This is a genomic window from Reyranella sp. GW821-FHT14A01 (assembly GCF_058803965.1).
Genome location: NZ_JBXAPM010000011.1, coordinates 160,393 through 201,182, shown reverse-complemented (window position 1 = coordinate 201,182; position 40,790 = coordinate 160,393). Strand labels below are relative to the sequence as shown.

The following is a 40,790-nucleotide window of genomic DNA, read 5'->3' as shown; positions in this document are numbered from 1 at the left end:
CCACTCCAGTGGCGCATCAGCTCATGAGCGCCACTGGAGTGGCGCGCTCCAATGAGGCAATTCGGCCCCCGGATGACAAAAGGCGCGGATTCGGCAATACCCGGCCCATGAATCCCTATCGTCATTTCATCGGCGAGATCGTCGCCGCGCTCCAGTCCATGCAGGGCGCGGGCGAACTGCCCGAAAAGCTCGATTTTTCCGCCATCACGGCCGAGCCGCCGCGCGATCCGGCGCATGGCGACATCGCGACCAACGCCGCCATGGTCCTGTCCAAGGCGGCGGGCAAGAAGCCGCGCGACATCGCCGAGCCGCTGCTCGCCCGCCTCAAGGCCAATCCCGACGTGGTCGACGGTGCGGTGGCGGGGCCGGGCTTCCTCAACCTCAAGATCGCCGACGGATTCTGGCGCGCGCGCCTCGCGGACTGCCTGAAGGCCGGCATCGCCTATGGCGATTCGACGATGGGCAAGGGCGCCAAGGTCAACGTCGAATACGTCTCGGCCAACCCGACCGGCCCGCTGCACGTGGCCCACGCGCGCGGCGCCATCGTGGGCGACGCGCTGTCCAACCTGCTGCACAAGGCGGGCTACGACGTCACCAAGGAATATTACATCAACGACGCCGGCGCCCAGGTCGACAAGCTCGGCCAGTCGACCTACCTGCGCTACCGCGAGGCGCTCGGAGAGACGGTCGAGTCGATCCCCGAGGGCCTCTATCCGGGCGAGTATCTCAAGGATGTTGGTGCCGCGATCGCCAAGCGCGACGGGGCCCGCTGGGTCGGCAAGCCGGAGTCCGACTGGCTGCCCGAGATGCGCGCGTTCGCCATTGCCACCTTGATGGCTGAGATCAAGACCGACCTTGAGACGCTCGGCGTCCATATCGACGTCTTCTCGTCGGAGCGCGCCCTGGTCGAGAGCGGCGCCGTCGATCGCGCCTTCCAGGAGCTGACGCGGCAGGACCTGATCTACCAGGGCCGGCTCGAGCCGCCGAAGGGGCAGCTTCCCGACGACTGGGAAGACCGCGAGCAGACGCTGTTCCGGGCGACGAAGTTCGGCGACGAGGTCGACCGGCCGCTCAAGAAATCGGACGGAAGCTGGACCTATTTCGCCAACGACATCGCCTATCACCACGACAAGTACCGGCGCGGCTTCGCCGACATGATCGACGTGTGGGGCGCCGACCATGGCGGCTACGTCAAGCGCATGAAGGCGGCGGTCAGCGCCATCACCGAGAAGCAGGGCGAGCTCGACGTGAAGCTCTGCCAGCTGGTGCGCGTCATGCGCAACGGCGAGCTGGTGCGCATGTCCAAACGCGCCGGCACCTTCGTGACCTTGCGCGACCTGCTGGACGAGGTCGGGCCCGACGTCGTGCGCTTCACTATGCTGACGCGCAAGAACGACGCGCCGTTCGACTTCGACCTTGTGAAGGCCACCGAACAGTCACGCGACAACCCGGTCTGGTATGTCCAGTATTGCCATGCGCGGACGCGCTCCGTGATGCGCCAGGCGACGGCCGCAGGCATCGCGATCGAGGGTCTCGCCAGTGCGCCGCTCGACCGGTTGTCGGATGCCGGCGAACTCGCGCTGATCCGCATGATCGCCCAGTGGCCGCGTCAGGTCGAAGCGGCGGCGGTGGCCCACGAGCCCCATCGCATCGCTTTCTATCTCTATGACCTGGCAGCCGCCTTCCACTCCCACTGGAACCGGGGACGGGAAGAGCCGGGCCTGCGTTTCGTGATCGAAGGCGACTCCGATCTCACGCGCGCGCGACTGGCATTGGTACAGGGAATCGGATTTGTGATAGGATCAGGTTTAAAGGTCTTCGGCGTAACACCCGTCGAGGAAATGAGATAAAAAATGCATGTTCGCCGGTCCCCCTCCGGCGACGGACCAACGATCTACCGGCCCAACGAGTCGGTAGCTGTGCGGCTCGATCCTCCGCCTCGGCCCGTCGCGCATGAACCCGATTCAATTCCCCCGCCGCCGCGGGACTCGCTGCTCATGCGGGTCAACAGACGCCGCGGCCAGATCCTCACGGTGATGGTCTCGGTCGCCGCCATCGCGAGCTTCGGTTCGGTCGTCTGGTGGGCGCACAACCAGGACGTCAAGGCGGGCGGCAGGGGACTGGAGCCGCTGGTCGTGCAGGCGCCGACCACGCCGGCCCGCATCAAGCCCGAGAATGCCGGCGGCCTCGTTCCGCCGAACCAGGACAAGGAAGTCTTCAACCGCATCGCGCCTGGCGCCGTGCCCACCCAGCCCGAGAAGCTGCTGCCGGTCGCCGTGACGCCGAAGCTGCCGGCCAACGGCCTGCCGCTGCCGGCCGCGCCGCCGAGGGAGGCCGAAGTGGCCAAGACACCGACGCCGCTGCAACCGGCTTCGACCACCGCGGCGCCCGCCGTGAACGAACCCAAGGTGCCGGCCAACCCGCCCAACATGCAGCCGGCGACCACGCCGACCACGACCGAGAGCGGCCCCAGCATCGCCAGCCTGATCGAGAACATGTCCGGCCCGACCGGCGGCTGGCGCATCCAGGTCGCCTCGGTGAAGAACGAGGACGTCGCCAAGTCGACCTGGGCGCGCCTGCAGAGCGCGCACGGTGACTTGTCCAGCCTGCGCATGCAGGCGGTCCGCGTCGATCTCGGCGACCGTGGCGTCTGGTACCGCGTGCAGGCCGGCCCGCTCGACGAGAAGCAGGCCCATTCGGTCTGCGCCTCGCTGAAGGCCCGCAAGGCCGACTGCGTCGCGGTTCCGCCCGCGCGCTAGGGAGCACTCGCCGATGAGCCGGCCGCGCGCGGTCATCCTGGGCTGCGCCGGGACCGAGCTTTCGTCCGAGGAACGCTCGTTCTTTCGCGACACCGATCCGCTGGGCTTCATCCTGTTCGCCCGCAACGTCAGCACGGTCGAGGGCACGCGCCGGCTGGTCGACGATCTCCGCTCCTGCGTGGCGCGCGCCGATGCGCCGGTGCTGATCGACCAGGAAGGCGGCCGGGTGGCGCGCCTGCGTCCGCCCCACTGGCGCAAGGCGCCGCCGGCTCGCCTGCTGGGCGAGCTCTATGCCCGCGATCCCGAGGCCGGGCTGGAGGCGACCAAGCTCAATTCGCGCCTGCTGGCGGCGGACGTGGCCTCGACCGGCTGCGACGTCGATTGCCTGCCGGTACTCGATATCGCCTTCCCCGAGACCCATGCCGTGATCGGCGACCGTGCCTATGCCGACCGGCCGGAGCCCGTCGCAGCGCTGGGCCGGGCGGCGGCCGAGGGGCTGCTGGCCGAGGGCGTGATGCCGGTGATCAAGCACATCCCCGGACATGGCCGCGCCACGGTCGACAGTCACGAGGCGCTACCTAGGGTCACGGCCTCACGCGCCGAGCTGGAGCGCACCGACTTCGTGCCCTTCAAGCTGCTCTCGGACCTGCCCTGGGCGATGACCGGCCATCTCCTGTTCGAGGCGATCGACGCGAAGGATTGCATCACGGTTTCGGCAGGCGCCATGCAGGACGTGATCCGCTCCCATATCGGCTTCGACGGGCTCCTGCTGTCGGACGACCTGTCTATGCAGGCACTGGGCGGGTCTCTGGGCGACCGGGCGGCGCGGGCGCTGGCCGCCGGCTGCGATATCGCCCTCCATTGCAATGGAAAGATGCCCGAAATGGTCGAGATCGCGGGCCGCACCGGTCCGATGACCGAGGCCGCCAACCGTCGTTTCCAGGCGGGCCGCAGTTTCCTCGCCCGCCATCGCGATCCCGCCGGCCCCCGGGGCCTCGCCGAAGCCGCACGACGGGTGGCCGAACTCCTGCCGGAATGGGGATAAGGCGGGGTCAAATCATGTGGCGGTACGCGCTCCCGCTGACTAAACCGGGACTGCAATGAACGAACCCGCCAGCCCGCCCCCTGAGGACGCGGCCCCTCCCGCTGACAGTGCCGCTCCGGCCGATAGCTTTGCCGTCGGCGGGCCGGACGTCATTGCGCCGGGCGAAGGCGAGCTGATCGTCAATCTCGAGGGCTTCGAAGGCCCGCTCGACCTGCTGCTGAACCTGGCGCGCGACCAGAAGGTCGACCTGCGCAAGATCTCGATGGTGGCGTTGGTCGACCAATATCTCGCGCACATCCACCAGGCGCGCCGCATGCGGCTGGAGCTGGCGGCCGACTATCTCGTGATGGCGGCCTGGCTCGCCTACCTGAAGTCGCGCCTGTTGCTGCCGGAACCGCCGGCCGGCGAGGAGCCGTCGGGTCAGGAGATGGCCGATGCCCTGCAATGGCAGCTGCGCCGCCTCGAGGCGATGCAGGAGGCCGGCACGCGCCTGATGGCGCGGCCGCAGCTTGGCCGGGACATCTTCTCGCGCGGCCTGCCCGAGGGCATCGTCGTCGTGCGTCGCGCCGTGTGGGACGTGAAGCTCTACGACCTGCTCAGCGCCTACGGCTCGCAGGTCCGGCCGAAGGACGCCGACACCTACCAGATCAAGCCGATGGAGTTCTTCTCGGTCGAGGAGGCGGCGGAGCGGCTGGGCCGCATGTTGGGCATCGCCATCGACTGGCAGTCGCTCGAGGCCTTCCTGCCGGCCGGCCTCACCGATCCTGCGCGTCGCCGCTCGGCGATCGCCGCGACCTTCGTCGCCGGCCTGCAGCTGGCCAAGGACGGCCAGATCGAGCTGCGCCAGAGCGAGCGCTTCGGCCCCATCCATTTGCGTAAACGTACCGACCAGCAGTGACGGTCCCCGCCATGTCAGACATCGAAAACGCCAACCCCGTCGTCGAAGATCCCGACGCGCTCGCGCTCGTCCACGACCAGGCCGCCGCCAGGGACGAGGCCGATAAGGACAAGGACGAAGAAGATAAGGATAAGGACGAAGAAGACGACGACGATGATGATGATGATTCGGACGATGACGGTTCCGATGACGACGATGATTCGGACGACGACGATGATGACGATGAGTCGGATGACGACGATTCCGACGATGATGATGCGGACGAAGACGACGAGGACGAGGACGAAGACGACGACAAGGATGGAGGGGATGACGACGGCGAAGAAGAGGGCGGCGAGGACGACAAGCCTGCGAAGGCTGTTGCCTTAGAAGAAGACTCGTCGGAGCCGGCCGAAACGCCTGCCGAAGCCGTCATTGAGACCGTTGCGGCCGAGGCCGTTGCCGTCGCGGTGATCGCAACGGCGGCGGTCGCTGCCGCGGAGGCGCCTGCCGCGAACGTCACCGACGTCGTGTCCCCCGATCATGCCCAGCATCTGCGCTTGCTGGAGGCGCTGATCTTCGCCGGCACCCAGGCGCTCGACGAAAAGGAACTGGTCGATCGCCTGCCCAACGATGCCGACGTGAAGCGCCTGCTGGCCGACCTCGCCGAGCTCTATGCCGGCCGCGGCGTGAATCTGGTGCAGGTGGCGGGTGGCTATGCCTTCCGCACGGCGCCCGACCTCGCCGAGAAGCTCAAGATCGAGCGGCCGGTGACGCGCAAACTGTCGCGGGCCTCGGTCGAGACGCTGGCCATCATCGCCTATCACCAGCCGGTGACGCGCGCCGAGATCGAGCAGGTCCGCGGTGTCGGCTTGAGCAAGGGCACGCTCGACCTGCTGTTCGAGCAGAACTGGATCAAGCCGATGGGCCGCCGCCGCGCGCCCGGCAAGCCGGTGACCTGGGGCACGACGGACTTTTTCCTCGAGCATTTCGGCCTTCTGAGCCTCGACGACCTGCCGGGTCAGGAGGAATTGAAGGCGGCCGGGCTCTTGGATGCGCGTTCGCAGCCCCCCATATTCAGGCCGGACGAGCCCGATCTGCCGCTGGAACCGACGGAAGACGAGGCCGACGAGCCGCTCGCCGTCGAGGAAGGTACTGCGCAGTCGGGGCGCTGACGCCCCAGAACCACCTTATTCGACAGGTTGCCGGGGCTTCGTTGCGGATGCCATAATCGGCATACGTAATTCGACACGCCGATTGCAATCGATCTTGGGAGCATTTTGAAATGGGTAGCTTCAGCATTTGGCACTGGCTGATCGTGCTGGCCGTCGTGCTGCTGCTCTTCGGCGGTCGCGGCAAGATCTCGCAGCTCATGGGCGACTTCGGCAAGGGCCTCTCGGCCTTCAAGAAGGGCGTCGGGGGCGGACAGGACGAGGTGCCGCCGGCCCAGCCGGGTACGCAGCCGGGCGACACCGCCAAGCCGATCTCGGCCCAGGCGACGACCACCCCGCCGGGCGGTCAGGTCCACCACCAGGACAGCGCCGCCAAGGTCTAAAGCGGCGTTATGAGGGCCTGATCGGCCATGTTCGGCATCGATAGTCCTGAGCTTCTCGTCATCGCGGTCGTGGCGCTCGTCGTCATCGGCCCCAAGGAGCTGCCCGGCATGCTGCGCAGCTGGGGCAAGTGGATGGCCCAGATGCGCGGCATGGCCTCGGAATTCCGTGGCCATGTCGACGAGATGGTGCGCCAGGCCGACCTCGACGACGTGAAGAAGCAGCTCGCGGCCACCCCGGGCCTTGACCTGCAGGCGCTCGACCCGACGCGGGAGATCAAGAGCGCGCTTCAGGAAGGCATGGCCGAGGGCGAAAAGGCCATGGCCGAAGCCAAGGCACAATTCGACAATCCATTGGTCGAGCCCGAGTCGGCACCCCAGATTGCGGCGGAGTCCCAGCCGGCGATCGACGGTGCCCCGGAGGTTGCCCCCGTGGCGACGCCCGAAGTCGCGCCCGCCGGGGCCCCCACCGTCGCTGATGCGACCGTGCCTGCCGACCCGGTTCCGTCGGCTGCTTCAGCCGAAGAGAAGCCGGCCAAGGCCGTCGCGGCCGGCTGAGCGCCAACTTGCGCTTTGAATTGCACGTCAAAGGGCGGCATAACGCGGCTCCCATTCTGCGACGTACATAGTGACCCAAGCGCACGACGGACCTGAAGACGACAAGCCGATGCCGCTGCTCGATCACCTGATCGAGCTGCGCAAGCGCCTGATCTATGCGCTGATCTGCTTTTTCCTCGTCTTCTTCGTCACCTTCTACTTCGCCAAACCGATCTTCTCGTTCCTGATCCAGCCGGCGCTCGCTGACGGCTACAAGGTCATCGTCCTCGACATCTTCGAGTTCTTCTTCGTCACGGTGAAGCTGTCGGCCTTCGTGGCACTGATCGTGGGCTTTCCGCTGATTGCGGTGCAGATCTGGCTGTTCGTGGCGCCCGGACTCTATCGCCACGAGAAGCGCGCCTTCGTGCCGTTCCTCGTCGCCACGCCGTTCATGTTCTATGCCGGCTGCGCGCTGATGTACTACGTCGTGCTGCCGTACGTGATCAACTTCATGCTGACGCAGTACGCGCCGCCGGACATCGAGAAGACGCTGAGATCGTCGGACTATCTCGAACGCATCCTGCAGCTCGTCTTCGCCTTCGGCTTCGCCTTCGAGGTCCCGGTCCTGCTGACCCTGCTGATCCAGGTCGGCATTGCCACCACGGACGGGCTGAAGTCCAAGCGCCGCTACGCCGTCGTCGTGGCCTTCGTCATCGCCGCCGTCCTGGCGCCGCCCGACGTGGTCAGCCAGATCGCGCTCGCCATCCCGCTGATGGCCTTCTACGAGATCAGTATCCTGATCGGCGGCGTCATCGAGCGGAAGCGCGCGGCTGAGGAAAAGGCGGCCGAAGAGGCCGAACAGAAGGCCGAGGAAGCCGAGAAGGCCGGCCAAACGACCGGCAGCTAGCCATGCATGACATCCGTTTCATCCGCGAGACCCCCGAGGCGTTCGACGCCGGCCTGAAGAAGCGCGGCCTGGCGCCGCTCTCGGCCGAGATCCTGGAGATCGACAGGCGCCGCCGCGCCGCCATCTCGGAGAGCGAGGCGATCCAGGCGAAGCGCAAGGCGCTCAGCCAGCAGATCGGCATGGCCAAGCGCAAGGGCGAGAACGCCGATGCGCTGATGGAAGAGGTCGCGGGCCTGGAGCAGAGCCTTAAGGACGGTGAGCACGAGGCCAGCCGCCTCGACGAGGAACTGCGCATCCGACTCGAGGTGGTGCCCAACCTGCCGTTCGAGGATGTCCCTGAGGGCGTCGACGAGACCGGCAATGTCGAGATCCGCCGCGAAGGCAACCAGCGCAACTTCAGCTTCCAGCCGAAGGACCACGTGGCGCTGGGCGAGGCGACCGGCAACATGGATTTCGCCGCCGCCGTGAAGATCTCCGGCTCGCGCTTCGTGTTCCTGAAGTCGCATCTGGCGCGCCTGGAGCGGGCGCTGTCGCAGTTCATGCTCGACCTGCACACGGTCGAGGGCGGCTACACCGAGGTCAACCCGCCGCTCCTGGTGAAGGACGCCGCGGTCTACGGCGTCGGCCAGTTGCCGAAGTTCGCCGAGGACATGTTCCACACCGACAACGGCTTCTGGCTGATCCCGACGGCCGAGGTCTCGCTCACCAACCTGGTGAACGACATGGTGCTGGAGGAGAAGGAGCTGCCGCTGCGCTTCACGGCGTTCACGCCCTGCTTCCGCTCCGAGGCGGGCTCGGCCGGCAAGGACACGCGCGGCATGATCCGCCAGCATCAGTTCCCCAAGGTCGAGCTGGTGAGCATCACGACCCCCGAGCAGGCGGCGGCCGAGCACGAGCGCATGACGGAGTGCGCCGAGCAGGTGCTGAAGCGCCTCGGCCTCGCCTATCGCACGGTCGTGCTGTGCGGCGGCGACATGGGCTTCGGCTCGCGCAAGACTTACGACATCGAGGTCTGGCTGCCCGGCCAGAACGCCTATCGCGAGATTTCGAGCTGCTCCAACATGGGCGACTTCCAGGCCCGCCGCATGAACGCACGCTACCGGCCGAAGGAGGGGAAAGGCACGCGCTTCCTGAACACGCTGAACGGCTCGGCCCTGGCGGTCGGCCGCACCCTGGTCGCGGTGCTGGAGAACTACCAGAACGAGGACGGCTCGGTGACGGTGCCCGAGGCGCTGCGTCCGTACATGGGCGGCCTCGAACTGATCCCCGCGCCCGGGAAATGAAGGTCCCCAACCTCGCCAAGGCGCGCATCCTCGTCACCAACGACGACGGCATCCACGCGCCCGGCCTCGAGGCGCTGGTCGAGATCGCGACCCAGCTTTCGAGCGACGTCTGGATCGTGGCGCCCGAGGTCAACCAGAGCGGCGCCGGACATTCGCTCTCGCTGTCGCGGCCGATCCGCGCGCGCGAGGTGAGCGAGGGCAAGGTCGCGGTCGACGGCACGCCGACCGACTGCGTGCTGTTCGCCGTCAAGCACCTGATGAAGGACCGCAAGCCCGACCTCGTTTTGTCGGGCGTCAACCGCGGTACCAACATCGCTGACGACGTGACCTATTCGGGCACCATCGCGGGCGCGATGGAAGGCTGCCTGCTCGGCATCCCGTCCATCGCCTTCAGCCAGGCCTACATGCACGACCATCCGGTGAAATGGGGCACCGCGACGGCCCACGGCGCTGCCGTGGCGCGCCGCGTGCTCGCCCTCGACTGGCCGCGCAACGTGCTGGTCAACGTCAACTTCCCCGACGTCGTGGCGGGTTCGGTCCGGGGCGTCCGGGTCACGCACACCGGCACGCGCGGCTTCGGCGGCCACATCATCGAGCGCAAGGATCCGCGCGGCGGCACCTACTACTGGATCGGCTATGCCCCGCAGGAGAGCGAGATCGACGAGGCGAGCGACATCGCTGCCGTCCGCTCGGGCCACATCTCGGTGACACCGCTGCACCTCGACCTGACCCACGAGAGCATGCGCCGCAAGCTCGTCGCGGAGTTCGAGGCCGCGCCCGTCGACATCGACTAGGGGCGCTTCCGTGAACGTCCCCGCCATGCAGCGCCTGATCGCCGAGCTGCGCAACTCGGGTATCACGGACGAGAACGTTCTGGCCGCCATCGCCTCGGTCGATCGCGAGCGCTTCGTGTCGCAGCCCTTCGCCGAGCGCGCCTGGGAGAACACGGCACTGCCCATCGCCTTCGGCCAGACGATCAGCCAACCGCTGGTGGTCGCCGCCATGACCGAGGCGCTGCGGGTCGGCCCGCGCATGAAGGTGCTCGAAATCGGCACCGGCTCGGGCTACCAGGCCGCTGTGCTGGCGCGGCTGGCGCGCCGCGTCTACTCGATCGAGCGCTTCAAGCCGCTCTCCAAGGCCGCCGAGCGCCTGCTGCTCGACCTCGGCATCTACAATGTCGTGGTCGACATCAACGACGGCAGCAAGGGCTGGCCGGGCCAGGCGCCGTTCGACCGCATCATCGTCACCGCCGCCGCCGAGGAACGGCCGCAGGCGCTGATCGACCAGCTCGCCGTCGGCGGCATCCTGATCGTTCCCGTGGGGCGCGATCCCACCTCGCAGGTCGTCGAGCGCATCGTGAAGAGCGAGCGCGGCCTGCAGCGCGACACGCTGATGCCGGTGCGCTTCGTGCCGCTGGTTGCGGGTCCGTTGCCGGTATTGGGGTCAGGCTGAGCGAAGCTCAGCCGATGAGCGGCAGGACATTGCCCAGGGCAATGTCCGGGAGCGCCGAAGAACGAACGACCACCGGAGCGTCCTTTCCGCCCGAATCCCGATATTGTAGACTGCACACATGAAGAACGCCCCTCGCTTCCCCTCGCGATGGGCCGGCCGGATGCATACGCTGGGTACAATGGCGGTGCTGTCGGTCGCGCTCGGCGCCTGCAACACCGTCATGGGTGCCCGTGAGGGCACCATGGAATATCCCGGTTCCGCCGCCGGGCCCAACGCCGTTCCCGTCTATGTCGTGAAGGACAAGGACACGGTCGATAGCATCTCGCGGCGCTACGGCGTGCCGTCGCAGACCATCATCGACCGCAACAACCTCAAGGCGCCGTACACGATCAAGCCCGGCCAGTCGCTCGCCATGCCCGGCGCGCGCTTCGTGCAGGACAGCTACGGCGAGTCGGCGGCGCAGCAGACGGCCGCCGCCAATCCCAATGCGCCCTCTTCGGTGAAGCGCGAGGGCCTGGCGCCGCCGCCCGGCTCGTCCCAGGGTGAGGCGCCGCGCTCCGCCGCGCCGGCCGGCGAGCCGACGCCGCTTGCCAAGGCGGTCTCCGTACCGGCCACGCCGCCGCCGCGCATGAGTTGGCCGGTCAACGGCAAGGTCGTCTCGGGCTACGGCACGTCGGGCGGCCAGAAGAACGACGGCATCGACATCGCCGCCGCCAAGGGCACGCCGGTCAAGGCCGCCGAGGGCGGCAAGGTCGTCTATGCCGGCGGCGAGGTCGCCAAGATGGGCAACCTGCTGCTGATCGAGCATCCCGGCGGCTACATCACCGCCTATGGCAACAACGAGTCGCTGTCGGTGAAGAAGGGCGACGTGGTCAAGCGCGGCCAGGTCATCGCCAAGGTCGGCAATTCCGGCGGCTCGGCCGAGCCACAGCTCCACTTCGAGGTCCGCCGCGCCGGCAAGACCATCGACCCGACGACGGTGCTTGGGGCGCAATAACGGGAAAGGTCCCTCGCTTACGCTCGGGATGACAATTTTGTTGGCGCAACGTGGTGCGTCCCTAAAGTTTGTCATCCTGAGCGAAGCGCAGCGTAGTCGAAGGACCTTTCGTCTCGATCACACAATCTTCCCGATCATCTTGTACTCGCCCTTGCGGTCCTCGATCTCGAGAACCCAGAGGTCGGGGTCGCGGGCGACCTGGCGGGCGATGTAGGCGTCGGCCTCGGGCTCGGTGACGGGCGCAGGGCCGGTGCCGCGGCTCCATGAGGGTTCGTCGTCGAGCGTGCTGGTCTGGGTGAAGACCGTGACGCCGGCCTCGAAGCGGTTGATCTTCAGCAGCACCGTGCCGACGTCGGGATCGCCACGCCGCACGACGGCGGCCGGAATGAACGCGCGATCACAGAGCCTGATCTGCGCGCTGACCCAAAGTCCTGTCGTGAGGCCCATCACCATGATGAGCCCTTCATGCCAGTGCGTCGTCCAGCCCGTCAAACACCGCCCGCGCGCCGCGCCACTGGTAGCGTACGCACGGAAACGGCAGATGCTCCAGCGCGCCATTCTCCGCGCCGGGCAGGTCGAGCGGCGCGACGAGGATCGGCTTCACCTTCGTGCCCTGGCGCGCCGCGGCGAGCGACAGCCAACCGATAGCCAGTGCCACTTCCTCGGGCTGGCCATCCGCAATCAGCCCGAACAGCGGTCGCGGTCCATCGGGACCGACCGAGAAGAGATCGGTCGTGCCGCCGAACACGCCGCGCTTGGTGAGTTCCTCGTAGAGCGCCGCATCGACCAGTGCGCGATCGCAGGCGGCGGCCGGCGGGATGCGCGTCGAGGGATCGGTGCAGAGCGCGGTCTGCAAGGGCGCCGCGCCGCCCGCCTTGTAGCGGCGCACCGCGTCGACGAAGCGGCCGAGCAGCCGGGTGAGGCGTGGACTGTCGATTGGCGCCACGATCAGCGCCTCGCTCTCATCGCCATCGGGCCATTTGACGGGGCGCCACACGCCGTAGGCTAAAAATTCGCGGAAGCCTTCCATGCTCTGGCCCGGCCGCGCGCCGCCCATACGGCCGGAATGGGCGAGATAGAGCGCGCCGTCGCGATCCTCGACGATGAGGCCCGCCAGCTTCCGGTCGGCGCCGCCGCGCGGCAGGTTGATCTCGCAGGTGATGCTCTCGCGCCGCGACGGCGGCTCGGGCGCATGGCCGAGGACCAGCGCATCGCGCGTGTGGCGCGGCTCGACCGCCCACCAGAAGCCATCGTCGCGCGCCCAGTGGATGGTCGTGCGCAATTCGCCGCCGCGCCAGGTCAGTCGCACGCCACGCGCGGGAACGCCCTGCAAGGCGCCATGCAGGCGCCTGATGGCACGATCGATCCGCTTCGGCTCCTCCACGACGAGCATGGCGCGACCATAGCGCGGCTCTGGCCCTTGCCGATGTGGACAGGTTCGGCCAATACAGCCCGCTCCCATGGCCGATCCGCCCCTCCTCGCGCTCAGCGATATCCGTTTCCATCTCGGCGACCAGACGATCCTGGCCGGCGTCGACCTCGGCATCGCGCCGGGCGAGCGCCTGTCGCTGGTCGGCCGCAATGGCGCCGGCAAGTCGACCCTGCTGCGCATCCTGGCGGGCGCGCCGATCGCCGATTCGGGTGAGCGCTTCGCCCAACCCGGTGCCACCGTCGCCACCCTGCCGCAGGAGCCGGACTTCACCGGCCACGCCACGGTCGGCGACTACGTCGCCTCGGCGCTCACCGATTCGCTGGGACCGGACGATTACCGCGTCGCCGCCATCCTCGAGGACATGAAGCTCGATAGCGGTCGCGATCCGACCACGCTCTCCGGTGGCGAGGCGCGCCGCGCGGCGCTGGCCCGCGTCCTGATCGGCGAGCCCGACGTGATGCTGCTCGACGAGCCGACCAACCATCTCGACCTGCCGACCATCGAATGGCTGGAGGAGAAGCTCTCGAAGTGGCGCGGCGCCTACGTGCTGGTGAGCCACGACCGGCGCTTCCTCACCAACCTGACGCGGGCCGTGCTGTGGCTCGACCGTGGCATCGTGCGCCGCCTCGACAGGGGCTATGGCGAGTTCGAGGCCTGGTCGAACGACATCATCGAGCGCGAGGCCACGGAGCGGCACAAGCTCGACCGGCTGATCGAGCGCGAGACCGAATGGGCCGGCAAGTCGATCCGCGCCCGCCGCACGCGCAACGAGGGCCGCCTGCGCGCGCTCGCGGCGCTCCGCCAGCAGCGCAGCCAGCAGATCGGCCCTGTCGGCCGCGCCACCATCGAGGCCGGCAGCGCCGAGGCCTCGGGCGCGCTGGTCGTCACGGCGCGCAACATCACCAAGCGCTGGGGCGACAAGACCATCGTCCAGGATTTCTCGACGCGCATCTTCCGCAAGAACCGCATCGGTCTCATTGGGCCGAACGGTGCCGGCAAGACGACCCTGCTCAAGATGCTGATGGGCGAGCTCGAGCCCGACAGCGGCACGGTGAAGCTCGGCGCCAACCTGATGCCGGTGGTGATCGACCAGCGCCGCATCGGCCTCGATCCTGACAAGACGCCGTGGGAGACGCTGGCCGACCGCAACGACCATGTGCTGGTGCGTGGGCATCTCACCCATGTGATGACCTACCTGCGCGAGTACCTGTTCCGCGACGAGCAGGCCCGCCAGCCGGTGCGCACCCTGTCGGGCGGCGAGCGCAACCGCCTGCTGCTGGCGAAGGCGCTGGCCGCGCCCTCCAACATGATCGTGCTCGACGAGCCGACCAACGACCTCGATGCCGACACGCTCGACCTCCTGCAGGAAGCGCTCGACGATTACGACGGCACCGTCCTGCTGGTGAGCCACGACCGCGACTTCCTCGACCGGCTCGTCACCTCGACCATCGTGCTCGAAGGCGACGGCACGGCGACCGAGTATGCCGGCGGCTACAGCGATTACGTGGCCCAGCGCGGGCCGAGGGTGGAGCCGACGGGCGTCACGCCGTCACGCGCGAAGGTGAAGGCTGCGCCGGCAAAGGAGAGCGGACAGGGCAAGGCACGCCTCGGCTACAAGCGCGAACGCGCCCTGGTCGAACTGCCGAAGAAGATCGAAGCCCTGCAGGCCGAGGTCGCGACCCTGCAACAGGCTTTGGCCGACCCCGACCTCTACCGCCGCGATCCCAAACGCTTCCAGTCCAGCACCACCCGCATCGGCGCTGCCCAAGCCGAGATCGAGGCTGCCGAGACGGAATGGCTCGAACTCGAGATGCTGCGCGAGGAACTGAATTCCTGAATCATATTCGAAAGGTCCCTCGCTTACGCTCGGGATGACAATTTTGTTGGGATTTGCGCAGTGCGCTGATCAGACAAACGGTGTCATCCCGAGCGTAAGCGAGGGACCCTTGCATACCCGAATACCGCGCAGGGCAGCGGCGCCTTTTCGATTCGTTCGTTTCGTTTATTTCGTTTGTTTCGTTTATCGAGCCCAACCACGCTCTGCCCGAAGCGACGGAGTGTTACTTCTTCTCCCGCTCGTAATGCGCCGCGATCATCAGCGCGGTCGCGACCGTCACCTTCTTGCCCGTGGGAATGTGCAGGAACTCGTTGGGCCCATGCGCATTCGAGTGCGGGCCGAGTATACCCGTTATCACGAACTGCGTCCTGGGAAACTTGTCGCCCAGCATGCCCATGAACGGGATCGTGCCGCCTTCGCCCATGTAGGCGACCGGCTCGCCGAACGCCTCCTGCGAGGCGTCGGTCACGGCCCTCTCCAGCCACGGCGCCAGCGGCGGCGCGTGCCAGCCGCTCTGGCCGCCTTCGCCGGCGTCGAACTCGACCGTGGCGCCGTAGGGCGGATCGGATTCCAGCGCCTTCTTCATCGCCTTCACGGCTTCCTTGGCGTCGAGCGTCGGCGGCGTGCGCACGCTGATCTTGGCCTCGGTATACGGCAGCAGCACGTTGCCGGCATCGATCGGCTCGGGATAGCCCGCCATGCCGACCGTCGCGAGCTGCGGCCGCCAGGTCCGGTTCAGCACCATCTGGCCGAGATCCTCGACCATCGGCCTGGTCGTGCCGGCGAAGGGGAACTTGCGATAGACCTCGTCGCCCAGCACGCGCGCCGCTTCCGAGGCCTGCGCGATGCGCTGCGGCGGGATCTGCACGAAGAGTTCCGGCAGCTTCATCTCGCCGGTCGCCTCGTCCTCCAGGCGCGTCAGCAGCGCGCGCGTGATCCGGAACGAGGAGGGCACGATTCCCGACGCGTCGCCCGAGTGAACGCCCTCGTTCAGCACCCGCACCTTCAGCGTGCCGGCCGCGATGCCGCGCAGTGACGTGGTGAGCCACATCCGGTCCCAGTCGCCGCAGCCCGAATCGAGGCAGACCACCAGCGACGGATCGCCGATCCGGTCGAGCAGGTGGTCGACATAGAAGGGTAGGTCGTAGCTGCCGGATTCCTCGCAGCCCTCGATCATGATGACGCAACGGGCGCGCGGCACCTTCTGCTCTTGCAGCGCCAACAACGCCGCGAAACAGGCATAGATCGCGTAGCCGTCGTCGGCGCCGCCGCGGCCGTAGAGCTTGTCGTCCTTGCGCACCGGGATCCACGGCCCCATGCCCTCGGCCCAGCCCTTCATCTCGGGCTGCTTGTCGAGATGGCCGTAGAGCAGGACGGTGTCGTCGTTGTCGTCGCCCGGGATCTCGATGAAGATCAGCGGCGTGCGCCCCGGCAGCCGCACCACCTCCATCGTCGCGCCCGCGATGGCGGCGACGTGCGGACGTGCCCAGTCGGTCATCAGCGTGACCGCCTGCTCCATGTAGCCGTTCTCTTCCCATTTGGGATCGAAGGACGGCGACTTGTTGGGGATGCGGATGTACTCGGTGAGCGACGGCAGGATCTGGTCATCCCAGAAGCTGCCGATGAAGGTCTTGAGCTGGTCGGGGTTCATGGGCGGGAGTTTAGCGCTGCGGTTGGCCCGTGTAAGCACTCGACCGTCCTTTCTGCCCGCGAAGCCGGGAACTCGCGCGACGTTTGGGCAGGCGGAGTGGGGGTGTATTCTATATGCTTTTTCTGGGTCGCGCGGTGCTGGAAGGTCAATGGCAACCCTGCTGCACGAGGTCTGGGTAGAGGTCGATGAGGATGGCCAGTCTCTGGAAAGCTGTTGCCTGGCTGGTCCTGACGGCGACGACTTTCGACGCTCGCTGTCATCGGACGCCTGGCTGATACATACTTTCCCAGCCGGAAGTCACTTCGAAGCGATGACGACCCTTCATCGACTCTTGGGTCGAGAGGCCTACGCGACCGAACACGATTGGGATTGCCAGCCATACCCTGAAGAATGGCGCGCTCGGCAGGTGCACGACGCCTAGGGCTCAGCCCGCTCAGGTTCCCGCAGCCGGTTTTACTTGAATGTCCTCAGCCTTTTTCTCCAGCTCGTCCTCAGCCGGTTTGTCTGCCTCGTCCTTGTTGGGTTCCTCTGCCTGGCCCTCGGTAGGCTTCTCCGCTTCGTCCTTGGCGGGTTCCTCTACCTCGTCCTTCGTGGGCGCCACTGCCTCGTCCTTCGTGGGTTCCTCTATCTCATCCACGGCCGGCTTTTCCGGTTCGTCCTTCGCAGGCCTTTCCGGCTCAACATTGGCCGGATCGAACCATGAGGCGGCGCGGTCGAAGGCGGCGACGAGGGAGGCGGCTTCGACGGGATCGACGAGGGTTTCGAAGCCGTGGAGGATGTTGTTGCGGATGCGGCGCAGCGTATCGAGCTGCTGGAGCTTGTCTTTCGACAGGTTGAAGCGCGGCTCGTCGAACAGGCTTTCGAGCGAGGCGGTCCGGTCGTCGGCGATGTCCGCGTGGCGCTTGACCTCGCGCTCGAAGTTCACGGCCGCGTTCAGCACGGCCTGGTAGGGCATCTTCAGGTCGAGCAGCTGTTTCGGCGCCAGCGCCTCTACGGGCGTCCGCTTGCTGGGTGAATGGGCGAGGTTGCGGAAGAGCGGGCGCTGGCCGTCTTCGGGCTTTTCCGGCTCGGGCTCCGGCAGGGCGCCCAGCTCCTTCAGTTCCTCGACGCCGACCCGGATGCTGACGAAATCGTTGGCGGGTTTCGGTGGCGCAGGTGGAGTCGGCGGCGGGGCAGGCGCTGGGGTCGGCTCGGCGATGGGCTCGACGATTGGCTCTACAGTCGGCGCGGCGATGAGCGCGGGCGCCGGCTCCGGTTCCTTTTCCGGCGCTTTCTCGGGCGCGGGCAGCTTGAGCGGCTCCGGCGTGGGAGCCGGCACGGCTTGCGGGACGGGCTGCTGCTCGCTCCGTGCCGTCCGCGCGGCGCGCAGGACCAGGCCCTGCGCGGCCAGGATGCAGAAGAAAGCCACGCCGCCCGCCGTCACGCCGTCGAGCGGCATCTGCTTGGCCTGCGCCACGATCGTGCCGTAGGCGACGCCGCCGGCCAGCGGGAGCACCAGCTCTTTCAGCACGCGCAGCGCGATTGGCGTACCGCCAGCCTTCGTCTTGTCCATTGACCCCAATCCATTCGGCCCGGCCACGCGCGGCCGGAAAAATCCCGCGCCGTACTAACAAACCGCCCGAGTTGACGCCACCGGACCTGTCCGCTACCCCCTCGCCACCCCCGAAGGACCCCGCAAAAAGTGCCCGATTCCGCCGCTTCTCCCGCATCCGACGCCCGTCTGGCCGGCCATCCTGCCGGTCTGCGGCGCACGTTTGCCATCATCTCGCATCCCGACGCCGGCAAGACGACGCTGACGGAAAAGCTGCTGCTGTTCGGCGGCGCCATCCACGTCGCGGGTGCCGTGAAGGCGCGCGGCGAGGCGCGGCGGGCGCGCTCGGACTGGATGAAGATCGAGCAGCAGCGCGGCATCTCGGTCACCACCTCGGTGATGCATTTCGAGTATGGCGGCGCGGTCTTCAACCTGCTCGACACGCCGGGCCACGAGGACTTCTCCGAGGACACCTACCGCACCCTGACCGCCGTCGATTCGGCGGTGATGGTGATCGACGCCGCCAAGGGCATCGAGGCGCGCACCCGCAAGCTGTTCGAGATCTGCCGCCTGCGCGACGTGCCGATCGTCACCTTCATCAACAAGATGGACCGCGAGTCCAAGGATCCGATCGAGCTTCTGGACGAGGTCGCCTCGACCCTGGCGCTCGACGTCTCGCCCATGACCTGGCCGACCGGCTCGGGCCAGAATTTCAAGGGCACCTACGATCTCGCCAACAACCGCATGCTGGTGTTCGACAACACCGACAGGAGCCGCATCGGCGAGGTGATCGAGAACTACCAGATCTCCGATCCCGACTTCGCCGAGGAAGTCGAGCTGGTGCGCGCGGGCTATCCGGCCTTCGATCTCGAGAGCTATCGCGCCGGCCATCTGTCGCCGGTGTTCTTCGGCTCAGCCTACAACAATTTCGGCGTGAAGGAATTGCTTGATGCGATCGCGGCCTGGGCGCCGCCGCCGCGCCCGCAGCCGGCCGAGCCGCGGCCCATCGAGCCGACCGAGCCCAAGGTCTCGGGCTTCGTGTTCAAGGTCCAGGCCAACATGGATCCCAACCATCGCGACCGCATCGCCTTCCTGCGCCTGTGCAGCGGCAAGTTCCGCCGCGGGATGAAGCTGACGCAGATGGGCACGTCCAAGGTCCTGTCGGTCAACTCGCCGATCCTGTTCTTCGCCCGCGAGCGCGAGATCGTCGACGAGGCCTGGCCCGGCGACATCATCGGCATTCCCAACCACGGCGTGCTGCGGGTCGGGGACACGCTGACCGAAGGGGAGACGCTCAAGATCACCGGCATTCCGAACTTCGCACCGGAAATCCTCCGCCGCGTGCGGCTGGAGGACCCGATGAAGTCCAAGCAGCTCAGGCGCGCGCTGGAGGATCTGGCGGAAGAGGGCGTGACCCAGGTGTTCCGCCGCGTGATCGGCGGCGACCATATCGTGGGCGTCGTCGGCGAACTGCAGCTCGATGTGCTCAAGACCCGCGTCGAGGCCGAGTACAACGTCCATATCGACCTCGAGCCCGCGCCGTTCGAGACCGCCCGCTGGATCTCCGCCGAGACCAAGGCCGATCTGGAAGAGTTCATGTCAGCCAACCGCGGCGGCATGTCCGAGGACCGCGATGGCTCGCCGGTGTTCCTCGCGCGCAACGCGTGGGAGCTGGGATACATCGCCGAGAAGAGCCCGAAGGTGAAGTTCTCGGACATTCGCGAACGTTCTTAGCTGGGGGCGCGCCACTCCAGTGGCGCGTCTTCTTCTTGAATCATGATCGCGCCACTGGAGTGGCGCGCCCCCGGCGCTAGAGTCTCTCTATCATTTCGCTGCCCTTAGAATAGCAGTACGCCTGTAATGCATGGCTCCGGGCTTTCTATGCCCGGCCGTGTGTGGAAGTCTTACCGTCCCATTACAGAACAGCGGGACAGGCCATGCACGACATCGTCATTCGGGGCGGCACCATCGTCGATGGCACGGGCGCAGCGGCGTTCCAGGGCGACGTCGCGATCGACGGCGACAAGATCGTTCAGGTCGGCGGCAAGGCGGGTCCGGCCAAGCGTGAGGTCAAGGCCGAGGGCCGGCTGGTCACGCCGGGCTGGGTCGACGTCCACACCCACTATGACGGCCAGGCCACCTGGGATCCCGTTCTAGCACCGTCCTCGTGGCATGGCGCCACGACCCTCGTGTTCGGCAATTGCGGGGTCGGCTTCGCGCCGGTGCGCAACGAGCACCAGAAGGCCCTGATCGAGATGATGGAGGGCGTCGAGGACATCCCCGGCATCACCCTCACCGAAGGCCTCAAGTGGGACTGGGAGAGCTTCCCGGAATATCTCGACGCGCTGGAGCGCCTCCCGCGCACCATCGATATTGGCGCCCAGGTCGCCCACCATCCGCTGCGCGTCTATGCGATGGGCGAGCGCGCCATCAATCGCGAGATGGCGACGGCCGAGGATATCGAGCTGATGGCCCGGCTCACCGAGGAGGCGCTGAAGGCGGGCGCCGTCGGCTTCACCACCAGCCGCACCGACCAGCACAAGACGCTCGCCGGCGACCTGGTGCCCGGCCGCTATGCCGAGCACGAGGAGCTGATCGCGATCGGCAAGGCGATGGGGCGGGCCGGCGTCGGCACCTTCGGCTTCCTGTCCGACTTCAATGACGAGAAGGCGGAATGGAGCTGGATCCGCGAGGTCGCCAAGGAGAGCGGCCGGCCGGTCTGGTTCCTGCTCACCGATCGCAGCTACGACCCGCAGCGCTACAAGCGCCTGATGGACGGCGTGCGCGCCTGCCGCGCGGACAACCTGCCGCTCTATGCCCAGGTCGCGGGGCGCCCCGTGGGCCTGACGCTCGGCCTCAACACCTCGCTCAATCCGTTCGGCCTGCGCGAAGGCTATGCGGAGCTGGCCCATCTGCCGCCGGCCGAGATGCTGGCCAAGCTGCGCACGCCGGACGTGCGCCGCCTGATCCTGTCGCAGGAGGCCTCGCCGCGCCTGCTCGAGGTGCTGCCGCCGCTGTCGCGCCAGATCGCGACGCGGTGGGACCGCATGTATCCGCTGGGCGACAGACCGGATTACGAGCCCGCGCCGGAGCGCAGCATCGAAGCGCTGGCCACGGCCGCGGGCGTGACGCCGCAGGAATATTGCTACGACTATCTGACCGGCGCCGAGAACCGCATGGTCTACTTCCCCGTCACCAACTACGTGCACGGCGATCTCGAGGTCGTACGCGAGATGATCGAGGATCCGCACACCATCCTCGGCCTGTCCGACGGCGGCGCGCATTGCGGCGTGATCTGCGATGCCTCGCTCAACACCTCGATGCTGCAGCACTGGGTGCGTGACCGCACGCGCGGACCGCGCCTCGGTCTCGAGTTCGTGGTGAAGCGCATGACCAGCAGCACCGCCGACTTCTATGGCTTCAAGGATCGCGGCCGCCTGCAGCCCGGCATGAAGGCGGACGTCAACGTCATCGACTTCGACGGCCTCAACCTGCACAGCCCGAAGATGATCTTTGACCTGCCGGCCGGCGGCCGCCGCCTGGTCCAGAGCGTCGACGGCTACGACATGACGATCTGCTCCGGCACGCCGATCTTCGAGAAGGGCATTGAGACCGGCGCGCGTCCGGGCAAGCTGGTCCGCTCGACGGCCTGATCAAATTGAAAAGAGCGCGGCACTCACGTGCCGCGCTCTTTTTCTTGTCATCCTGAGCGAAGCGAAGGATCTCGCGCTCGCCAAGGAGTCCGCTGGTCGATCTGCTAGGTCCTTCGCTGCGCTCAGGACGACATAGTTTTTACCTCTTCGGCGACCAGCCGTAAGCCTTGGTGCAGGCGCCGCCCATCAGCATGGCGCGTTCGCTGTCGCTCAGCGTCTTGGTCTCCAGGAACGGCTTCACCGCGTTCTCGTAGTTCACGACGGCGAAGGCGCGCGTCCAGTCGGTGCCCCACAGGCAGCGCTCGAAGCCCCAGGCGTCGAACACGCGCTTCAGCGGATCCCAGATGTCGGGGAACGGGTAGGGCTGCTTGGAGAGGGTGCAGGCGCCGCTCACCTTGATCACGGCGTTCGGGCGCTTGGCGAGGTCGAGGATCTTCGGCAGGTCGGCCCACGGCTCGGCGGGCGCCGGCGGATCGCGCGGCTGCAGCAGGCCGAGATGGTCGACGATGAAGCGCGTATTGGGATGGCGGTCGATGATCTTGATGCCGTCGTCGACCCTGCCCCAGAACAGGAAGTTGAGCGGCAGGTCGTAGTCCACGGCGGCCTTACAGATGCGGTCGAGGCCGGGATGATCGGGCGCGCGCTTCTCCTCCTCGCGCAGGAAGATGCGGATGCCGACGGCGCCCTTCGTCTCCTTCCACTTCGCGACCACGTCGGCGACGTTCGCATCGTCCGGATCGACCGGCTTGACGATGGCCATGCGACCGGGATGCTGGCGCGCCACTTCCTCGGCGTAGCTGCCGTCGTAACGGTACATCGAGAAGGACGAGATGAAGATCGCGCCGTCGACGCCGACCTTGTCCATCGCCGCGACCATCTCGTCGCCGGTCACGTGAGGCGGCCAGTTCGGCACCGTCGCCCACGGCCGCTTCGGGGTGTTCGCTTCGTACGCATGGACCTGCGAGTCGATGATCGGCATGGCGTTTCCTCTTTCGTTCGTTACTTCTTCTTCCGTTCCGTAACAGGCACTGTGACCTCATCGGTACGCAGACGCACCAGCTCGTCGGCCTGCAGGCCTAAAAGTTCGCCCAGCACCGCATCCGTATGCTGCCCGAGTGTCGGTGCCGGACGCTTGATCTCGGACTTGCCGCCGGTGTGGAGGCGGATGGGGGAGATCGGCACGCGGGTCTTGCCGCGGCGCGGATGCTCGACATCGACCCAGAAGCCGCGCGCCTCGAGATGGGGATCGTAGGCGACCTCGCGCGCAGTCTTCACAGGAGCGCAAGGCACGCGAGCCTTGGTGAGCAGCGCCAGGACCTCGTCCTTGGTCTTGCCGATCGTCCAGGCGCCGACCATGTCGTCGATCACGGCCATGTTCCTGGCGCGGCCGGGCGTGGTCGTGAACTCGGGATTGGTGAGCAGGTCCTGGCGGCCCAGCATCTCGCACATCGACGTCCAGTGCCGCTCGGCCGAAGTGAAGATCGCGACATAGCCGTCGCGGCAGCGATAGGTGTTGTACGGCGCCATGGCGAGCGCGGGATGCCGGTTGCCGGTGCGGTCGGGCACGTTCTTGTCGCCGTCCATCACCGCGCCCAGTGCGGAGGCGATCGAGATCGCGCCCGCCTCGTGCATCGCGACCTCGACCCGCTGGCCCTTGCCCGTGCGCTCGCGCTGCACCAGCGCGCCCAGAATGCCGGCGCAGAGATGGATGCCGGCCAGGAAATCGCACACCGCGGCGCCGGCCTTCGTGGGCGGCCCGTCGGCGTCGCCGGTGGCGTTGGTGATGCCGCTCATCGCCTGGATGGTGACGTCCATCGCGGCGAGGTCGCGATAGGGACCGTCGAGGCCGAAGCCCGAGCTGCCGCCATAGACGAGGCGCGGGTTCAGCTTGCTCAGCACGTCGTAACCCAGGCCCAGCCGATCCATGACGCCCGCCGCGAAGTTCTCGATCAGCACGTCGGCCTTGGCCACGAGGTCGAGGAAGATCTCCTTGCCGCGCGGCTGCTTGAAGTCGAGGACGACCGACTCCTTGTTGGAATTCAGCATCACCAGCGGATAGGGCTCGACCTCGCGCTTGCGGCGGCGCACCACGTCGCCCTCCGGCGGCTCGATCTTGAGCACGCGCGCGCCCATGAAGGCGAGCTGCAGGCCGCAATAGGGGCCATTGTAGATCTGCCCGAGATCGAGGACGAGCATCCCGTCGAGCGGGCGCCTGATGGTCATGGGTGCGTTTTCTCCGATGCGCTGGGGAGACTGTATCGCGATCCGGCGGCGCGGGGAGGGCGGAGTGCGTTTCCGGTCCGTTGTGCGAGCGGAAAGGTCCCTTTAGGGTCCTTCGCATGAGCAGCATCAACCGAATCGACGTCGGCCCGCGCATGAGCGAGGCCGTCACCCTGGGCAACCGCATCTATTGCTCGGGCATGATCCCCGAGGATACGAGCGCCGACATCACCGGCCAGGTGCAGCAGGCGCTGGCCGAGATCGACTCCCTGCTGGCCAAGGGCGGCAGCGACAAGACCAAGATCCTGACCGCCACGATCTGGCTGAGCGATATCTCCGATTTTGCCGCCATGAATAAAGTTTGGGACGCCTGGGTCGTGCCCGGCCAGACGCCCGCCCGAGCCACCGTCCAGGCGAAGATGAACGACCCGAAGATGAAGGTCGAAATCATGGTCGTCGCGGCGATCTAGGAAGATCGATGCTCGACCATGTGTTTGTCACGGTCAGCGACGTTCGTCGTTCGATCGCCTTCTACGAGCAGGCACTGGCGCCGCTGCGGATCGGCCATGTTCTCGATTACGACGGCAAGAACGGGCCGCCGGGCCATCCGGACCTGAAAGGGTTCGGCCGCGACGGTCGCGTGTTCTTCTGGCTCAGGCCCGGTCAGGCCGACAGTCGTGCAGCCCATGTCGGCTTCGTGGCGTCCAATGAGGCCGAGGTCGATGCGTTCCATAGTGCCGCCATCGCGGCGGGAGGCACCGACAATGGCGCGCCGGGTCCACGGCTGCATTATGACCCACGCTACTACGCCGCCAATGTCTTCGATCCTGACGGTTACAGTCTCGAGGCGGTCTACAAATCCTGGCAGCATCCTCCCCGGTAAAGCCCTTTACGGGTGCGGCCCGTGATCTGCTAAGGTCCCGCCGCTTCGAATTCCAAGAAGGAGAAAGTCAATGAGCGTCACCCGTATCAACGCCGGCGCCCGCATGAGCAGCGCGGTGGTCCATGGCAACACGGTCTATCTCGCCGGCCTCACCGCCGACGACGCCAAGGCCGACGTGAAGGGCCAGACCAAGCAGATCCTCGACAAGGTCGACAAGTTCCTCAAGGAAGCCGGCACCGACAAGTCGAAGGTGCTCTCGGCCAACATCTGGCTGACCGACATCTCGACCTGGAGCCAGATGAACGAAGTCTGGGACGCCTGGGTCTCCCCCGGCAATGCCCCGGCCCGCGCCACGGTCGAAGCCAAGCTCGCGGCCCCCGGCCTCTCGGTCGAGATCATGATCCAGGCCGCCAAGTAAGGCGCGCCTGCTTCAAACGGAAAAGGGCCGGCATTTGCCGGCCCTTTTTTGTGTCCTGCGGCCCGAAGTAGCGTTGACGGTGTGCCCCGGCACCGGGTTCCCTCCCCTCGAACTCTGGGGAGAGGGTAGATGGTAGTTAAAATTGTGCTCGCGGGCCTGTGCTTTGCGGGAATGACGTCGATGGCGCTGGCGCAGAGCGGCCCGCAGCCTTACGGCAAGGGCTTCGACAACTGGAATTTCTCGCGAGAGAAGGAGGCGAGCGGCGTCACCAATTGCCGCGCCTTCCGCCGCGTCGGCGGCCGCGACGATATCATGGCGATGCGCACCGACGGCCACTCCTATCTCAGCGTCCGCGCCGAAGGCCGCAAGGGCAAGTTCCCCAAGTCCATCGTCGTTCCCCTGCGCGAGCCGGCGAACGGCATGCAATGGGACCTCCAGATCGAGGCCGACGGGAAACGCATGTGGGTCGCCATGCCGCCGGCGGCCATCGAGATCATCGCCGCCAAGGGTGGCTACAGCATGCTGCTGGGCGGCAGCGAGGACCGCGACGACGTCAACCTCGGCAAGAGCGCGCCTGCCGCCTGGAAGCGGGTCAAGGAATGCATCGTCGCCTCGGGCGGGTGAGTTCGCTCATCAACGGAAAAAGGCCGGCGATTGCCGGCGCTCCCCGCGATGACTAATTGATCGGGCCGATGATCTTGCCCGGGTTCATGATGTTGTCCGGGTCGATCGCCTTCTTGATCGAGCGCATCAGCGACATCGCCTCGCCATGCTCCTGGTAGAGGTACTTGATCTTGCCGATGCCGACGCCATGCTCGCCGGTGCAGGTCCCGCCGAGGTTCTGCGCCCGCGCAATCATGCGATCGTTGAGCGCTTCGGCGCGCGGCAGGTAGGTCGGGTCGTTCGGGTCGATCATCATGGTGAGATGGAAGTTGCCGTCGCCGACATGGCCGACGATCGGCGCGTACAGGTCGTTGGCCTGGATGTCCTTCTGCGTCTCGAGGATGCATTCGGCCAGGCGGCTGATCGGCACGCAGACGTCGGTCGCCCACATGCCCCAGCCCGGCTTGTAGGCCTTGGCGGCCCACGCCGCGTCGTGGCGGGCCTGCCACATCCTGCTGCGCTCCTCGGCCTGGCTGGTCCAGGCGAAGTGGCCGCCGCCATGCTCGTCGGCGATGGCCTGCACCATCTCGGCCTGTTCCTTGGTGCCGGCTTCGGTGCCGTGGAACTCCAGCAGCAGCAGGTTCTTCTGCGGCAGCGAGAGCTTGGAATACTGGTTCACCGTGTCGACGGTGTATGTGTCCATCAGCTCGATGCGCGCCACCGGGATGCCGGACTGGATGGTCTGGATCACGGTGTTGACCGCGCCCTCCAGCGTGTCGAAGGCGCAGGTCGCGGCGACCATCGATTCCGGCGTGCCGTAGAGGCGCAAGGTGATCTCGGTGATGACGCCCAGGGTGCCCTCGGAGCCCACGAACAGCTTCACCAGGTCATAGCCCGCGCTCGACTTCCGTGAGCGGCGGCCGAGCTGCATGATTCGCCCGTCGGGCGTCACCACCTGCAGCGACAGCACGTTCTCGCGCATCGTGCCGTAGCGCACGGCGTTGGTGCCCGAGGCGCGGGTGCTGGTCATGCCGCCGATCGAGGCGTCGGCGCCGGGATCGATCGGGAAGAACAGCCCGGTCGCGCGCAGGTACTCGTTGAGCTGCTTGCGGGTGACGCCGGGCTGGACCACCACGTCGAGGTCGGCCTCGTTGACCTGCAGCACCTTGTTCATGCGGCTGACGTCGAGCGAGATGCCGCCGTTGGGGGCGCTGATATGGCCCTCCAGCGAGGTGCCGGTGCCGAAGGGAATGATCGGCGTCTTGTGGCGGGCGCAGAGCTGGACGATCTGCTGCACTTCCTCGGTCGACTCGGCGAAGACCACCGCGTCCGGCAGATGCGCCTCGTGATACGAGATGTCCTTGCCATGCTGTTCGCGCACGGCGTGCGCGGTGCTGACCCGGTCGCCGTAGAGCGCCTTCAGTTCGGCGATCGTGGCATCGACCCCGGGGGAACGAGGCTGGGACGAAGCGTGCGCGGCGGCAACCATGACGGACTCCACGAAAGGAGACTTTGGATAGGCTGCCGGGGCGGGCGACGCAAGGGTAGCAAAGGGGCGGTTCAGAGCGCTCCGGGTGGCCGAAAGGTGCCGAATTCGCCTTCCAGGACCTGGCAGACCGATAGCAGGAACGCGTCGGCGCGCGGACCGGCGACGATCTGCAGGCCGACCGGCAGTCCGTCGGCCAATCCGCAGGGCAGGCTGGCGGCCGGGACACCCGTCTGGTTCGCCCAGGAGGTGAAGCGCGGCAGCGGCGGGTCGAGCGGATCGAGGGTGGCGATCACCGGCGGTGCGATGCCGATCACCGGCGCCAGCAGGAGATCGTAGGTCTCGAAGAACTGGGCGATCCGGCTGCCCAGTTCGCCGCGGGTGACGACCGAGTCGACGAAAGCCTGGGACGGCAGGGCGTTACCGATGTCCACGAGCTGCAGCATCGAGGGATCGAGCTGTGCTGCGCCCTCGCCCAGCCGCCGAGCCAGCCGGGCCGAGAAGGAGGTCCAATGGACGCGATGGACCTCGCCCAGGGCGGGGATCTCGGCCGGATGCGCGGGCTCAAGATGGGCGCCGAGCTTCTCGACGGTCCGGAAGGCCGCTTCGATGCAGGCTGCAATGCCGGGCTCGACCGTGGCGCCCGCCAGGCCGAGATCGGCGCTGATGGCGATCCGCAGGCCCTTCAGCCCATCGCGCGGCAGCGCCCTGGTGTAGTCGCAGCCGTCGGCGGGCAGGGCGTACCAGTCGCGGGCGTCGGCCCGTGTCAGGACGGTCATCATCGACGCCGCATCTGCCACGGTGCGGGTCATCGGCCCGATATGGCTGACCGTCGGAAAGGCGCCGCGCGGATGGTGGGGCACACGACCGAAGCTCGGCTTCAGGCCGAACGTGCCGGTCCAGGCCGCCGGCACGCGGATCGAGCCGCCGCCATCGGTGCCGACCGCCAGCGGCCCGAGGCCGGCCGCGATCGCTGCTGATGCCCCGCCGCTCGAGCCGCCGGGGCTGCGCGCCGGGTCCCAGGGATTGCGCGTGATGCCGGTGAGCGGGCTGTCGGTCACTACCTTGTGGGCATAGTCGGGCAGGGTGGTCTTGCCGAAGACCACTGCGCCGGCCTCGCGCAGCCGTGCGACGCAGGGACTGTCCCCGCCCCGCGTGTCCGTCTCGGCGATGGCGCGCGAGCCGAAGCGGGTCGGCATTCCCGCAGCATAGATATTGTCCTTGATCGAGACGGGTACGCCGTCGAGCGGCCCCAGCGGAGCGCCGGCCTTCCAGCGCTTCTCCGACTCGAGCGAAGCGGCGCGCGCGCCTTTCGGATCGAGAGCGCAGAACGCGTTCAGCCGGCCTTGCGTCTCCTCGATGCGCGCCAGAACCGCCGTCAACGCTTCCACCGGCGAAAGGGTGCGGCGGGCAAAGGCGTCCGCGAGTTCAGCGGCGTCGAGATCGGCGGATGAACGGTCCATGGCGAATCCTCTCATGACGGGCCGGCGCTTGACGGCTTCAATCCTATTTATAATAATAAATAGATTAATTCACAATACACACCTCGGAGAAGGTGAAAATCATGGCCCGTAAAACTGCCGCTTCCCGTGCCCGGACCGCGTCGCGTCCTGCCCCGGAAAAAAAGCCTGCCGGCCCCCGCCTGGTCGCGGGCGATACCTTCCGCACGCCCAAGCGAGGCGATCTCGTCGTCGAGGAGATCAAGCGCTGGATCGTGACGCGCGAGTTGATGCCCGGCGACCGGCTGCCCAAGGAGGCGGAGCTGCAGGAGATGTTCTCGGTGTCGAAGGGAACGGTGCGCGAGGCGCTGAAATCGCTCGACGTGCAGGGCCTGATCTCGATCAGCACCGGTCCATCGGGCGGCGGCACGGTTGTGGAGGTGCCGTTCGAGCGCACCTTCCAGCTCGTACAGAATTACCTCTTCTTCAAGGATGTCGACGTGCGCGACATCTATGCCGTGCGCCGCATGGTCGAGCCGGAGCTGGCGGCCGGCGCCGTGCCGCACCTGACGGAGAGCGACTTCGAATCGATGGAGGCCAGCATCGAGACCTGCGCGCCGACGCCGATGAGCGAGGCGCAGGCGCTGCGTCAGCGCCAGGAAGACCTGCATTTCCACGACATCCTGGCCGAGCGCAATCCCAACGCCTTCCTGCGCTTCTGCTGCCAGATGGTGAACCAGACGCTGCGCCGCCTCGTGGTGTTCGGCGGCCAGCCGATGCACCCGCACAACAACGAGCTCGGCCGCACCAACGTGCTGGCGCATCACGCCATCCTCGCGGCGGCGCGCAAGCGCGACGCGGAGAAGGTGCGCCGCCTGATGTTGGCCCATATCGACGAGGCCGAAGGCCATGTGCGCAAGATGCACGGCACCATGAGCAGCCGGCTGGTGCTCGATTCGGAGATGCGCGTGAACGTGACGCCGCGCCGCCTCGTGAAGTCCCCCGCCAAGTGAGCCTCCCATGACCGGCGACATGATCGTCGTCCTGCTGAACGCGCTGACCCTCATCAGCATCCTGGCGCTCGTCGCCATCGGGCTGGCCGTGGTGTTCGGCATGATGGACGTGATGAACCTCGCGCACGGCGAGTTCGTCACCATTGGCGCCTACACGCTCGCCTTCGCGCAGTCGCTGAACGGCCTGCTGCCGTCCGGCACGGCCTATTGGGTGGCGCTGGCCGCCGCGCCCTTCATCGGTGCCGCCTTCGGGTTGGTGATCGAATGGCTGGTAATCCGTCCGCTCTACAAGCGGCCGCTCGACATGATCCTCGCCACCTTCGGCGTCAGCCTGATCCTGCAGAAATCCATCGAGCTCACCTTCGGCGCGCTGCCGCAGATCGTGTCGGCGCCGGTCGAGGGCATGGTGCCGCTGGCCGGCGCGCACTATCCCGCCTACCGGCTGCTGATCATCGTCGTGGCCTTCCTCGTGGTCGGCGGCACTTTGGCGCTGTTCCGCTGGAGCCAGTTCGGCACCGACCTGCGGGCCGTGATCCAGAATCGCGCCATGGCCGAGGCGCTGGGCATCAATGCCAAGAAGCTGACGCGCATCGCCTTCGCCGGCGGGGCGGGGTTGGCGGGCCTGGCCGGCGTGCTGCTGGGACCGCTCGCCTCGGTCGAGGCGCATCTCGGCGTCTTCTACATGGGCAAGGCCTTCTTCGTGGTCATCATCGGCGGCATCGGCTCCGTCGTGGGCTGCGTCGCGGGCAGCGCGCTGGTGGGCGGCGCGGAGACGCTGCTGAACTACCGGCTCGATCCATCGCTCGCCTCCGCCCTGGTGCTGGCGCTGGCCATCGTGCTGGTGCGGCTGCGTCCGCGCGGACTGGTGCCGGGCTACAGCGCCGCGCACGAACTGCTGGGCAAAGGGTGATGGCGCGCCTCGGCATCGCCTTCCGGCTCCTCTTCGCGCAGCCGCGTCTGGCCGGCCGCGAACGGCTCGGCGTCGCGGTGGCGCTGGTGCTGCTGTTCGTGCTGATCGCCGCGCCGATGGTGGGCTCGGAGTATCGCACCGCCCAGTTGCGCGATGCGCTGCTGCTCTCGGTGCTGGCGCTCAGCCTCGACTATCTCTGGGGCCGCTCGCACACGCTGGTGCTGGGCCATGCGCTGTTCTTCGGCATCGGCGCCTATGGCATGGCGGTGGCGACCACCAAGCTCGGCTGGTCGTCGGGCGCCGGTATTCTCCTCGGCATCGCCGCGTCGATGGCAGTGGCCGCGGCCAGCGGCTATTTCCTGCTGTTCGCGGGCGTGCGGCTGCATTTCTTCGCCGTGCTGACCATGGCGATGTCGTTGATCGCCACCCAGATCGCGGTGAGCTGGTCGTCGGTCACCGGCGGCGATGTCGGCATCCTGGGCATCTCGCCCATCGAGTTCTCTCTCGGCACACTTGCCTATTCCAGCGCCGAAGGTGCGCAGGGATATTACGGCGCGCTCGTTGTGGCTTTCGGCGTGCTGACCATTCTCTGGCTTGCCTGCCGCGGCCCCTACGGGAAAGTGCTGGAAGCCATCGGCAGCAACGAAACGCGCGCCCGCACCCTGGGCTTCAACACGTCGCTGCATCTGCTCATCGCCTTTACCGTCTCGTCCGGCCTGGCCGCACTGGCCGGCGCGCTGTTCGCGGCAGCATCGGGCGTTGTGGCGCCCGACCTGCTGGGGCCCATCGTCTCGACCGAGATTCTGGTCTGGGTGGCGATCGGCGGACGCGGCACCCTGGTCGGCCCGCTGATCGCCACGTTGCTCGTGACACAGGTGAGCCACGCCGTATCGAGCTACAGCACCAGCCTGTGGCCGCTGATCCTGGGTGGTTTGTTCCTGCTGATCGTCTTCGGCTTGCCCGACGGCCTGGCCTCGCTGACCCGGCGCATTCCAGCGCTCTTCAGGCGCGGGGCAGCGGCGAAATGAAGCCGCTGCTCGAGCTCACCGGCGCCAGCAAGCGCTATGGCGGTATCGCGGCCATCGACGGCGTCTCGCTGTCGGTGGGCGAGAAGGAACTTGTCTGCGTCATCGGTCCCAACGGGGCGGGCAAGAGCTCTTTGCTCAACGTCATGAGCGGCACCTTGAAGCCCGACAGCGGCGACCTGCAGTTGAGGGGCGCCTCGATGCTGGGCAAGCCGCCGCACGCCTTCGCGCGCGCCGGCATCGTGCGCAAGTTCCAGGGCGCCAACGTCTTTCCCTGGCTGACGGTGACGGAGGCACTGGAAGTGGCGGGGCTGGGCGTCGCGGTGGCGACCGGCCGGCCACCACCCGCCGTCGCCGACGTGCTGGCGACCATCAAGCTCGGCCATCAGGCGAATCGTCTGGGCTCGATGTGTTCGCACGGCCAGCGGCAATGGCTCGAGGTCGGCATGACCTTGATGGGCCGGCCGAGCCTGTTGCTGCTCGACGAGCCGACCGCCGGCATGACAGCCGTCGGCACCGTCGACATGGCCGAGCTGGTGCTGGTGCTCGCGCGCGAGATGTCGGTGGTAGTGATCGAGCACGACATGTCCTTCGTGCGCCGACTGGGCTGCCGGACCGTCGTCATGCACCAGGGCTGCCTGATCGCCGACGGGACGTTCGAGTCCGTGTCGCAGGATCCGCGCGTGCGCGATGCCTATCTGGGGCGCGCCTGATGAGCGGCGTGCTGCTGCAGATCACCGACCTGAGCGGCGGCTACGGAATCGGACCGGTGCTCGATGGGCTCAGTCTCGCGGTCGCGACCGGAGAGGTCGTTTCCGTCGTCGGCCGCAACGGCTCGGGCAAGTCGACGCTCATCAAGGCGATCATGGGCCTTCTGCCGGTGGCCGAGGGCGCCATCCGCTTCGAGGGCCGTGAGCTGCTCGGCCAGCCGACGCACCGCATCGCGCGCGGCGGCGTCGCCTATGTGCCGCAGGGCCGCGGCATCTTCCCGCGACTGACGGTGAAGCAGAATCTGGAGATCGGCGCCCGCGCGTCGGGCCATGGCAGCGCCATCCCGGCGGATGTGCTGGCGCTCTTTCCCTTTCTCGAAGGCCGCTACGGCCAGTTCGGCGGCACCATGTCCGGCGGCGAGCAGCAGATGCTGGCGATTGCTCGCGCGCTTTGCGCCCGGCCGCGGTTGCTGCTGCTCGATGAGCCGTCGGACGGCGTGCAGCCCAGCATCGTGCAGGCGATCGGCGCGCTCATTCCGGAGATCGCGGCGGCACGCGGATTGGGCGTCGTGCTGGTCGAGCAAAATCTCGACCTTGCCCTGAATGCGGCACGGCGCGTGGTCGTGCTCGACAAGGGCACGATCGCGCACGAGTGCGCGTCGGACGATTTCCGCGATGTCGAGATCCAGACGCGGTTCCTCGCGGTCTGAGACGTTGAGTTGGCGATTGAGGGTGGAGGGGCAAATGGCACAACGCAGGATCACACGACGTAATCTCGGGCTGGCCACCGCGGCCATCGGCACGATGGGCTTTCCCGCCATCGTGCGCGCGGCGGATCCCATCCGCATCGGCTTCCTGGGACCGTTGAGCGGCGCCCTGGCCTTTGTCGGCCAGACCAACCAGAACTGCCTCACGCTGGCGGTCGCGGAGATCAACGAGTCGGGCGGGCTGCTCGGCCGCAAGGTCGAGATCGTGGCCGAGGACTCGCAGATGTCGACCAAGACGACCCTCGACAAGGCGCGCAAGCTCTTCCAGAGCGACGGCGTGGTCGCGATCACCGGCCTTGTCCTGCCGTCGGAGCGCGAGGCTGCCTTGTCGGTGGCGGCGCCGGCCAAGCGCTACGTGATGTTCCCCAATTTCGACGAGGGTCGGTGCCATCCCAACCTGATCGTCACCGGGCTCGCTGCCAACCAGACCACGGCGCCGATGGTGCAGTGGCTGATGAAGAATGTCGGCAAGTCGATCTACGTGATCGCATCCGACCTTGCGACCAACCGCGACATCTTCTTCACCAACCTCAAGACCGAGACGGAGAAGCAGGGCGGCACCATCATGGGCGCCCAGTATTTCCCGTTCGGCACGCGCGATTTCGGACCGGCGCTGCAGCAGGTCGCGGCCGCCAAGCCCGACATCGTCTGGCACGCCATCGGCGACGATCCCATCACCTTCGTGAAGCAGTACCATTCCTTCGGCATGAAGCCGCAGCTCGTGACGCCGCTGGTCCATGAGTCGATCGCGGCGGCGACCGAAGGAGCCTCGGTGGGCAACATTGGTGTCGAGTCCTCGTACATGAGCGTCGACACGCCGGCCAACCACGCTTTCGTCGATGCCTACAGCAAGCGATTTGCCGATTTCACGCCGCGCCGCTCGCGCGGCAAGGTGGTGATCCTGCCTCACGGCGAGAAGACCTATGTCTCGGCCAAGCTGCTGGCCGCAGCGATCGCCAAGGGCGGCGGCACCGACTTCGAATCGCTCCGCAAGGGCTTCGGCCAGGTCGAACTGGCGGCGCCGCGCGGCATGGTGAAGGTCGACCTGGCGGCCAGCCATCTCACCAGCGACACGCTGGTCGGTAAGGTGATGCCCGACCGTGGCATCGACGTGATCGCGCGGCTGGGTCCCATTGCGCCGACCTGCACCGGGACCAGGGGCTAGGCGATGCTCGATCTCGGTGTCGCGGCGCTGACCGAAGGGTTTCGCGCCGGCCGCTTCTCGCCCGTGGAGACCATGCGCGCAGTGCTGGCGCGTGCGCAGGCGGTGCAGCCGGTGCTCAATCCGCTGGCGGCCATCGACGAGGCGGGTGCGCTCGCCGCCGCCAGAGAATCGGAGGCGCGCTGGCGGGCCGGTCGGCCGCTCGGGCCGCTCGATGGCGTTCCGGTCACGGTGAAGGACCTGACGACGACGCGCGACATGCCGACCCGGCTCGGTTCGCATGCAATTGCCTCCGACGCCCTGCCGCGCATCGATGCGCCGCCGGTCGCGCGCTGCCGCGAGGCGGGCGCGATCCTCTTCGCCAAGGCTACGACCTCGGAGTTCGGCAACAAGATCGTGACCGAGTCGCCCTTGTGTGGTGTCACGCGCAATGCGTGGAACCGCGACCGCACCTCGGGCGGCTCGAGCGGCGGTTCGGCGGTCGCGGTAGCCTGCGGCCTGGGCCCGGTCGCCATTGCCAGCGACGGCGGCGGATCGGTGCGCATCCCGTCGAACTGGTGCGGCGTGGTGGGGTTCAAGCCGTCCTACAAGCGTGTGCCGACCTTCGCCCTCGAAGGCTTCGGCTCGCTCTCCAACATCGGCCCCATCGCGCGCAGCGTCGGCGATGCCGCGCTCCTGTTCCAGGTGATGGCCCAGCCGTTCGCCGGCGACTGGCAGGCGACGCCCCACGAGGATCGCGACTGGATGGCAGAGCTGGTCAAGGGCGTGCGCGGCCTGCGGATCGCCTACAGTCCGGCGCTCGGCATTGCCGAGGTGCAGCCCGATATCGCGGCCGGCGTGGCCCGGGCGTCGCGGGTGTTCGGCGAGCTGGGCGCCATCGTCGAGACGGTGGAGCAGGTGCCGCCGCTGCAGGGTTACGTCGAAAGCCGCCTGCATTCGGTGCAATGGATCGTGAATCTCTCCCACCTGCTGCGTGGATTTACGCCGGAGCAGCGCGCACTGGTCGACCCCGACACCCGCGCCCTGGCCGAGATCGGTGATCAGCTTCCCGCCTCGGCGCTTGCGTCGGCGTTGGCGGCGCGCGAGACGCTGGGCCGCGGCATGCACGCCTTCCTCGGCGACTACGACCTGTTGCTCTGCCCGACCTTCCACGTCGAGGCGCCGCCGGTCCCCGGCCTGCCGGAATCGCTGCGCGAGGCGCCGCGCTTCACGTCATGGTGCAACCAGACCATGCAGCCCGCGATCAGCGTGCCGGTCGGCCTGACCGCGTCGGGCATGCCCTTCGGCCTGCAACTGGTCGCCCGCCGCTATGCCGATGCGCTGGTGCTGCGCGCTGCCGCGGCCTACGAAGAAGCGCGGGGTATCCTGCCATCGCCGAAGCTGGAGGCTGCCCCATGACCGAACCCGCCCCGATCCGGTATGTCGCGCAGGCCGATGTGCTTGCCGATGGTACCGCGCGTCGCGCCTGGGCGGCGGCCGTCGTGCCCGTCGCACTTCCCGGAGAAGACCTGGAACCGCTGATCGCGCTGGGTGAGAGGCTCGGCGACGAGCTCGGGCGCCGAGCGATCGACATGCTGGGCACTCCCGCCACGGCCTACGGCAAGAGCGCCATCGTCGGCGCATCGCTCACGCGCGAGATGGGCGCCGCGATCCTGCATCCCCGGCTCGGCAAGCCATTGCGTGCGCTGCTGGGCGGCGGCAAGGCGCTGATACCGTCCAGCGTCCGCCTGGCCGGCCCGGGCGCGGTCATCGATGTGCCGCTGCACGGCAAGGACAATGAGTGGGATTTCGCGCTGCTCGATTCGATCGAAGTGATGGTCGCCGGGGCCCCCGGACCGAATGAGATCGTGGTGATCGTGGCGCTTGCCGCCGGTGGGCGTGCACATGCGAAGATCGGGGTGAGCTGACTCGCGGTTTTTTCTCTGGGGCTGCATCTGGCCCCATCAGCTTTTCCCCGTTTCATCGAGCGGTCGCGCTCCCATCTTGTCTCTCCTCGCGCCAGGGCGTTAAGTGCGGCCCAACAGCGTGAAGGGGGAAACCATGCGCGACGTCTACGTGATCGGCGCCTACACGACCGTCTTCAAGAAGCACCCGGGCCTCAGCTTCGGCGACCTCGCCCGCGAGGCCTATATGGGTACCCTGGCCGACGCCGGCATGAACAAGGGCACGGACATCGAGACCGGCTGGCTGGGCAATTGCGGCATGGGATTCTGGGGCCAGAACTCGATCCGCGGCCAGGCGCTGTTCCAGCCGCTGGTCGAGGAGGGGCTGTTTCCCGAGCGGGTGCCGATGTTCAACGTCGAGAATGCCTGCGCCACCGCCTCGACCGCGTTCATGGGCGCGTGGAAGGACGTGCTGGCCGGCACGCACGAGCTGTCCTTTTGCCTCGGCGTCGAGAAGCTGTTCAGCCCGGAGGCGCCGGAGCGCACGGCGGGACTCTTCAACCAGGGTTACATTACCAGCCAGCACGACCGGCTGGTCGAGGAGATGAACCGGGTCGGCAAGATGGTCGGCTCGGAATTCGCGCCCGGCTCCGACCGCACCATCTTCATGGACACCTATGCCATGCAGGCCAAGTGGCACATGTGGAAGTACGGCACGACGCAGGCCCAGATCGCCGCCGGCGCCGCCAAGAACCACAATTACGGCGCGCTGAACGAGAAGGCGCAGTACCGCTTCCAGATGACGCCGCAGTCGGTGATGGAAGATCGCCCGGTTTCGTTCCCGCTGACCCGCGCCATGTGCGCGCCGATCGGCGACGGCGCGGCGGCGGCGCTGCTCTGCTCGGCGGAGTATCTCGAGAAGCAGCCCAAGGAAGTGCAGGACCGTGCCCTCAAGATCGCGGGCGTCGGCTTCTCCGGTGGCAAGTACCGTAACCTCGACGAGCCGGGCCTGACGCGCGCGGCCGGCGACAAGGCCTACAAGATGGCGGGCCTCGGGCCTGAGGACATCGACGTCGCCGAGGTCCACGACGCCACCAGCTTCTGCGAGATCTACCAGTGCGAAATGCTGCGCTTCTGCCCCGAGGGTGAAGGCGGCAAGTTCGTCGAGTCGGGCGCCACAGGCCCCGGCGGCAAGCTGCCGGTCAACACGTCGGGCGGCCTCGTCTCCAAGGGCCATCCGGTGGGCGCCACCGGCCTGTCGATGCTGGCCGAGCTTGCCACGCAGCTGCGCGGCGAGGCCGGCGCCCGGCAGGTGCAGGGGGCAAAGGTCGCGCTCGCTGAAAATGGCGGCGGCGTGATCGGCATGGAAGAGGCCGTGGCCTCCGTCGTGATTCTCAGGAAAGAGTAACCGTGTCATTCCGAGCGCAGCGAGGAATCCTTCCGGTTCGGGAAAGATCCCTCGCTTCGCTCGGGATGACACATTTTATCGGGCGTCCCAGGAGAACAATGAGATGACAATCCGCTTCGACAACCGTGTCGCCATCGTCACTGGCGCGGGCAACGGGCTCGGCCGCGCGCACGCGCTCCTGCTGGCCAGCCGCGGCGCCAAGGTGGTCGTGAACGATCCGGGTGGCGCGGTCGACGGCAAGGGTGGCGGACACGCCGCGGCCGACAAGGTGGTCGACGAGATCAAGGCGGCCGGCGGCCAGGCCGTCGCCAATTACGATTCCGTCGCCGAGGCCGCGACCGCCGCCAACATCGTGAAGACCGCCGTCGATGCCTTCGGCACGGTCGACATCGTGGTGAACAATGCCGGCGTCCTGCGCGACAAGACCTTCCACAACATGACGACCGAGGATTTCGAGTTCGTCGTGAAGGTCCACTTCCTCGGCACCGCCTATGTCACGCACGCCGCCTGGCCGATCATGCGCGCCAAAGCCTATGGCCGTGTGGTCGTGACCTCGTCGAATTCGGGCATCTACGGTACCTTCGGCCAGTCGAACTATGGCGGCGCCAAGCTCGCGGTCGTGGGCTTCATGAACGCGCTGCGGCTTGAGGGCCAGAAGTATAACATCATGATGAACGCGCTGGCGCCGATCGCCGCGACGCGTATGACCGAGAGCCTGATGACGCCGGAAGCTCTCGCCAAGCTGAAGCCCGAGTTCGTCTCGCCGATGGTGGCCTATCTCTGCAGCGAGCAGTGCCAGCGCACCGGCGATATCTGGAGCGCCGGCGCCGGCAGCTTCGCGCGCATCGAATATCGCGAGGCCGAGGGTCTGCGCATCGATGGCCGTGCGCCGACGGTCGAGGACGTGGCCGACAATATCGAGAAGATCGCCGACGTCTCGGCCAACCGCGTCTTCCGCACCTCCGGTGAGGAAGTCGCCGCCGTCGTGAGCGGCTCCTGAGCCCCGAGGCACCCGTAACCGACGCACCCGCTACCGGTACATCGGCAGCGGATCGGCTGCTGCCGGTTGCGAAATGGCTGTTGCGCGAGGGCCGGTTGATCAGGCGGCCGGATGCCTTCATCGAGCAGCTGATGAATCGCGTGCTCGAGGCGGGCGTGCCGATCTGGCGCATGTATTTCGGCCTGCAGCTCGTTCACCCGCAGCTCCAGGCGATGGGTTATCTGTGGCGGCGCGGCGAGTCCGTGCAGTCCATTGCCCGCGCCTATGGCGTGCAGTTCACACCGGCCTATCTCGGCAGCCCGATCCAGGAAGTGCGCGAGAGCGGCAACTCGGTGCGGTATCGGCTCGATCGTTTGGACGAGAAGCACCATGATGTCCTGCATGAGGTGCGGGAGGGCGGCGGCACCGACTATTTCTCCCTGCCGATGCACATCCGCCGTGACGGGCCGATGCCGGTCGTGGCTTTCGCGACCGACCGCGAGGGCGGTTTCAGCGACGCCGACATCGACGACCTGGTCCGCCTCGTTGACATGATGGGTTCGGTGACCGAGATGCACATCGAGGAGAGTGTCGCCCGCACCGTCACCGAGACCTATCTCGGTCGTCAGGTCGGCCAGCGCATCCTGAACGGCGCGATCCGGCGCGGCGACGGCGAGGAGATCCGCGCCGTGCTCTGGTTCTCCGACCTGCGCGATTTCACCGGCCTCAACGAGCGCCTGCCGCCCGACCAGGTGCTGGAGCTGCTGAACAATTATTTCCAGCTCGTCGGCGACGCGCTGACCAAGCATGGCGGCGAGATCCTGAAATTCATCGGCGACGGTGTGATGGCCTATTTCCCCGCCGAGGATGCGCTGTTCATGCCGATGGTGACGGCTGCCGCGCTGGAAGCAGCGCGCCAGCTGATCACCGATGCCGATGCCGCCAACGAGGCGCGCGCCACGGGCGGCGCGGAGCCGATGAAATTCGGCATCGGGCTCCATGTCGGCACGGTGACCTTCGGTAATATCGGCACGGAGGATCGGCTGGACTTCACCGTCATCGGCTCGGCCGTCAACCGCGCGTCACGGCTCGAAGGTTTGACGAAGGCCTTGGGCGTCCGCGTCTGCGCTTCCGCCGAATTCAACGAGGACTGCCCGCGCCCGATGAAGTCCTTGGGCAAGCACCGATTGCGTGGCGTCCGCGATCCTGTCGAGATCTTCACGCTGCCGGATTAGAAATCAAACCTTCGTCTTCCAGCCTTCGATCCAGGTAAGGGCTTCTTCGTCCGGGAGCGGTTGCTCGGAGGCGTCGACCTCCAGACGTTCGCCGACCTTCTTCGCGCCGCAGCGTTCCAGCACCTCGTCGACTTTCTTGCCGCCGCCGCAGAACGTGTCCTGGTAGGTCATGTCGCCCAGCGCGATGACGCCGTAGCGGTGGCCCGACAGGTCGGGCTTGTCGCGGTGCAGCGCCTCGACCAGCGGCAGGATGTTGGTCGGGATGTCACCCGAGCCGTGCGTGGCGCAGACCACGAGGAGCACGTCGTGCGCCTGCAGGTCGGCGGCGGTCGCGGCCTTGTCGGTGACGTCGACGGTGTGGCCGGCGGTCGCCAGCACGGGCTGCAGCGCGTCGGCCACCATCTGGGCGTTGCCCGATTCGGTGCCGACCAGGATCAGGATCGTGGCCATGCTCCGGGATAAGGTAGCGAATGCCGCGATGCGACGCGACCCGATGGCGCGGCCTCGGGACGCATGCCAGTCTTTGGTTCATGACCGAAACGAACCCGGAAATACCCGTCCTGTCGACGCTTGAGGGCGGCGTGCTGACCCTGACGCTCAACCGTCCGCAGCGCCTGAATTCGATGAGCCATGCGCTGATCGACTCGATGAATGCCGAGCTGAAGCGGGCCCGTGAGGACTCCGCCGTGCGCTGCGTGCTGCTGACCGGCACCGGCCGCGGCTTCTGCGCCGGCGCCGACCTGGCCGGCGGCGGTCCCGGCGATGCGGGGACCTCGGGCCCGCGCGATGTCGGTGCCGCCATGGACCGCATCTTCAACCCCATGATCCGCGCCATGCGCGACCTGCCCAAGCCCATCGTCGCCGCGGTGAACGGCGTGGCGGCGGGCGGCGGCGCCAACTTGGCGCTCGCCTGCGATATCGTGATCGCCGCGCGCTCGGCCCGCTTCGACCAAGCCTTCGTGCGCATCTCGCTGATCCCCGACCTCGGCGGCACCTGGTTCCTGCCGCACACGGTGGGCGATGCCCGCGCCCGCGCGCTCGCGATGCTCGGCAGCTCCGTGCCGGCCGAGGAAGCCGCGCGCATGGGCATGGTCTGGCAGGTGGTCGACGATGCCGCGCTGATGGAGGAGGCCGGC

Annotated in this window: 40 protein-coding genes (1 of these 40 running past the window's edge); 31 read left to right on the top strand and 9 right to left on the bottom strand. The window is 67.3% G+C overall.

Annotation, left to right across the window (positions count from 1 at the left end):
• Nucleotides 1-107: 107 nt before the first annotated feature.
• The 12 genes from argS to AC1ROX_RS20595 all read left to right on the top strand — a co-directional run bounded on the left by argS (nucleotide 108) and on the right by AC1ROX_RS20595 (nucleotide 11,409).
• Nucleotides 108-1,850, top strand: coding sequence for an arginine--tRNA ligase (argS, locus tag AC1ROX_RS20650; protein WP_493128593.1), 1,743 nt, complete (start codon nucleotides 108-110; stop codon nucleotides 1,848-1,850).
• A gap of 147 nt (nucleotides 1,851-1,997) precedes the next feature.
• Nucleotides 1,998-2,759 (top strand): SPOR domain-containing protein, encoded by a 762-nt coding sequence (locus tag AC1ROX_RS20645; RefSeq protein WP_493128591.1) that lies wholly within the window; start codon nucleotides 1,998-2,000, stop codon nucleotides 2,757-2,759.
• 13 nt (nucleotides 2,760-2,772) lie between these two features.
• Complete coding sequence (gene nagZ / locus AC1ROX_RS20640; protein ID WP_493128589.1) at nucleotides 2,773-3,804, top strand: beta-N-acetylhexosaminidase; 1,032 nt, start codon at nucleotides 2,773-2,775, stop codon at nucleotides 3,802-3,804.
• 55 nt (nucleotides 3,805-3,859) lie between these two features.
• Nucleotides 3,860-4,702 carry a segregation and condensation protein A gene (locus AC1ROX_RS20635; RefSeq protein ID WP_493128587.1) on the top strand — a complete coding sequence of 281 codons (843 nt, stop codon included), beginning with the start codon at nucleotides 3,860-3,862 and terminating at the stop codon, nucleotides 4,700-4,702.
• Nucleotides 4,703-4,713: 11 nt separating this feature from the next.
• On the top strand, nucleotides 4,714-5,856 hold the full coding sequence (gene scpB, locus AC1ROX_RS20630) for an SMC-Scp complex subunit ScpB (protein WP_493128585.1): 1,143 nt from the start codon (nucleotides 4,714-4,716) through the stop codon (nucleotides 5,854-5,856).
• Between the two features lie 110 nt (nucleotides 5,857-5,966).
• Nucleotides 5,967-6,236, top strand: coding sequence for a twin-arginine translocase TatA/TatE family subunit (locus tag AC1ROX_RS20625; RefSeq protein ID WP_493128583.1), 270 nt, complete (start codon nucleotides 5,967-5,969; stop codon nucleotides 6,234-6,236).
• A 27-nt stretch (nucleotides 6,237-6,263) separates the two neighbouring features.
• A complete protein-coding gene (gene tatB / locus AC1ROX_RS20620) occupies nucleotides 6,264-6,791 on the top strand; it encodes a Sec-independent protein translocase protein TatB (protein ID WP_493128581.1) in 528 nt (175 codons plus the stop codon).
• Nucleotides 6,792-6,861: 70 nt separating this feature from the next.
• Nucleotides 6,862-7,677, top strand: a complete 816-nt coding sequence (tatC, locus tag AC1ROX_RS20615) for a twin-arginine translocase subunit TatC (protein ID WP_493128579.1) — start codon at nucleotides 6,862-6,864, stop codon at nucleotides 7,675-7,677.
• 2 nt (nucleotides 7,678-7,679) lie between these two features.
• Nucleotides 7,680-8,960 (top strand): serine--tRNA ligase, encoded by a 1,281-nt coding sequence (serS, locus tag AC1ROX_RS20610; RefSeq protein WP_493128577.1) that lies wholly within the window; start codon nucleotides 7,680-7,682, stop codon nucleotides 8,958-8,960.
• The gene (gene surE / locus AC1ROX_RS20605; RefSeq protein WP_493128575.1) at nucleotides 8,957-9,754 is read left to right on the top strand and encodes a 5'/3'-nucleotidase SurE; all 798 of its coding nucleotides are present in this window, start codon (nucleotides 8,957-8,959) and stop codon (nucleotides 9,752-9,754) included. The genes serS and surE overlap by 4 nt, the downstream gene beginning before the upstream one ends.
• A gap of 10 nt (nucleotides 9,755-9,764) precedes the next feature.
• Nucleotides 9,765-10,412: a protein-L-isoaspartate(D-aspartate) O-methyltransferase gene (locus AC1ROX_RS20600; RefSeq protein ID WP_493128573.1), complete on the top strand. Its 648-nt coding sequence runs from the start codon at nucleotides 9,765-9,767 to the stop codon at nucleotides 10,410-10,412.
• Nucleotides 10,413-10,530: 118 nt separating this feature from the next.
• Nucleotides 10,531-11,409, top strand: coding sequence for a peptidoglycan DD-metalloendopeptidase family protein (locus AC1ROX_RS20595; protein ID WP_493128571.1), 879 nt, complete (start codon nucleotides 10,531-10,533; stop codon nucleotides 11,407-11,409).
• 117 nt (nucleotides 11,410-11,526) lie between these two features.
• On the opposite strand, the gene AC1ROX_RS20590 is transcribed toward AC1ROX_RS20595, so the two are convergent.
• Nucleotides 11,527-11,862 carry a DUF1491 family protein gene (locus AC1ROX_RS20590; RefSeq protein ID WP_493128569.1) on the bottom strand — a complete coding sequence of 112 codons (336 nt, stop codon included), beginning with the start codon at nucleotides 11,860-11,862 and terminating at the stop codon, nucleotides 11,527-11,529.
• Nucleotides 11,863-11,872: 10 nt separating this feature from the next.
• Entirely contained in the window at nucleotides 11,873-12,802 is a 930-nt protein-coding gene (locus tag AC1ROX_RS20585; RefSeq protein ID WP_493128567.1) for a hypothetical protein, read from the bottom strand.
• Between the two features lie 67 nt (nucleotides 12,803-12,869).
• Here AC1ROX_RS20585 and AC1ROX_RS20580 point away from each other — a divergent pair, with 67 nt between their 5' ends.
• Nucleotides 12,870-14,678: an ABC-F family ATP-binding cassette domain-containing protein gene (locus tag AC1ROX_RS20580; RefSeq protein ID WP_493128565.1), complete on the top strand. Its 1,809-nt coding sequence runs from the start codon at nucleotides 12,870-12,872 to the stop codon at nucleotides 14,676-14,678.
• 223 nt (nucleotides 14,679-14,901) lie between these two features.
• Here AC1ROX_RS20580 and AC1ROX_RS20575 read toward each other — a convergent pair whose 3' ends face one another.
• Together AC1ROX_RS20575 and AC1ROX_RS20570 are read right to left on the bottom strand one after the other, a co-directional pair.
• The gene (locus AC1ROX_RS20575) at nucleotides 14,902-16,329 is read right to left on the bottom strand and encodes a M20 family metallopeptidase (RefSeq protein ID WP_493128561.1); all 1,428 of its coding nucleotides are present in this window, start codon (nucleotides 16,327-16,329) and stop codon (nucleotides 14,902-14,904) included.
• A gap of 433 nt (nucleotides 16,330-16,762) precedes the next feature.
• Complete coding sequence (locus AC1ROX_RS20570; protein ID WP_493128559.1) at nucleotides 16,763-17,881, bottom strand: hypothetical protein; 1,119 nt, start codon at nucleotides 17,879-17,881, stop codon at nucleotides 16,763-16,765.
• Nucleotides 17,882-18,010: 129 nt separating this feature from the next.
• Between AC1ROX_RS20570 and AC1ROX_RS20565 the strand changes: the two genes are divergently transcribed.
• Both AC1ROX_RS20565 and AC1ROX_RS20560 read left to right on the top strand, forming a co-directional pair.
• Complete coding sequence (locus AC1ROX_RS20565; RefSeq protein ID WP_493128557.1) at nucleotides 18,011-19,594, top strand: peptide chain release factor 3; 1,584 nt, start codon at nucleotides 18,011-18,013, stop codon at nucleotides 19,592-19,594.
• Between the two features lie 203 nt (nucleotides 19,595-19,797).
• Nucleotides 19,798-21,513, top strand: coding sequence for an N-acyl-D-amino-acid deacylase family protein (locus tag AC1ROX_RS20560; RefSeq protein WP_493128555.1), 1,716 nt, complete (start codon nucleotides 19,798-19,800; stop codon nucleotides 21,511-21,513).
• Nucleotides 21,514-21,652: 139 nt separating this feature from the next.
• On the opposite strand, the gene AC1ROX_RS20555 is transcribed toward AC1ROX_RS20560, so the two are convergent.
• Both AC1ROX_RS20555 and AC1ROX_RS20550 read right to left on the bottom strand, forming a co-directional pair.
• Nucleotides 21,653-22,492, bottom strand: coding sequence for an amidohydrolase family protein (locus AC1ROX_RS20555; RefSeq protein ID WP_493128553.1), 840 nt, complete (start codon nucleotides 22,490-22,492; stop codon nucleotides 21,653-21,655).
• 20 nt (nucleotides 22,493-22,512) lie between these two features.
• Complete coding sequence (locus tag AC1ROX_RS20550; protein WP_493128551.1) at nucleotides 22,513-23,736, bottom strand: CaiB/BaiF CoA transferase family protein; 1,224 nt, start codon at nucleotides 23,734-23,736, stop codon at nucleotides 22,513-22,515.
• 116 nt (nucleotides 23,737-23,852) lie between these two features.
• Between AC1ROX_RS20550 and AC1ROX_RS20545 the strand changes: the two genes are divergently transcribed.
• The 4 genes from AC1ROX_RS20545 (at nucleotide 23,853) to AC1ROX_RS20530 (ending at nucleotide 25,658) form a co-directional block, all read left to right on the top strand.
• A complete protein-coding gene (locus AC1ROX_RS20545) occupies nucleotides 23,853-24,203 on the top strand; it encodes a RidA family protein (RefSeq protein WP_493128549.1) in 351 nt (116 codons plus the stop codon).
• Between the two features lie 8 nt (nucleotides 24,204-24,211).
• Nucleotides 24,212-24,616: a VOC family protein gene (locus AC1ROX_RS20540; protein ID WP_493128547.1), complete on the top strand. Its 405-nt coding sequence runs from the start codon at nucleotides 24,212-24,214 to the stop codon at nucleotides 24,614-24,616.
• A 70-nt stretch (nucleotides 24,617-24,686) separates the two neighbouring features.
• Entirely contained in the window at nucleotides 24,687-25,034 is a 348-nt protein-coding gene (locus tag AC1ROX_RS20535; RefSeq protein WP_493110180.1) for a RidA family protein, read from the top strand.
• 129 nt (nucleotides 25,035-25,163) lie between these two features.
• Nucleotides 25,164-25,658: a hypothetical protein gene (locus tag AC1ROX_RS20530; protein ID WP_493128545.1), complete on the top strand. Its 495-nt coding sequence runs from the start codon at nucleotides 25,164-25,166 to the stop codon at nucleotides 25,656-25,658.
• A 52-nt stretch (nucleotides 25,659-25,710) separates the two neighbouring features.
• Here AC1ROX_RS20530 and AC1ROX_RS20525 read toward each other — a convergent pair whose 3' ends face one another.
• On the bottom strand, nucleotides 25,711-27,126 hold the full coding sequence (locus tag AC1ROX_RS20525) for an FAD-binding oxidoreductase (protein ID WP_493128543.1): 1,416 nt from the start codon (nucleotides 27,124-27,126) through the stop codon (nucleotides 25,711-25,713).
• A 71-nt stretch (nucleotides 27,127-27,197) separates the two neighbouring features.
• Entirely contained in the window at nucleotides 27,198-28,586 is a 1,389-nt protein-coding gene (locus AC1ROX_RS20520; protein ID WP_493128541.1) for an amidase family protein, read from the bottom strand.
• Between the two features lie 101 nt (nucleotides 28,587-28,687).
• Here AC1ROX_RS20520 and AC1ROX_RS20515 point away from each other — a divergent pair, with 101 nt between their 5' ends.
• The 11 genes from AC1ROX_RS20515 to AC1ROX_RS20465 all read left to right on the top strand — a co-directional run bounded on the left by AC1ROX_RS20515 (nucleotide 28,688) and on the right by AC1ROX_RS20465 (nucleotide 39,654).
• Nucleotides 28,688-29,575 (top strand): FadR/GntR family transcriptional regulator, encoded by an 888-nt coding sequence (locus tag AC1ROX_RS20515; RefSeq protein WP_493128539.1) that lies wholly within the window; start codon nucleotides 28,688-28,690, stop codon nucleotides 29,573-29,575.
• A 7-nt stretch (nucleotides 29,576-29,582) separates the two neighbouring features.
• Entirely contained in the window at nucleotides 29,583-30,485 is a 903-nt protein-coding gene (gene urtB / locus AC1ROX_RS20510; RefSeq protein WP_493128537.1) for an urea ABC transporter permease subunit UrtB, read from the top strand.
• Nucleotides 30,485-31,513 (top strand): branched-chain amino acid ABC transporter permease, encoded by a 1,029-nt coding sequence (locus AC1ROX_RS20505; RefSeq protein WP_493128535.1) that lies wholly within the window; start codon nucleotides 30,485-30,487, stop codon nucleotides 31,511-31,513. Before urtB ends, AC1ROX_RS20505 begins: the two co-directional genes overlap by 1 nt.
• Nucleotides 31,510-32,223, top strand: coding sequence for an ATP-binding cassette domain-containing protein (locus AC1ROX_RS20500; RefSeq protein WP_493128533.1), 714 nt, complete (start codon nucleotides 31,510-31,512; stop codon nucleotides 32,221-32,223). The genes AC1ROX_RS20505 and AC1ROX_RS20500 overlap by 4 nt, the downstream gene beginning before the upstream one ends.
• Nucleotides 32,223-32,930 (top strand): ABC transporter ATP-binding protein, encoded by a 708-nt coding sequence (locus AC1ROX_RS20495; protein WP_493128531.1) that lies wholly within the window; start codon nucleotides 32,223-32,225, stop codon nucleotides 32,928-32,930. The genes AC1ROX_RS20500 and AC1ROX_RS20495 overlap by 1 nt, the downstream gene beginning before the upstream one ends.
• A 34-nt stretch (nucleotides 32,931-32,964) precedes the next feature.
• Complete coding sequence (locus AC1ROX_RS20490; RefSeq protein WP_493128529.1) at nucleotides 32,965-34,152, top strand: ABC transporter substrate-binding protein; 1,188 nt, start codon at nucleotides 32,965-32,967, stop codon at nucleotides 34,150-34,152.
• 3 nt (nucleotides 34,153-34,155) lie between these two features.
• On the top strand, nucleotides 34,156-35,547 hold the full coding sequence (locus tag AC1ROX_RS20485) for an amidase family protein (RefSeq protein ID WP_493128527.1): 1,392 nt from the start codon (nucleotides 34,156-34,158) through the stop codon (nucleotides 35,545-35,547).
• Nucleotides 35,544-36,056 (top strand): amino acid synthesis family protein, encoded by a 513-nt coding sequence (locus tag AC1ROX_RS20480; RefSeq protein ID WP_493128525.1) that lies wholly within the window; start codon nucleotides 35,544-35,546, stop codon nucleotides 36,054-36,056. Before AC1ROX_RS20485 ends, AC1ROX_RS20480 begins: the two co-directional genes overlap by 4 nt.
• A gap of 133 nt (nucleotides 36,057-36,189) precedes the next feature.
• Complete coding sequence (locus tag AC1ROX_RS20475) at nucleotides 36,190-37,440, top strand: thiolase family protein (protein ID WP_493128523.1); 1,251 nt, start codon at nucleotides 36,190-36,192, stop codon at nucleotides 37,438-37,440.
• A gap of 103 nt (nucleotides 37,441-37,543) precedes the next feature.
• A complete protein-coding gene (locus AC1ROX_RS20470; protein ID WP_493128521.1) occupies nucleotides 37,544-38,440 on the top strand; it encodes an SDR family NAD(P)-dependent oxidoreductase in 897 nt (298 codons plus the stop codon).
• A gap of 95 nt (nucleotides 38,441-38,535) precedes the next feature.
• Nucleotides 38,536-39,654, top strand: a complete 1,119-nt coding sequence (locus AC1ROX_RS20465; protein WP_493128519.1) for an adenylate/guanylate cyclase domain-containing protein — start codon at nucleotides 38,536-38,538, stop codon at nucleotides 39,652-39,654.
• A gap of 3 nt (nucleotides 39,655-39,657) precedes the next feature.
• On the opposite strand, the gene AC1ROX_RS20460 is transcribed toward AC1ROX_RS20465, so the two are convergent.
• Nucleotides 39,658-40,104 carry a flavodoxin domain-containing protein gene (locus AC1ROX_RS20460; protein ID WP_493128517.1) on the bottom strand — a complete coding sequence of 149 codons (447 nt, stop codon included), beginning with the start codon at nucleotides 40,102-40,104 and terminating at the stop codon, nucleotides 39,658-39,660.
• Nucleotides 40,105-40,184: 80 nt separating this feature from the next.
• Here AC1ROX_RS20460 and paaG point away from each other — a divergent pair, with 80 nt between their 5' ends.
• Nucleotides 40,185-40,790 carry the 5' portion of a 2-(1,2-epoxy-1,2-dihydrophenyl)acetyl-CoA isomerase PaaG gene (gene paaG / locus AC1ROX_RS20455; protein ID WP_493128515.1) on the top strand. 204 nt of this gene lie beyond the right edge of the window, so the window shows 606 of its 810 coding nt (coding positions 1-606); its start codon is at nucleotides 40,185-40,187; the stop codon falls past the right edge of the window.

Bases quoted from the DNA above. Each gene is read 5' to 3' on its own strand.
- argS (WP_493128593.1), top strand. From the start codon at position 108: ATGAATCCCTATCGTCATTTCATCGGCGAGATCGTCGCCGCGCTCCAG.
- AC1ROX_RS20645 (WP_493128591.1), top strand. From the start codon at position 1,998: ATGCGGGTCAACAGACGCCGCGGCCAGATCCTCACGGTGATGGTCTCG.
- nagZ (WP_493128589.1), top strand. From the start codon at position 2,773: ATGAGCCGGCCGCGCGCGGTCATCCTGGGCTGCGCCGGGACCGAGCTT.
- AC1ROX_RS20635 (WP_493128587.1), top strand. From the start codon at position 3,860: ATGAACGAACCCGCCAGCCCGCCCCCTGAGGACGCGGCCCCTCCCGCT.
- scpB (WP_493128585.1), top strand. From the start codon at position 4,714: ATGTCAGACATCGAAAACGCCAACCCCGTCGTCGAAGATCCCGACGCG.
- AC1ROX_RS20625 (WP_493128583.1), top strand. From the start codon at position 5,967: ATGGGTAGCTTCAGCATTTGGCACTGGCTGATCGTGCTGGCCGTCGTG.
- tatB (WP_493128581.1), top strand. From the start codon at position 6,264: ATGTTCGGCATCGATAGTCCTGAGCTTCTCGTCATCGCGGTCGTGGCG.
- serS (WP_493128577.1), top strand. From the start codon at position 7,680: ATGCATGACATCCGTTTCATCCGCGAGACCCCCGAGGCGTTCGACGCC.
- surE (WP_493128575.1), top strand. From the start codon at position 8,957: ATGAAGGTCCCCAACCTCGCCAAGGCGCGCATCCTCGTCACCAACGAC.
- AC1ROX_RS20595 (WP_493128571.1), top strand. From the start codon at position 10,531: ATGAAGAACGCCCCTCGCTTCCCCTCGCGATGGGCCGGCCGGATGCAT.
- AC1ROX_RS20590 (WP_493128569.1), bottom strand. From the start codon at position 11,862: ATGGTGATGGGCCTCACGACAGGACTTTGGGTCAGCGCGCAGATCAGG.
- AC1ROX_RS20585 (WP_493128567.1), bottom strand. From the start codon at position 12,802: ATGCTCGTCGTGGAGGAGCCGAAGCGGATCGATCGTGCCATCAGGCGC.
- AC1ROX_RS20580 (WP_493128565.1), top strand. From the start codon at position 12,870: ATGGCCGATCCGCCCCTCCTCGCGCTCAGCGATATCCGTTTCCATCTC.
- AC1ROX_RS20575 (WP_493128561.1), bottom strand. From the start codon at position 16,329: ATGAACCCCGACCAGCTCAAGACCTTCATCGGCAGCTTCTGGGATGAC.
- AC1ROX_RS20570 (WP_493128559.1), bottom strand. From the start codon at position 17,881: ATGGACAAGACGAAGGCTGGCGGTACGCCAATCGCGCTGCGCGTGCTG.
- AC1ROX_RS20560 (WP_493128555.1), top strand. From the start codon at position 19,798: ATGCACGACATCGTCATTCGGGGCGGCACCATCGTCGATGGCACGGGC.
- AC1ROX_RS20555 (WP_493128553.1), bottom strand. From the start codon at position 22,492: ATGCCGATCATCGACTCGCAGGTCCATGCGTACGAAGCGAACACCCCG.
- AC1ROX_RS20550 (WP_493128551.1), bottom strand. From the start codon at position 23,736: ATGACCATCAGGCGCCCGCTCGACGGGATGCTCGTCCTCGATCTCGGG.
- AC1ROX_RS20545 (WP_493128549.1), top strand. From the start codon at position 23,853: ATGAGCAGCATCAACCGAATCGACGTCGGCCCGCGCATGAGCGAGGCC.
- AC1ROX_RS20540 (WP_493128547.1), top strand. From the start codon at position 24,212: ATGCTCGACCATGTGTTTGTCACGGTCAGCGACGTTCGTCGTTCGATC.
- AC1ROX_RS20535 (WP_493110180.1), top strand. From the start codon at position 24,687: ATGAGCGTCACCCGTATCAACGCCGGCGCCCGCATGAGCAGCGCGGTG.
- AC1ROX_RS20530 (WP_493128545.1), top strand. From the start codon at position 25,164: ATGGTAGTTAAAATTGTGCTCGCGGGCCTGTGCTTTGCGGGAATGACG.
- AC1ROX_RS20525 (WP_493128543.1), bottom strand. From the start codon at position 27,126: ATGGTTGCCGCCGCGCACGCTTCGTCCCAGCCTCGTTCCCCCGGGGTC.
- AC1ROX_RS20520 (WP_493128541.1), bottom strand. From the start codon at position 28,586: ATGGACCGTTCATCCGCCGATCTCGACGCCGCTGAACTCGCGGACGCC.
- AC1ROX_RS20515 (WP_493128539.1), top strand. From the start codon at position 28,688: ATGGCCCGTAAAACTGCCGCTTCCCGTGCCCGGACCGCGTCGCGTCCT.
- urtB (WP_493128537.1), top strand. From the start codon at position 29,583: ATGACCGGCGACATGATCGTCGTCCTGCTGAACGCGCTGACCCTCATC.
- AC1ROX_RS20505 (WP_493128535.1), top strand. From the start codon at position 30,485: ATGGCGCGCCTCGGCATCGCCTTCCGGCTCCTCTTCGCGCAGCCGCGT.
- AC1ROX_RS20500 (WP_493128533.1), top strand. From the start codon at position 31,510: ATGAAGCCGCTGCTCGAGCTCACCGGCGCCAGCAAGCGCTATGGCGGT.
- AC1ROX_RS20495 (WP_493128531.1), top strand. From the start codon at position 32,223: ATGAGCGGCGTGCTGCTGCAGATCACCGACCTGAGCGGCGGCTACGGA.
- AC1ROX_RS20490 (WP_493128529.1), top strand. From the start codon at position 32,965: ATGGCACAACGCAGGATCACACGACGTAATCTCGGGCTGGCCACCGCG.
- AC1ROX_RS20485 (WP_493128527.1), top strand. From the start codon at position 34,156: ATGCTCGATCTCGGTGTCGCGGCGCTGACCGAAGGGTTTCGCGCCGGC.
- AC1ROX_RS20480 (WP_493128525.1), top strand. From the start codon at position 35,544: ATGACCGAACCCGCCCCGATCCGGTATGTCGCGCAGGCCGATGTGCTT.
- AC1ROX_RS20475 (WP_493128523.1), top strand. From the start codon at position 36,190: ATGCGCGACGTCTACGTGATCGGCGCCTACACGACCGTCTTCAAGAAG.
- AC1ROX_RS20470 (WP_493128521.1), top strand. From the start codon at position 37,544: ATGACAATCCGCTTCGACAACCGTGTCGCCATCGTCACTGGCGCGGGC.
- AC1ROX_RS20460 (WP_493128517.1), bottom strand. From the start codon at position 40,104: ATGGCCACGATCCTGATCCTGGTCGGCACCGAATCGGGCAACGCCCAG.